The organism is Roseomonas sp. SRI_022 (genome assembly GCF_057586215.1).
The window spans coordinates 1-54,433 of sequence record NZ_JBYCZL010000010.1; the positions used below are offsets into that span (position 1 = coordinate 1).

At 70.0% G+C, this 54,433-nt stretch carries 56 protein-coding genes (1 of these 56 cut by a window edge); 33 read left to right on the plus strand and 23 right to left on the minus strand.

Features of this window, described 5'->3' with window-relative positions; genetic code table 11:
* Positions 1-202, plus strand: a 202-nt coding sequence (locus tag AC2YHJ_RS11685; protein ID WP_487396190.1) for a hypothetical protein, incomplete at its 5' end; no start/stop codon positions are given.
* Between the two features lie 22 nt (positions 203-224).
* On the opposite strand, the gene AC2YHJ_RS11690 is transcribed toward AC2YHJ_RS11685, so the two are convergent.
* Positions 225-503: a BolA family protein gene (locus AC2YHJ_RS11690; protein ID WP_487396191.1), complete on the minus strand. Its 279-nt coding sequence runs from the start codon at positions 501-503 to the stop codon at positions 225-227.
* An 86-nt stretch (positions 504-589) separates the two neighbouring features.
* Here AC2YHJ_RS11690 and AC2YHJ_RS11695 point away from each other — a divergent pair, with 86 nt between their 5' ends.
* The 8 genes from AC2YHJ_RS11695 (at position 590) to AC2YHJ_RS11730 (ending at position 12,182) form a co-directional block, all read left to right on the plus strand.
* Positions 590-1,201: a J domain-containing protein gene (locus AC2YHJ_RS11695; RefSeq protein ID WP_487396192.1), complete on the plus strand. Its 612-nt coding sequence runs from the start codon at positions 590-592 to the stop codon at positions 1,199-1,201.
* A 57-nt stretch (positions 1,202-1,258) separates the two neighbouring features.
* Positions 1,259-2,263: a cobaltochelatase subunit CobS gene (gene cobS, locus AC2YHJ_RS11700; RefSeq protein ID WP_487396193.1), complete on the plus strand. Its 1,005-nt coding sequence runs from the start codon at positions 1,259-1,261 to the stop codon at positions 2,261-2,263.
* A gap of 3 nt (positions 2,264-2,266) precedes the next feature.
* On the plus strand, positions 2,267-2,929 hold the full coding sequence (locus AC2YHJ_RS11705) for a glutathione S-transferase family protein (protein ID WP_487396194.1): 663 nt from the start codon (positions 2,267-2,269) through the stop codon (positions 2,927-2,929).
* A complete protein-coding gene (gene cobT, locus AC2YHJ_RS11710) occupies positions 2,926-4,800 on the plus strand; it encodes a cobaltochelatase subunit CobT (RefSeq protein ID WP_487396195.1) in 1,875 nt (624 codons plus the stop codon). The genes AC2YHJ_RS11705 and cobT overlap by 4 nt, the downstream gene beginning before the upstream one ends.
* Positions 4,801-5,705: 905 nt before the next feature.
* The gene (locus AC2YHJ_RS11715; protein ID WP_487396196.1) at positions 5,706-6,410 is read left to right on the plus strand and encodes a protein-L-isoaspartate(D-aspartate) O-methyltransferase; all 705 of its coding nucleotides are present in this window, start codon (positions 5,706-5,708) and stop codon (positions 6,408-6,410) included.
* Between the two features lie 214 nt (positions 6,411-6,624).
* Positions 6,625-8,214: an ABC transporter substrate-binding protein gene (locus tag AC2YHJ_RS11720; protein ID WP_487396198.1), complete on the plus strand. Its 1,590-nt coding sequence runs from the start codon at positions 6,625-6,627 to the stop codon at positions 8,212-8,214.
* Positions 8,215-8,218: 4 nt separating this feature from the next.
* Complete coding sequence (locus tag AC2YHJ_RS11725; protein ID WP_487396199.1) at positions 8,219-10,459, plus strand: N,N-dimethylformamidase beta subunit family domain-containing protein; 2,241 nt, start codon at positions 8,219-8,221, stop codon at positions 10,457-10,459.
* Between the two features lie 136 nt (positions 10,460-10,595).
* Entirely contained in the window at positions 10,596-12,182 is a 1,587-nt protein-coding gene (locus AC2YHJ_RS11730) for an ABC transporter substrate-binding protein (protein ID WP_487396200.1), read from the plus strand.
* 192 nt (positions 12,183-12,374) lie between these two features.
* Here AC2YHJ_RS11730 and AC2YHJ_RS11735 read toward each other — a convergent pair whose 3' ends face one another.
* From AC2YHJ_RS11735 to AC2YHJ_RS11745, 3 genes are read right to left on the minus strand one after another with little or no spacing between them, the layout of a single operon-like run.
* Positions 12,375-13,343: a hydroxymethylglutaryl-CoA lyase gene (locus AC2YHJ_RS11735; protein WP_487396201.1), complete on the minus strand. Its 969-nt coding sequence runs from the start codon at positions 13,341-13,343 to the stop codon at positions 12,375-12,377.
* A 13-nt stretch (positions 13,344-13,356) separates the two neighbouring features.
* Entirely contained in the window at positions 13,357-14,337 is a 981-nt protein-coding gene (locus AC2YHJ_RS11740) for a Bug family tripartite tricarboxylate transporter substrate binding protein (protein WP_487396203.1), read from the minus strand.
* A gap of 33 nt (positions 14,338-14,370) precedes the next feature.
* Positions 14,371-15,243 carry a succinate--CoA ligase subunit alpha gene (locus tag AC2YHJ_RS11745; protein WP_487396204.1) on the minus strand — a complete coding sequence of 291 codons (873 nt, stop codon included), beginning with the start codon at positions 15,241-15,243 and terminating at the stop codon, positions 14,371-14,373.
* Between the two features lie 127 nt (positions 15,244-15,370).
* On the opposite strand from AC2YHJ_RS11745, the gene AC2YHJ_RS11750 reads away from it, so the two are divergent.
* The 4 genes from AC2YHJ_RS11750 to AC2YHJ_RS11765 all read left to right on the plus strand — a co-directional run bounded on the left by AC2YHJ_RS11750 (position 15,371) and on the right by AC2YHJ_RS11765 (position 19,394).
* Positions 15,371-16,213, plus strand: a complete 843-nt coding sequence (locus AC2YHJ_RS11750) for a GntR family transcriptional regulator (protein WP_487396206.1) — start codon at positions 15,371-15,373, stop codon at positions 16,211-16,213.
* Entirely contained in the window at positions 16,204-17,352 is a 1,149-nt protein-coding gene (locus tag AC2YHJ_RS11755) for an ATP-grasp domain-containing protein (RefSeq protein WP_487396207.1), read from the plus strand. Before AC2YHJ_RS11750 ends, AC2YHJ_RS11755 begins: the two co-directional genes overlap by 10 nt.
* A gap of 5 nt (positions 17,353-17,357) precedes the next feature.
* A complete protein-coding gene (locus AC2YHJ_RS11760; protein WP_487396209.1) occupies positions 17,358-18,137 on the plus strand; it encodes an enoyl-CoA hydratase-related protein in 780 nt (259 codons plus the stop codon).
* A 321-nt stretch (positions 18,138-18,458) separates the two neighbouring features.
* Entirely contained in the window at positions 18,459-19,394 is a 936-nt protein-coding gene (locus AC2YHJ_RS11765) for an esterase-like activity of phytase family protein (RefSeq protein WP_487396211.1), read from the plus strand.
* A 13-nt stretch (positions 19,395-19,407) separates the two neighbouring features.
* Here the strand turns inward: AC2YHJ_RS11765 and AC2YHJ_RS11770 are convergent, their stop codons facing one another.
* From AC2YHJ_RS11770 to AC2YHJ_RS11780, 3 genes are all read right to left on the minus strand, one after another.
* Entirely contained in the window at positions 19,408-20,172 is a 765-nt protein-coding gene (locus AC2YHJ_RS11770) for a competence/damage-inducible protein A (RefSeq protein WP_487396212.1), read from the minus strand.
* A gap of 126 nt (positions 20,173-20,298) precedes the next feature.
* Positions 20,299-21,378 carry a calcium:cation antiporter gene (locus AC2YHJ_RS11775; protein WP_487396214.1) on the minus strand — a complete coding sequence of 360 codons (1,080 nt, stop codon included), beginning with the start codon at positions 21,376-21,378 and terminating at the stop codon, positions 20,299-20,301.
* An 89-nt stretch (positions 21,379-21,467) separates the two neighbouring features.
* Positions 21,468-22,613: an alpha/beta hydrolase gene (locus AC2YHJ_RS11780; protein WP_487396216.1), complete on the minus strand. Its 1,146-nt coding sequence runs from the start codon at positions 22,611-22,613 to the stop codon at positions 21,468-21,470.
* A 79-nt stretch (positions 22,614-22,692) separates the two neighbouring features.
* Here AC2YHJ_RS11780 and AC2YHJ_RS11785 point away from each other — a divergent pair, with 79 nt between their 5' ends.
* Together AC2YHJ_RS11785 and AC2YHJ_RS11790 are read left to right on the plus strand one after the other, a co-directional pair.
* The gene (locus AC2YHJ_RS11785) at positions 22,693-23,445 is read left to right on the plus strand and encodes a VIT1/CCC1 transporter family protein (RefSeq protein ID WP_487396217.1); all 753 of its coding nucleotides are present in this window, start codon (positions 22,693-22,695) and stop codon (positions 23,443-23,445) included.
* Between the two features lie 199 nt (positions 23,446-23,644).
* Positions 23,645-23,926, plus strand: coding sequence for a hypothetical protein (locus AC2YHJ_RS11790; RefSeq protein ID WP_487396219.1), 282 nt, complete (start codon positions 23,645-23,647; stop codon positions 23,924-23,926).
* Between the two features lie 83 nt (positions 23,927-24,009).
* On the opposite strand, the gene AC2YHJ_RS11795 is transcribed toward AC2YHJ_RS11790, so the two are convergent.
* Positions 24,010-25,254, minus strand: a complete 1,245-nt coding sequence (locus tag AC2YHJ_RS11795) for a Zn-dependent hydrolase (RefSeq protein ID WP_487396221.1) — start codon at positions 25,252-25,254, stop codon at positions 24,010-24,012.
* A gap of 643 nt (positions 25,255-25,897) precedes the next feature.
* On the opposite strand from AC2YHJ_RS11795, the gene AC2YHJ_RS11800 reads away from it, so the two are divergent.
* Entirely contained in the window at positions 25,898-26,299 is a 402-nt protein-coding gene (locus AC2YHJ_RS11800; protein ID WP_487396222.1) for a septal ring lytic transglycosylase RlpA family protein, read from the plus strand.
* A gap of 21 nt (positions 26,300-26,320) precedes the next feature.
* Here AC2YHJ_RS11800 and AC2YHJ_RS11805 read toward each other — a convergent pair whose 3' ends face one another.
* Positions 26,321-27,226 (minus strand): LysR family transcriptional regulator, encoded by a 906-nt coding sequence (locus tag AC2YHJ_RS11805; protein ID WP_487396224.1) that lies wholly within the window; start codon positions 27,224-27,226, stop codon positions 26,321-26,323.
* Positions 27,227-27,330: 104 nt separating this feature from the next.
* On the opposite strand from AC2YHJ_RS11805, the gene AC2YHJ_RS11810 reads away from it, so the two are divergent.
* Positions 27,331-28,518, plus strand: coding sequence for an MFS transporter (locus AC2YHJ_RS11810; protein WP_487396225.1), 1,188 nt, complete (start codon positions 27,331-27,333; stop codon positions 28,516-28,518).
* Between the two features lie 94 nt (positions 28,519-28,612).
* On the opposite strand, the gene AC2YHJ_RS11815 is transcribed toward AC2YHJ_RS11810, so the two are convergent.
* The 3 genes from AC2YHJ_RS11815 to AC2YHJ_RS11825 form a co-directional block, all read right to left on the minus strand.
* Positions 28,613-29,833, minus strand: a complete 1,221-nt coding sequence (locus tag AC2YHJ_RS11815; protein WP_487396227.1) for an ABC transporter substrate-binding protein — start codon at positions 29,831-29,833, stop codon at positions 28,613-28,615.
* Positions 29,834-29,904: 71 nt separating this feature from the next.
* Positions 29,905-30,666, minus strand: a complete 762-nt coding sequence (locus tag AC2YHJ_RS11820) for a substrate-binding domain-containing protein (RefSeq protein ID WP_487396228.1) — start codon at positions 30,664-30,666, stop codon at positions 29,905-29,907.
* Between the two features lie 9 nt (positions 30,667-30,675).
* On the minus strand, positions 30,676-31,095 hold the full coding sequence (locus AC2YHJ_RS11825) for a VOC family protein (RefSeq protein ID WP_487396229.1): 420 nt from the start codon (positions 31,093-31,095) through the stop codon (positions 30,676-30,678).
* Between the two features lie 66 nt (positions 31,096-31,161).
* On the opposite strand from AC2YHJ_RS11825, the gene AC2YHJ_RS11830 reads away from it, so the two are divergent.
* Genes AC2YHJ_RS11830 through AC2YHJ_RS11840 form a run of 3 tightly spaced genes read left to right on the plus strand, consistent with a single transcriptional unit; the run spans position 31,162 to position 33,469 of the window.
* On the plus strand, positions 31,162-31,950 hold the full coding sequence (locus tag AC2YHJ_RS11830) for an aldolase (RefSeq protein ID WP_487396230.1): 789 nt from the start codon (positions 31,162-31,164) through the stop codon (positions 31,948-31,950).
* On the plus strand, positions 31,947-32,585 hold the full coding sequence (locus AC2YHJ_RS11835; RefSeq protein WP_487396231.1) for a hypothetical protein: 639 nt from the start codon (positions 31,947-31,949) through the stop codon (positions 32,583-32,585). Before AC2YHJ_RS11830 ends, AC2YHJ_RS11835 begins: the two co-directional genes overlap by 4 nt.
* A gap of 41 nt (positions 32,586-32,626) precedes the next feature.
* Positions 32,627-33,469: a DMT family transporter gene (locus tag AC2YHJ_RS11840; RefSeq protein WP_487396232.1), complete on the plus strand. Its 843-nt coding sequence runs from the start codon at positions 32,627-32,629 to the stop codon at positions 33,467-33,469.
* A gap of 7 nt (positions 33,470-33,476) precedes the next feature.
* Here the strand turns inward: AC2YHJ_RS11840 and panC are convergent, their stop codons facing one another.
* From panC to AC2YHJ_RS11860, 4 genes are read right to left on the minus strand one after another with little or no spacing between them, the layout of a single operon-like run.
* Positions 33,477-34,316, minus strand: coding sequence for a pantoate--beta-alanine ligase (gene panC, locus AC2YHJ_RS11845; protein WP_487396233.1), 840 nt, complete (start codon positions 34,314-34,316; stop codon positions 33,477-33,479).
* A gap of 37 nt (positions 34,317-34,353) precedes the next feature.
* Complete coding sequence (locus AC2YHJ_RS11850; RefSeq protein WP_487396235.1) at positions 34,354-34,680, minus strand: DUF1488 family protein; 327 nt, start codon at positions 34,678-34,680, stop codon at positions 34,354-34,356.
* The gene (locus AC2YHJ_RS11855) at positions 34,677-34,940 is read right to left on the minus strand and encodes a hypothetical protein (protein ID WP_487396236.1); all 264 of its coding nucleotides are present in this window, start codon (positions 34,938-34,940) and stop codon (positions 34,677-34,679) included. Before AC2YHJ_RS11855 ends, AC2YHJ_RS11850 begins: the two co-directional genes overlap by 4 nt.
* 6 nt (positions 34,941-34,946) lie before the next feature.
* Positions 34,947-35,306, minus strand: coding sequence for a hypothetical protein (locus tag AC2YHJ_RS11860; protein WP_487396237.1), 360 nt, complete (start codon positions 35,304-35,306; stop codon positions 34,947-34,949).
* A 240-nt stretch (positions 35,307-35,546) separates the two neighbouring features.
* On the opposite strand from AC2YHJ_RS11860, the gene AC2YHJ_RS11865 reads away from it, so the two are divergent.
* The 3 genes from AC2YHJ_RS11865 to AC2YHJ_RS11875 are packed head-to-tail and all read left to right on the plus strand — an operon-like array spanning position 35,547 to position 38,328.
* Entirely contained in the window at positions 35,547-36,734 is a 1,188-nt protein-coding gene (locus AC2YHJ_RS11865; protein WP_487396239.1) for a class I SAM-dependent rRNA methyltransferase, read from the plus strand.
* The gene (locus AC2YHJ_RS11870; protein WP_487396240.1) at positions 36,731-37,171 is read left to right on the plus strand and encodes a DUF3293 domain-containing protein; all 441 of its coding nucleotides are present in this window, start codon (positions 36,731-36,733) and stop codon (positions 37,169-37,171) included. Before AC2YHJ_RS11865 ends, AC2YHJ_RS11870 begins: the two co-directional genes overlap by 4 nt.
* Positions 37,168-38,328 (plus strand): MFS transporter, encoded by a 1,161-nt coding sequence (locus AC2YHJ_RS11875; protein ID WP_487396242.1) that lies wholly within the window; start codon positions 37,168-37,170, stop codon positions 38,326-38,328. The genes AC2YHJ_RS11870 and AC2YHJ_RS11875 overlap by 4 nt, the downstream gene beginning before the upstream one ends.
* Here the strand turns inward: AC2YHJ_RS11875 and AC2YHJ_RS11880 are convergent.
* The 4 genes from AC2YHJ_RS11880 to AC2YHJ_RS11895 are packed head-to-tail and all read right to left on the minus strand — an operon-like array spanning position 38,325 to position 41,687.
* Positions 38,325-39,071 carry an SIR2 family NAD-dependent protein deacylase gene (locus AC2YHJ_RS11880; RefSeq protein ID WP_487396243.1) on the minus strand — a complete coding sequence of 249 codons (747 nt, stop codon included), beginning with the start codon at positions 39,069-39,071 and terminating at the stop codon, positions 38,325-38,327. The two genes, AC2YHJ_RS11875 and AC2YHJ_RS11880, sit on opposite strands and share 4 nt — an antisense overlap.
* Positions 39,068-39,832: a methyltransferase domain-containing protein gene (locus AC2YHJ_RS11885; RefSeq protein ID WP_487396244.1), complete on the minus strand. Its 765-nt coding sequence runs from the start codon at positions 39,830-39,832 to the stop codon at positions 39,068-39,070. The genes AC2YHJ_RS11880 and AC2YHJ_RS11885 overlap by 4 nt, the downstream gene beginning before the upstream one ends.
* Positions 39,829-40,896: a patatin-like phospholipase family protein gene (locus AC2YHJ_RS11890; RefSeq protein WP_487396246.1), complete on the minus strand. Its 1,068-nt coding sequence runs from the start codon at positions 40,894-40,896 to the stop codon at positions 39,829-39,831. Before AC2YHJ_RS11890 ends, AC2YHJ_RS11885 begins: the two co-directional genes overlap by 4 nt.
* A complete protein-coding gene (locus AC2YHJ_RS11895; protein ID WP_487396247.1) occupies positions 40,893-41,687 on the minus strand; it encodes a 3-hydroxybutyrate dehydrogenase in 795 nt (264 codons plus the stop codon). Before AC2YHJ_RS11895 ends, AC2YHJ_RS11890 begins: the two co-directional genes overlap by 4 nt.
* Positions 41,688-41,882: 195 nt before the next feature.
* Between AC2YHJ_RS11895 and AC2YHJ_RS11900 the strand changes: the two genes are divergently transcribed.
* Entirely contained in the window at positions 41,883-43,562 is a 1,680-nt protein-coding gene (locus AC2YHJ_RS11900; RefSeq protein ID WP_487396249.1) for a methyl-accepting chemotaxis protein, read from the plus strand.
* Positions 43,563-43,854: 292 nt separating this feature from the next.
* Here the strand turns inward: AC2YHJ_RS11900 and AC2YHJ_RS11905 are convergent, their stop codons facing one another.
* Positions 43,855-45,282 carry a dihydrolipoyl dehydrogenase family protein gene (locus AC2YHJ_RS11905; protein WP_487396250.1) on the minus strand — a complete coding sequence of 476 codons (1,428 nt, stop codon included), beginning with the start codon at positions 45,280-45,282 and terminating at the stop codon, positions 43,855-43,857.
* A complete protein-coding gene (locus AC2YHJ_RS11910) occupies positions 45,275-45,982 on the minus strand; it encodes a TVP38/TMEM64 family protein (RefSeq protein WP_487396251.1) in 708 nt (235 codons plus the stop codon). Before AC2YHJ_RS11910 ends, AC2YHJ_RS11905 begins: the two co-directional genes overlap by 8 nt.
* 189 nt (positions 45,983-46,171) lie before the next feature.
* Here AC2YHJ_RS11910 and rpmH point away from each other — a divergent pair, with 189 nt between their 5' ends.
* The 5 genes from rpmH to yihA all read left to right on the plus strand — a co-directional run bounded on the left by rpmH (position 46,172) and on the right by yihA (position 49,487).
* The gene (rpmH, locus tag AC2YHJ_RS11915) at positions 46,172-46,306 is read left to right on the plus strand and encodes a 50S ribosomal protein L34 (RefSeq protein ID WP_347544160.1); all 135 of its coding nucleotides are present in this window, start codon (positions 46,172-46,174) and stop codon (positions 46,304-46,306) included.
* A gap of 22 nt (positions 46,307-46,328) precedes the next feature.
* Positions 46,329-46,703, plus strand: a complete 375-nt coding sequence (gene rnpA / locus AC2YHJ_RS11920; protein ID WP_487396252.1) for a ribonuclease P protein component — start codon at positions 46,329-46,331, stop codon at positions 46,701-46,703.
* Entirely contained in the window at positions 46,700-46,933 is a 234-nt protein-coding gene (yidD, locus tag AC2YHJ_RS11925) for a membrane protein insertion efficiency factor YidD (RefSeq protein ID WP_487396253.1), read from the plus strand. Before rnpA ends, yidD begins: the two co-directional genes overlap by 4 nt.
* Positions 46,934-46,944: 11 nt before the next feature.
* On the plus strand, positions 46,945-48,729 hold the full coding sequence (gene yidC, locus AC2YHJ_RS11930; RefSeq protein ID WP_487396254.1) for a membrane protein insertase YidC: 1,785 nt from the start codon (positions 46,945-46,947) through the stop codon (positions 48,727-48,729).
* Positions 48,730-48,830: 101 nt separating this feature from the next.
* A complete protein-coding gene (gene yihA / locus AC2YHJ_RS11935) occupies positions 48,831-49,487 on the plus strand; it encodes a ribosome biogenesis GTP-binding protein YihA/YsxC (protein WP_487396256.1) in 657 nt (218 codons plus the stop codon).
* A 4-nt stretch (positions 49,488-49,491) separates the two neighbouring features.
* Here the strand turns inward: yihA and AC2YHJ_RS11940 are convergent, their stop codons facing one another.
* Positions 49,492-50,796 carry an LLM class flavin-dependent oxidoreductase gene (locus AC2YHJ_RS11940; RefSeq protein ID WP_487396257.1) on the minus strand — a complete coding sequence of 435 codons (1,305 nt, stop codon included), beginning with the start codon at positions 50,794-50,796 and terminating at the stop codon, positions 49,492-49,494.
* 207 nt (positions 50,797-51,003) lie between these two features.
* Here AC2YHJ_RS11940 and argB point away from each other — a divergent pair, with 207 nt between their 5' ends.
* The 4 genes from argB to dapE form a co-directional block, all read left to right on the plus strand.
* Positions 51,004-51,894, plus strand: coding sequence for an acetylglutamate kinase (argB, locus tag AC2YHJ_RS11945; protein ID WP_487396258.1), 891 nt, complete (start codon positions 51,004-51,006; stop codon positions 51,892-51,894).
* A 98-nt stretch (positions 51,895-51,992) separates the two neighbouring features.
* The gene (locus AC2YHJ_RS11950) at positions 51,993-52,427 is read left to right on the plus strand and encodes a hypothetical protein (protein WP_487396260.1); all 435 of its coding nucleotides are present in this window, start codon (positions 51,993-51,995) and stop codon (positions 52,425-52,427) included.
* Between the two features lie 577 nt (positions 52,428-53,004).
* Entirely contained in the window at positions 53,005-53,841 is an 837-nt protein-coding gene (dapD, locus tag AC2YHJ_RS11955; protein ID WP_487396261.1) for a 2,3,4,5-tetrahydropyridine-2,6-dicarboxylate N-succinyltransferase, read from the plus strand.
* Positions 53,842-53,945: 104 nt separating this feature from the next.
* On the plus strand, positions 53,946-54,433 hold the start of the coding sequence (dapE, locus tag AC2YHJ_RS11960; RefSeq protein WP_487396263.1) for a succinyl-diaminopimelate desuccinylase. 655 nt of this gene lie beyond the right edge of the window; only the first 488 of its 1,143 coding nucleotides appear in the window; its start codon is at positions 53,946-53,948; the stop codon falls past the right edge of the window.

Genomic DNA, 54,433 nt, shown 5'->3' on the forward strand with positions numbered 1-54,433 from the left:
GCCGGTGCCGGACCGCGACCTGGAAGCGCCGCGGCAGGCCACCGTCCAGCGCACGACACCCCAGATCAACCCGGCGCTGATCGATCCGGCCGAGCCGCAGATCGGCACCTCGCGCGATGGGGCGAGTCTTCAGACGCGGGAGGATCGGCTGTTGCGCCAGCCCGCCCCCGGGGCGCGGCTGCGACTGCCCTTCGGATACTGAAGCGCCGCGTGGGCGCCGCGCTTCAGCCCGCGGCTTCCTCGGGCGTCGCCAGGCGCAATGCCAGGGCATGCATCCCGCCGGCGAATTCCGTCGCCAGCGCGTCATGTACCGCGCGCGACCGCGCCACGCGGGACTGCCCCGCGAAGGCCGGCGAGATCACGGTGACGGAGAAATGCGTCTCGCCTTCCGGCCGCGCCCCGGCATGGCCGGCATGGCGGTGGCTGTCGTCTTCCACCGTCACGCGCGCGGGTGCGAAGGCGGCTTCGAGGGCGGTGCGGATGCGATCGGCGCGGCTTGTCATGATGCGCGCTTGTCCCGCCTCTGGCCTGCGCTGCCAAGGGGCATCGGGCGCTTGCGAGATGCGCGATGCCTACCCATAAGGGACGGATGCCCAGACCTGGCAGGAAGTCCGAGCCGGACCCCGCGGATGACGACGCGACGGCGCGCCGCTGCGAACATCCCGGCTGTGCCGAGCACGGCCTTTTCCGTGCTCCGCGCGACCGCACGCTGCGCGAATTCCACTGGTTCTGCCTGCCCCATGTGCGCGCCTACAACGCCGCCTGGGACTACTACAAAGGCATGGGTCCGAACGAGATCGAGGCCGCGCTGCGCGCCGACAGTTCCTGGCAGCGCCCGTCCTGGCCGCTCGGGCGCCTGGGGGGTGCGGGGCGCTTCGATCCGGAATTGCTGCGCGACCCCTTCTCGGTGCTGGGGCAGGAGGCGCCGACCCCCCGCCGCCGCCCGCGCGAGGCGACCGAGGCACCGCCCGAATTGCGTGCCGCGCTGGACCTTCTGGGGCTGGCCTGGCCGATCGACCAGGTCGATCTGCGCAGCCGCTACAAGGACCTCGCAAAGCGGCACCACCCCGATGCGACGGGTGGCGATCGCAGCGCGGAAGAAAAGCTGAAGGACATCAACCGCGCCTACAGCCTGCTGAAGCGCCGGGTTCCGCCGCGTGCCGCGGCGCCCGCGCAGCGGGAAGCCGCGGCGGCCGGGTAGCCGGATCGCCCGGCTGGGCCTAGTATATCCCTCGATCGTCACGGAACCGGACTTGCGATGAACAAGGTTGCTCAGATTTCCGAAATCCGCCCGACCTCGGCCATCGAGGCCCCGGACACCACGGTGAAGGCGCGCGAGGTCTTCGGCGTCGACATCGACATGGATGTCCCGGCCTTCTCGGTGCGCACCGAACACGTGCCGGAAGTCGACAACACCTACCGCTTCGACAAGGAGACGACGCTCGCCATCCTCGCGGGCTTCGCCTTCAACCGTCGCGTGATGATCCAGGGCTACCACGGCACCGGCAAGTCCACGCATATCGAGCAGGTGGCGGCGCGGCTGAACTGGCCGTGCATCCGCGTCAACCTCGACAGCCACATCAGCCGCATCGACCTGATCGGCAAGGACGCGATCGTCCTCAAGGACGGCAAGCAGGTCACGGAATTCCGCGAAGGCATCCTGCCCTGGGCGCTGCAGCATCCCTGCGCGCTGGTGTTCGACGAGTATGATGCCGGCCGCCCGGATGTGATGTTCGTGATCCAGCGCGTGCTGGAAGTCGAGGGCAAGCTGACGCTGCTCGACCAGAACAAGGTGATCCGGCCGAACCCGTATTTCCGCCTGTTCTCCACGGCGAACACGGTCGGCCTCGGCGACACCACGGGCCTGTACCACGGCACGCAGCAGATCAATCAGGGCCAGATGGACCGCTGGTCGATCGTCGCCACGCTGAACTACCTGCCGCACAAGCAGGAGACGGACATCGTGCTGGCCAAGCTCGGCCAGGAGAACGATCCGAAGATGCGCAAGCAGGTCGAGGCGATGGTGGCCCTGGCCGACCTGACGCGCGCCGGTTTCATCGCGGGCGATATCAGCACGGTCATGTCGCCGCGCACGGTCATCACCTGGGCCGACAATGCGCGCATCTTCGGCGATGTCGGCTTCGCCTTCCGCCTGACCTTCCTCAACAAGTGCGACGAGGCCGAGCGTTCGACGGTCGCCGAGTACTACCAGCGCTGCTTCAACGAGGAAGTCTCGACGGGGCTGCTGCGCAAGGCGGGGTGAGGCATGGCCTCCCCGCCCCGCTTCCTGTTCCACTACGCCCCGCAATCGCGCGCCTTCCGCATCCTTTGGATGCTGGAGGAGTGCGGCGCGGCGTATGAGCGCGTGCCGCACGACCTGCGGCGCGGCACGCACAAGTCGCCTCAGTTCCTGGCCATCAACCCGGACGGCAAGCTGCCGGTGCTGGTGGATCGCGGGCCGGCGGGCGATTGGCAGGGCGTCGTGGTGACGGAAAGCCTCGCGATCTGCGCCTATCTCGCGGATGCGACCGGTGCGCTGGCGCCGGCGGTGGGGACGCCGACGCGCGGCGCCTATGCGACCTTCCTCGCCTATGGCGGCACGGTGCTGGAACCGGCGATGACGGATATCGCCTTCCCGCGGAAGGACCCGCCGCCGGCCGCGTCGGTGGGCTGGCCGGCCTATGCCGATGCCGTGGCGCGGGTGGAACGGCAGATCACCGCCTCGGGCGGGCCGTATCTGTTGGGCGCGGATTTCAGCGCCGCCGATGTGATGACGGGCGGGCTGCTGCGCTTCGCGGCGGCCTTCGGCATGTACAAACCGGGTCCGGTGGCGGCGGGGTATCTCGCTGCGCTGGAGGCACGGCCCGCCATGGTGCGGGCCAAGGCCATCGAACAAGCCGCGATCGAGGCGGCAGGGACATCGCCATGAGCGGCAAGCAGGACCTCACGCGGCAGGAAGAATTCAAGCGCGCCACGGCGGGCGCGCTGCGCGCCATCGCCCATGCCGACCCCGAGGTGCAGGTGGCCTTCCAGCCCGGCCCGTCCGGCGTCGCGGGCAAGCGCGTGCGCCTGCCGCTGCCCACGCGCGCGCTGCCGGCCGCCGAGATGGCGAAGCTGCGCGGTGCGGCCGATGCCGCCGCCCTTCGCCTGCGCCACCACGACGAATCCCTGCACGCGCAGCGCATCCCCGGACGGCGCGAGGCGCGCGAGGTGTTCGACGCGCTGGAACAGGTGCGCGTCGAGACGGTCGGCTCGAAGTTCATGTCGGGCGTGGCGGCCAATCTGCGCGCCAAGCTGACCGAGGAATGCGAGGCCGAGGGCTACGACCGCATGACGCGGAAGGACCAGCTTCCGCTGCCCGCCGCCCTTGCGATGATCGCGCGGGAAAAGCTGACCGGCGATGCCGCGCCCGAGATCGCCCATCGCGTGCTCGACCTGTGGCGCGATACGCTGGGCGAGAAGGCCGATGAGGCGCTGGCCGAGATGGCCACGACCGCCGAGGACCAGGCCGCCTTCGCCCGCGCCGCGCGCAAGCTGCTGACCGCGCTGGACCTGGCGGAAGCTGAGGTCGAGGCGGAATCCGAGCAGCAGGACGAGGAAGGCGAGGAAGGCGGCGAGAGCAGCCCCCAGCAGGACCAGTCCGGCGAGGGCCAGTCCCAGTCCGAGCAGGAAGAACAGATGCTCGGCGCCCAGCCCGAGCAGATGCAGGGCGAGGCCTCCGATGAGGAAGGCGAGGAGACCGAGGAGGACGGTGCTGCGGCCGATGGCGATGACAAGCCCGGCGGCCCGCAGCAGCGGCGCGAGGTGCCGCAGGTGGACGACACCACCCGCTACCACGCCTTCACGTCGCAGTTCGACGAGGTGGTCTCCGCTGAGGATCTCTGCGACCCGGATGAGCTGAACCGGCTGCGCCAGCAGCTCGACCAGCAGCTGTCGCATCTGCAGGGCGTCGTCTCGAAGCTCGCGAACCGGCTGCAGCGGCGGTTGCTCGCGCAGCAGCAGCGCGCCTGGGAGTTCGACCTCGAGGAAGGCATCCTCGATGCCGCGCGGCTGACGCGCGTGGTGACCAACCCGATGCACGCGCTGTCCTACAAGCATGAGCGCGACACGGATTTCCGCGACACCGTCGTGTCCCTGCTGATCGACAATTCGGGTTCGATGCGCGGGCGGCCGATCACGGTGGCGGCGATGTGCTGCGACATCCTCGCGCGCACGCTGGAACGCTGCTCGGTGAAGACCGAGATCCTCGGCTTCACGACGCGCGCCTGGAAGGGCGGCCAATCCCGCGAACGCTGGGTGCAGGAAGGCAAGCCGCGCAATCCCGGCCGCCTGAACGACCTGCGCCACGTCGTCTACAAGGCGGCGGATGCGCCGTGGCGCCGCGCGCGCAAGAATCTCGGGCTGATGCTGCGCGAAGGGCTGCTCAAGGAGAACATCGACGGCGAGGCGCTGGAATGGGCCTACAAGCGGCTGCTGCCGCGGCCCGAGCACCGGCGCATCCTGATGGTGATCAGCGACGGCGCGCCGGTCGATGACAGCACACTGTCGGTGAATCCCGGCAATTACCTGGAACGCCACCTGCGCAAGGTGATCCACGAGATCGAGGGCCGGAACCAGGTCGAGCTGATCGCCATCGGCATCGGGCACGACGTGACGCGGTACTACCGTCGCGCGGTGACGATCGTGGATGCCGAGGAACTCGGCGGCACGATGATGAAGAAGCTCGCCGAGCTGTTCGATGAAGACGCCGCCGAGGCGTGGCAGCGCGCGGCTGCGGAGCGCGGGCCGGTGCTGGTGTGAGGGGCGGAGGGGCTCTGCCCCTCCGGACCATCCCGCCAAAGGCCAGCGGGCCTTTGGAATGCGATCAAGAAGGTCGACTGGAAACCTGGTGCCGCCCGGACCTGCTCCGCATCGGCCGCGCCCCACATGCGATGTCTGCATTCGGCGGACTGGGCATCGACCTTGCCATCCGGGATGCTGTCGCCGCCGCCAGGATCCCTGCGCCGGCGGTTTGGGCAAGGGGTGCTGACATCACCGCCCGGCGGCAGGTCGAGGCACGGTGCCGACGGCCAAACCGGGCAACGCTGCGACGGCAGGTCCTTGCGCAGGATCGCGACATGGCGCCAATTCTGGCAGGCGCCGGCTCCGGCGCGTTGCCTCCGCCGCCGCGCTTACTCTAGCGGCTTCCTGTCCTGCGGTGGATTCCGGCACGCCTGCCCGGCACGGGTTTCGTCCAGGGCACATCGACGGCTAAGGGACACGGATGCAGCACCCAGGACTGTTGAGCACTTGCCTGGTCGGGGCGTTCTTCGTGGTGGCGGCCTGTTCGGGCGTGTCGCCGCGCAGCATCATGCCAAGGCTGCAAAGCGGGCCATCCGAAGATCGGCCACCCTGGCTTCGCGATCTGCCAGTGCCACTGGAGCGGTATCCCGCGCCTGAAGGTTGGGGCGGCGACCACTTGGCCTCACTGCAGATCCGCGCTGGCGCGGGTTAGCTGTCCACTACCGCCGCGTGCGCCCGCACGCGCACCACGGTGGCGTGGGTCCACGCTGTCCCACCCCTCGGCGATGAACGCCGCGCCCGGTCGCGGTTGACAGTCGGCCGATGCGAAGCGCACGCATGCGGATATGCAAGGGGCCGAGGCCTGTTCCCGGCACGCGCCCGGGTGCATGGACCGGGCCTGCCGCTGCGGCGGCAGGCGCGCAGTGCTGCTCGGCCTGGGTCTACTGGCCCGCGACGCGATCGCCGCGACAGACGCTGAAGCCCGGGAAGCGATGGTCAACACCATCGCCCAGTACGTCTCTACGGCAACAGGCGCACTTGGGCGCGACGCGATGGACCCCCGGGTGCTCGACGTCATGCGGCGGGTGCCGCGTCATGCATTCGTCGCGGCTTCGCTCCGGGCCAACGCCTATGACGACCGCCCGCTCCCCATTGGCTTTGGCCAGACGATCTCGCAGCCATTCATCGTAGCTCTGATGACCGACATGCTGCGCACGGCGCCCGGCCAGGTCGTCCTCGAAATCGGCACCGGATCCGGTTACCAGGCAGCGGTCCTGTCCGGGCTTGTGCGCACGGTGCACAGCATCGAGATCCTGGCGCCCCTGGCCGAGGTTGCTCGGAGCCGGCTCCATGACCACGGTTTCGGGAACGTGGTGGTGCATCTCGGCAATGGCTATTTCGGCGTGCCGAGTGCCGCTCCCTTCGATGGCATCATCGCAACGGCCGCTGCAGGATCGATTCCGCCACCGCTGCTGCAGCAACTCCGGCCGGGCGGGCGGATGGTGATCCCGATTGGCAATCCCTTCGCGACCCAGCATCTCATGCTTGTGGAGAAGGCGATGGACGGCGTGGTGCGAACACGTCGCACCTTGCCGGTGAGGTTCGTCCCCTTTGTGGAGGCAGGATGACCTGATCGCGGTGGGCGGCTCAGGAGCGGCCCGCCAGCGCGCCGGCGCTGGATTCCCGTGCCCTGCGTAACGCGAACGCGAACGGTCATCGCGCTCCCGCGCCAGTGAGGCTCGCCTTCACTTGTCAGCACGGCAGCTTCACAGCAGGCTCCGGCGTTCGAAGCGGATGGCCCTGCACATGAACCCCGCGCGACACCCGAGAGAGGGATTTCCGATGCAAAGACGCGCTTTCCTGCAGACGACCGCGGCCATCGGCGCCGGATCGATTGCTTCACCGCGGCTCGCTGCCGCGCAGGGGCAAGGCGTGCTGCGCTTCGTGCCGCAGGCAGATATCGCGATCCTCGACCCGATCGCGACGACGGGCTTCGTCACGCGCAACCACGGCTTCCTCGTCTTCGACACGCTCTATGGCTGGGACGAGCAATACCGCGCGCATCCCCAGATGGTCGAAGGCCATGTGATCGAGGATGACGGCCGCACCTGGCTGATGACCTTGCGTGAGGGCCTGCGCTTCCATGACGGCGAACCGGTGCGTGCGCGCGATGTCGTCGCGAGCCTGCGCCGCTGGGGCGTGCGCGATCAGTTCGGCATCGCCGCCATGGCCGTGACGGATGAGATCACAGCCCCCTCCGACCGCGTCGTGCGGTGGCGCCTCAAGCGGCCATTCCCGCTGCTGCCTGACGCGCTTGGCAAGATCGGCGCGAATGTTGCCTTCATCATGCCGGAACGCCTCGCGAATTCGGACCCGGCCCTGCCGATCAGCGAGATGGTGGGCAGCGGGCCGTTCCGCTTCGTCGCGAGCGAGCGCGTGCCGGGCTCGCGCGCCGTCTATGCGAAGTTCGACGGCTATGTGCCGCGACCGGGCGGGACCACGAGCCTGCTGGCAGGCCCCAAGGTCGCGCATTTCGACCGCGTGGAATGGCTGACCATCCCCGACGCGAGCACTGCCTCCGCAGCGCTGCAACGGCGGGAAATCGATTGGTGGGAGCAGCCGACCTCGGACTTGCTGCCGTTGCTGAGGCGCGGGCGCGGCGTGAAGATCGAAGTGCTCGACCCGACCGGCGCGATCGCCATGCTGCGCTTCAACCACCTGCAACCGCCCTTCGACAATCCGGCGATCCGCCGCGCGGTGCTGGGTGCGATCAACCAGGAAGACGTGATGACGGCCGTGGCCGGCACGGACCGGTCGCTGTGGCGAACGGGCGTGGGCTTCTTCGCCCCTGGCTCAGTCATGGCGAGCGATGTCGGCATGGAGGCGCTGACCGGCCCGCGCGACCTTGCCGCGGTCCGTCGCGCCCTGGAACAGGCGGGCTACAAGGGCGAGAAGGTCCTGCTGATGGGCCCGACCGACTTCCCCGCCATCACGGCGATGAGCGAGGTGGTCGCCGACACCTTCCGCCGCATCGGCATCAATCTCGACTACGCCGCCATGGACTGGGCCAGCGCGCTGCGGCGCCAGGCGAACCGGGAGCCGCCGGATCGTGGCGGCTACAACGCGTACTGCACCTATACGGCCGGCGTGAACCAGTTCAATCCGGCCGCACACAACTTCATCCGCGGCAGCGGGCTCAACGCGACCTTCGGCTGGTCCACCAGCCCGAAGCTCGAAGAACTGCGCGACGAATGGCTGCAATCCGACAGCGATGAGGTGCGCAGCCGCATCGGTCGCGACATGCAGCGCCAGGCCTTCATCGATGTGCCCTATGTGCCGCTCGGCCAGTTCTACCAGCCGACGGCCTACCGCGATGACCTGAGCGGCGTGCTGAAGGGCCTCCCGCTGTTCTGGAACGTGAAGCGCGGCTGAGGCGATGCTGGCTGTCACCGGCTATGCCGAGCACTGGAGCGTTCGCCAGGGCGAAACGCTTCGCTTTATGATCGGCGTGGCGGGCGGTGGGCGCTATCGCGCGCGCGTCGCCCGCATTCTGTGCGGGGATCCCAACCCCGCCGGCCCCGGGTATCGCGAGATCCCGATGCCCTGCGGCATCGAAGGGGAGCATGCGGGCGTCGAGCAGCAGATGCGCCTGGGATCCTGGGTGGAGGTGCCGGCCATCGATCTGGGCAGCGGCGGCGCGCCGCTGACGCTGATGGCGACGATCTGGCCGACGCTGCCGGGGCAGGGGGTGCAGGTGGTGCTGTCCTGTACGGGCGGCGGCGCCACGCTCACCCTTGGCCTCGGCCCGAACGGCGCCGTAGCGCGTTGCGGCGACGGCACCATCGTCGAGGCCGGCGTGCCGCTGACGGAACGCGCCTGGCACGACATCGCCTGCCGCTTCGACCCGGTGGCGGGCGTGCTCGAGGTCGCGCAGGTGCCGCGCCGCCCGCGCCTCGACCTCGATGAAGCCACCACGGCGCGCGTCGCGGCGGCGGGCGTATCGCCCTCGGGCTTCGGCCACGCGGCCATCGCCGCGGAAGGCCCCGCCTGCGCGCATTTCGAGGGCAAGATCGCTCGTCCCCGCATCCTGTGCGGCGCGCTTGGCATCACCACGGCGCTCGAAGCGCAGCCCATCCCCGTGTCGCCGGAGGAAGCCGTCGCGGATTGGGATTTCTCCATCGACATCCCGACCGATCGCATCGCCGATGTCGGTCCCGGCGGCTGGGACGGTGAGTGCCACAACCTGCCGACGCGGGCGATGACCGGCCCTGACTGGACCGCCGAGGCGCACCGCTGGACGGAACGGCCCGCCCAGTACGATGCCATCCACTTCCATTCGGACGATATCGGCGATGCCGGCTGGTCGCCGTCCCTGACGCTGGCCGTGCCGTCCGATTGGCCGTCCGGCCTGTATGCGCTGCACCTCGAAGCCGGTGATGCGCGCGACAACATCCCCTTCTTCGTGCGTGCGAAGGTGCCGGGGGAAAAGGCGCGCGTCGCCTTCCTGGCACCGACCATGACCTACACGGTGTACAGCCAGTTCGTCCGCGCCGGCCGTCAGGCGCAGATCGCGCCGCGCGCCGCTTCCTGGGGCGCGCTGCCCCATGCGCCGGACGGGCACCCGGAATACGGGCTCTCGCCCTACAACAACCACGCGGATGGCAGCGGCGTCGTGATGTCCACGATGCGCCGCCCGATGATCGACAAGCGGGTTGGCCAGTTCCACCTGATGGATCCCGACCCGGCAGGGTCCGGTACCTACTGGATCGCGGCGGACAGTTATATCCTCGACCTGCTGGATCGCTGCGGGATCGAGGTGGAGGTCATCACCGACCACGACGTGCACGCCGAAGGTGCGGCGCTGCTGTCCCGGTATTCGGTCGTGCTCACCGGCCAGCACCCCGAATACCACACGCATGAGACGCTGGACGCCATTGCCGGCCACCTCGCGCAGGGTGGGCGCTTCGTCTACCTCGGCGGCAACGGATTCTACTGGCGCATCGCGCCGCATCGCGACGGCCCCTGGGCCTTCGAACTACGCCGCGCCGAGGGTGGTATCCGTTTGTGGGAGACCCTGCCCGGCGAAGGCTATCACGCCTTCGATGGCGGCTATGGCGGGCTGTGGCGCCGGCTCGGGCGGCCACCGCAAGCCCTGGTGGGCGTCGGCTTCAGCAGCCAGGGCAACTACAACGGCCACCCCTACACCTTCACCGACGCTATCCTCGACCCACGCGTCGCGTTTCTGCGCGAGGGCATGGAGGATATGGCGCGCCCCGGCCTGGTCTTCGGCGATCGCGGCCTGATGGGTGGCGGTGCGGCGGGGCACGAACTGGATCGTGCCGACGTCGCGCTCGGCACACCGCACCATGCCCTGGTCGTGGCACGCGCCGTGGTGGAGGAGGCGAGCTATCAGCCGGTGAACGAGGAGCGCCGCGATCACACCTGGCCCGGCACGCGGGAGGATCTGATCCGATCCGACGTCACCTTCTTCGAGACTCCGAACGGCGGTGCCGTGTTCTCGGTCGGGTCGATGAACTTCATCGGCGCCCTTCCGGTGGACGGGTATGCCAACCCGACGGCCCGTCTGATTGAGAATGTGGTCCGCCGCTTCGCGGACCCGGCGCCACTCCTGCTTTCAGTGAAGGACGAAACCGCCCCGGCGCAGGTTGTGCTGTAGAACGACCGCCGTACGGGACGCCCAGCGCGGCAGGCGGCATGGGATGGACCGCGGCCGTCACACGGACATTTGACCCGGCCTCACCGGGGCCCATACGCTTCCGGGCAATCCGTGTGCACAAGAACAGGAAAACGCCATGAAACGTCGCAGCCTTCTGCAGGGCGCCGCCGCCGGAACCTTCGCCGCCGTGGCTCCTGCCGTCGCTCAGCCTGCCCGCACGGCGACGCTGCGCTTCGTGCCGCAGGCTAACCTCACCGCGCTCGACCCGATCTGGACCAGCGCGATCGTCACGCAGATGCACGGCTACCACGTCTACGACACGCTCTACGCCGTGGACGGGAACCAGCAGGCGCGGCCGCAGATGGCCGAAGGCCATACCGTGAACGCGGACGGTCGCGTCTGGACCATCCGCCTGCGGGAGGGGCTGCGCTTCCATGACGGTGAGCCGGTCCGCGCGCAGGATTGCGCCGCGAGCCTCGAACGGTGGTCGAAGCGCGATGCCTTCGGGCAGATCCTCGCAGCGGTGGTCGATCGCTGGGCCGCCGCCGACGACCGGACGCTCGAGATCCGCCTGAAGCGGCCCTTCCCGCTGCTGCTCGACGCGCTCGCCAAGCCGGACGCCAACGTCCCCTTCATCATGCCCGAGCGCCTGGCGCGCACAGACGCCAATGCGCAGGTGGCCGAGGTCGTCGGATCCGGTCCCTATCGCTTCCTGCGCGACGAGTTCGTCTCCGGCAGCCGCGTCGCCTATGCGAAGAACGATGCCTATGTGCCGCGGCAGGAGGCCGCGGACTGGGCCTCGGGCGGCAAGGTCGCGCATTTCCCGCGCATCGAATGGCATATCCTGCCCGACCCCGCGACCGCAGCCGCGGCGTTGCAGAGCGGGGAGATCGACTGGCTCGAGCAGCCGCTCTCGGATCTCATCCCGACCCTGCAGCGTAACCGCAACATCGCGGTGGACATCCTGAATCCGGCTGGCCTGATGTCCATCATGCGCCTCAATCATCTGCAGGCGCCGTTCAACGACGTGAAGACGCGCCAGGCGGTGGCGCTTTCGGTCGATCAGCCTGAGTACATGCAGGCGACGCTCGGTACCGATCGTTCGGTATGGCGCGAATGCCGCAGCCTGTTTCCCTGCGGCACGCCGCTCGGCGTCGAGGATCTTTCGGAATTCAACCGCCCACCGCGCAGCCTCGATCGCGCACGGGCCGCGCTCCAGGCGTCAGGATACAAGGGCGAGAAGGTCGTCATCATCAACCCGACGGACTTCCCGCTGATCGGCCCGCATGGCCAGGTCACGGCCGACCGCCTGCGGCGCATCGGCATGAATGTCGAACTGGCCGATACCGACTGGGGCACGGTGGTGCAGCGCCGCGTGCGGCGCGAGCCGGTGGACCAGGGCGGCTGGAGCATTTTCCACACCTACGGCTCCTCGCTCGCCTACCTGAACCCGGGGGTGTCCTCACTGGTCAAGGGACCGGGCGCCAGCGGCTGGTTCGGCTGGTATACGAGCCCTCGGGCGGAGGAACTGGTCCAGGCATGGCTCGACGCGGCGGAACCGGATCGGCAACGCAACCTCGCGAACGAGATCAACAAGCTCGCGCAGGACGATGTCGCGACCATACCGCTGGGCCAGTTCTTCATCCGCACGGCGCATCGGCGGAGCATCACGGGCCTGGCGAAGGGAAGCATGCCGTACCCGTGGGGCGTACGGCCGGCCTGACCGCGACGTGAGTCGCCCCCGGCGCGTCAATTCCGGACACCTTGTCAGTCCGGGAGTTGGGGACGGTTCGAAGCCGCCGTGACAGCATGACACGGCGGCCCGGCCCGCTGGCGCGCGACGCTCCTACATCAAGCGATGGAGCGCGACGCCGCACCGACGGCTGCGCGCCCTCCTGCACTCCATACGACGACCTCAGGCAGCGATCTTCGAGCGGTAGGCCGCCAGGGATCCTCCATGCATGACCCGGCCGCTCAGGGGGCGGCCGATGATCCGCTCCGCGAGCCGCGCGGCCTCGATGAGTCTTTCGAGATCGATGCCGGTCTCGATGCCCATCTCGTGGCAGAGGAACACCATGTCTTCCGTGCAGATATTGCCCGCGCCGCGGCTGTCGCCATGCCCGGCGAAGGGGCAGCCGCCCAGCCCGGCAACCGAACTGTCGAACATGTCGACGCCCATCTCCAGCGCCGCCAGCACATTGGCCGCACCGAGGCCGCGCGTGTCGTGCAGATGCAGCCCCACCCGCGTGTCAGGCAGCGCGTCACGCAGCATCCCGACCAGCCGGCGCACCGATTGCGGGTTCGCCCAACCCATCGTGTCCGCCAGATACACCTTCGGCAGGCGGATGCCGCGCTCGGCACAGGCGCGATGCGCCCAGACCAGTTCCCCAACGGGGCGTTCCGGCGGGATCTCGCCTTCGTAGTTGCAGCCGAAGGCAGTCATGACCAGGGCGCGTTCGATCGGAAGGCCTGCCTCGCCATAGAGGTCGAGCCAGCGCAGCACACGCTCGCGCATCTCGGCCGCGGTGCAGTTGTTGTTGCGCCTGGCGAAGGCATCGGAGGCATAGAGCGCGATCTTGCCGGACACATCGACGCCCGGCGTCGCCCGTGCCCGATGGAAGCCTTGCTCATTCAGCCAGACGGCTTCGTAGCGCACGCCCGGACGCCGGCGGATGGCGGCGAAGAATGCCTCGGAATCCGCCATCTGCGGCACCGCCTTGGGCGAGACGAAGGAGGCCACCTGGATCGCCTTCAATCCCGTCTCGGCCAGGGCCTCGACCAGGGCGACGCGCTGCTCGAGCGGATAGAGGCGCGGCTCGATCTGGAAGCCTTCGCGCGGGCCTTCCTCGTGGAACTCGACGCGGCGCGGAAGATCGCTGGGCATTCCTGCCTCCCTGTCAGCTGAAACGAATGCCGAGGCCGCGCGCGATCGGCACCCAGGTCGCGCGCTGCTGTTCCACGAAGGTGGCGGTGCTCTCCGGCGTCGAATCGACGATCACCTCGGTCGCGCCCAGCGCGAAGCGCTGCTGGATCTCCGGGTCGGACAGGGTCTGCCGCAGCACCGCATTGAGCCGCGCGATGACCGGCGCCGGCGTTCCCGCCGTCGTCATCAGCAGGTTCCAGCTGTTGTTGCTGTATCCAGGCAGCCCGGCTTCGGCGAAGAGCGGCACGTCCGGCAACTGAGCAATGCGGTGGCGATAGGACACGGCGAGCGCGCGCAGCCGCCCCGCGCGGATGTGCTCGATGGAGGAAGGACCGGAATCGAAGCCCACATCGACATTGCCGGCGACCAGGTCGGTCTGCGCCGGCCCGGAGCCGCGATAGGGGATATGCGTCATGCGGATGCCGGCCACCGCCATGAACTGCTCGGTGCCCACATGGTTGATCGATCCGTTGCCGGCCGAGGCGTAGTTGAGCTTGCCGGGATTGGCCCGCGCATAGGCGATGAGCTCCGCGAGGCTGCGCACCGGCACGGAAGGATTGACGACGAGGATCGACGCCGTGTCCGAGATCATGCCGATCGGCGCGATGCCGTTCACGAGGTCGAACGGGATGTTGTCGTAGAGCGCGAGGTTCATCACGAGCTGCGACATCGTGCCGATGCCGATCATGTGGCCATCGGCCGGCGCGCGGACCACGGCCTCGGTGCCGACCAGCCCGCCCGCCCCGGCGCGGTTCTCGACGATCACGGGCTGGCCGAGCTGCTTCGACATCTCCGGCGCGATCAGCCGCGCCGTCACATCGTTGATGCTGCCCGGTGGGAAGGCGACGATCAGGCGGACTGGACGGTTGGGATAGCTGGCCTGCGCCTGCGCGGCGCGCGGGCCCATCAGCCCCGCCGCCGCGGCGCCGAGCAGGATGCGCCGTGATGTGTTCATTGTCGTTTCCTCCTTCATTCCGCGTGACGGGCCTCAGGCAGGCACCAGCATCCCCGCGACGAGTTGCGCCAGATGCTCAGGATTGTCCGCGATGACGGCGCCCGCTTCGGCGAGTGCGGCGCGCTTCGCGACGGCCGTCTCGCGCGTGCCTTCCACCAGGGCGCCGGCGTGGCCCATCTGCTTCCCCGGTGGCGCGTGGCGCCCGACGATCAGCGCCACCACCGGTTTGCGCCGCGCGGCGATCAGGTCGAGCATGGCGTATTCCTTCCCGCCGCCGATCTCCCCGAGATAGGCGACGATGTCGGTGCCGGGATCGTCGAGGAAGCGGGCGAGATACTCGTGGGGATTGCGGCCCACCACGCTGTCGCCGCCCATATGGGTGATGGCCGACTGGCCGCAGCCGAAGCGCGTCAGCAGCCGCGTGCCGGTCAGCGTCAGCGTGCCGCTGCGCCCGATCACGCCGACGCGCCCGGGCGTCGTGAAGCCCGTGGCGATCGACCCGAGCAAGGCCTGGCCCGGCACCATCATGCCAAGCGAATTCGGCCCGACCACCCACATGCCCCGTTCGCGCGCATAGGCGAGCGCCCACAGCGCGTCATGCACCGGCACGAACTCGGCCGCGACGATCGCGAGCCGGATGCCGGCATCCGCCGCATCCACCAACGCATCCCGCACACCCGACGCCGGGACGTAGATGATGCTGACCTCCGCCCCGGTCGCCGCGACGGCTTCCGCCATCCGATCGAAGCTCGGCAGGCCTTCGATGGCGGCACCGCCGCGTCCCGGCGCGACGACGCCCGCGAGCGGCGTCCCGGCTTCCCGCATCGCATGCAACTGCGCCAGGCCATAGGCGCCCGTCGCGCCCTGCAGGAGGACCCGCCAGCCGGCCTCGTAGAGCACGGCCATGGCTAACGAAGGCCCCGCTTCCGGGGTGCGTGGCGCGAGGGCATGGGCGTCTCCTGCTGGTCGTGCGGCGGATCATGGAAAGAAACGGCCTATTGCGCAATAGTCCTAACCTTAATAACTTTACGGCATGCATCGCCCCGACGCGAACTCCGCCACCGTCGTGCCCGCCCCGCCCGCCGGGCGGGAGTCAGCGGCCGAGGACGCCTCGCGCATCGCGCTCTATCTGCGCCTGTCGCGCGTGTTCCGGGAAAGGATCGTCGCGGGCGACTGGACGCCCGGGTCGCTGATCCCGGGCCTGCCTCAGCTCTGCGAGGAATTCCAGGTGTCGCGCGTGACCATGCGGCAGGCCCTGGCCATCCTGGCGCAGGAAGGGTTGATCGGCATGAGCCGCGGCCGCGGCACCTGGGTCATGCCGGATGCCCCGGCGCGGCTTGGCGGCCGCAGCCTGCGCGGGGCGATCAGCGATACCGGGGCGCCCCAGCCCGGCCTGCGGATCGAAGTGCTGGAACGCAGCGCGGGGATGTCGCTGCCGGCCGAACTGCGCAGCCGCGCCCCGCGGGAAGCCGGCGACTTCACGCGCATCTACAAGCGCCATCACCTCGATGGGCGGGCCTTCGCGCTGCTGGACTACTATGTCGAGACCGGCCTCTTCCGGCGTTTCCCGCGCGGTGCGGAGCGCCGGTTCAAGCTTGGCGGCCTGCTGCGCCAGATCCTTGGTTCGGCGCGCATGACGCTGCTCGAGGAAGTGACGCTGACCCATGCCGATCTGCGCATCGCGGAACTGCTCGGCTGCGGCATGGGCGAGGTGCTGGTGCGGATGCGGCGATGGTATCGCGACCCTGACGGGCGCGTGCCGCTGACGGGAATTTCCTACTACCGGGGCGATGGTTTCGCGCTGGAGGTGGAGCGTCCGCTCGCCGCCGAGGAATTCCCGACGCCGGGTTCAACGGAGGAACGTGAGTGCGGCTGATAGAACATGACGGAAAGGCGCTGCTCGCCAGCGCCGGCATCGCCATCCCGCGCGGCATGCTGGTCGAGGCCGCCGCACCGCCGTGCGAGGCACCCTGGCCGGCCGCGATGGTCAAGGCGCAGCTGCTCGCCGGCGGGCGCGGCAAGCGCGGCCTGGTCCGGCGTGCGGAGGCCGGCGCGCTCGCCGGCGCCGTCGGGCAGGTGGCCGCGGCGCTCAGCCCATCCACGCCGCCCCTGTTGATCGAGGAAGCGCTGGCGATCGAGGCCGAATACTACATGGCCCTGCGCATCGACGATGTGCGGCAATGCGTCAGCCTGTTGCTCTCCGCGCGCGGCGGCATCGAGGTCGAGGCAGCGCCCGAGGCGGTGCAGAGCCTGTCGATCGACCCGCGGCGCGGCCTGTTCGCCCAGGACGTGCTGCCGCTGGCGGCCGCCGCCGGCATCCCGCCGCGCCAGCATGGCGCCGTCGCGCGCTTTGCCAGCGATCTCTACCGGCTGTTCACCCGCGCGGATGCGACGCTGATCGAGATCAATCCGCTGGGGCTCGTGACCGGCCGCGGGCTGGTTGCCCTGGATGCGAAGGTCGTCCTGGATGACGCCGCCGCTTTCCGGCACCCGGGTCGCGCGGCGCTGCGCTCGGCGGCCATCGAACGCGCGGATGCGCCGCAGCGCGAGGGCGACGCCGCGAGCCAGGGCTTCACCTTCGTGGAGCTCGACGGTCCGGTGGCCCTGCTGACCGGCGGGGCGGGGCTCGGCATGTCGATCCTCGACCTGCTCGGCGATGCCGGCTTGCCGGCGGCGAACTTCGTCGATGCGCCAGGTGGTGGTGGCGCCGAGGGTTTCCTGCGGCGCGGGCGCATGGTCTTCGACCTCGCCGCGCGAAACCCGTCGGTCAAGGCGATCGGCATGTACCAGACGCTCGGGGCCAGCTCGCTGGGCGGCACGGTGAAGGGGCTGCTCGCGCTGCTCGACGAATATCCGCCGCCCAAGCCGCTGGTCGTCGGATTCGCCGCCGCCGGCGCCGCGGAGCGGGAGATGACGATGGCCGAGGCAGCGCGGCTGGTTGCCGCGCGCGGCTATGTCGCGGTGACCGAGCTTGGTGATTTCGTCGAGGCGCTGCGGCGCGTTGTGCAGGGATGATGGATGTGAGCGACACTGTTCTGACGACGGAGATCCGCGACCGCGTGATGCGCCTGACCATCACGCGCGAGGCGCGCCGCAATGCGATGAACGCCGAGGTGCAGCACGGCATCTCGGCAGCGCTGACCCGGGCGGTGGAAGGCGGCGATGTCGGTGTCGTCGTGCTGACCGGTGCGGGCGACCGCGCCTTCTGCTCGGGCGCGGACCTTGCGCCGGATTCGGTCGCGTTCCGGCAGGACTTCTCGCGCATCGGCACGCCCTTCACGGGTTTGCTGCGCCAGGTACGGGACCTGCCGTTGCCGCTCATCGCGCGCGTCAATGGCCATTGCATGGCCGGCGGCATGGGGCTGATGGCGATGTGCGACATGGTGGTCGCCGCCGACCATGCGCTGTTCGGCCTGCCCGAGGTGAAGATCGGCGTCTTCCCGATGGTCGTGACCAGCGTGCTGCGCGCGCTGATGCCCGAACGCGCCTTCGCTGAGCTGGCCTTGACCGGCGAGCCCATCACGGCGGCCGAAGCGCATCGGCTGGGGCTCGTGAATCACGTGGCGCCGGGTGCGGAACTGGACGCCAAGGTGGATTGGCTGGCCGGGCGCCTGCTCGACAAGAGCCCGACCGCGATCCGCCGCGGCAAATATGCGCTGCGCAAGACCGAGGCGATGAATTTCGACGAGGCGCTCGCCTTCCTCGAGACGCAGATCGGGGTCCTGGCGCTGACCGAGGATGCGCGCGAGGGACGCGCCGCCTTCAACGAAAAGCGCCGCCCCGCCTGGACGGGTCGGTGAGCGGCGGAGGATGATCCCGCGGCCCCCGCTACGGCCCTGGGCTTGCCGGCCCGGATCCGCGATGCCGTTGCCGGAGACGCAAGCGCCGAGCCCTTGAGGCGGCCCGGACGTTGAGCGACAAGGTGGTCATTTCCACGCGGCCAAATGGAGGCGTGCCGCCCGGCATGGACTTGGCCGGCGACCTGTCCGGGACGCTCAAGGTTGCGGGGGTGCAGACCTGCCGGCCGGACAATCGAGAGGGAATGGCCGGCCATCCGCGCGCGCTCACCAGTTCGGCAAACGGGGACAAGGGAGGGCAAAGCCCTCCCTCGACGCCTCGCGTTGGCCGCCGCCCTCGCCACCCCGGCCTGCATCTACCTCCCGCCCACACCCCCGGCGGGCGGCGCCGCCGTCGCCCTGCCGCCGCTCACGCTCACCGGCCCGCTGCGCAGCCTGGGCGGGCTCGACATCGACAATGCCAGCCTCGGCGCCGGCGGTCTTTCGGGGCTGACCATCGACGATGACCTCCTCATTACCTTCATCGACGACCGCACACGCTGGGCGCAGGCGCGGCTGGTGCTGCGGGGCGGGCTTGCGGCGGGGCTGACGCCGGTCGCCACTGGTCCGCTGAATGATGGCGCGGGCAACCCGCTGCCGCGCGGCTATGCCGGGGATGCGGAAGGGATCGCGCGGCTGGCGGATGGCACCTGGCTCGTCAGCTTCGAACGCTGGCACCGCATCCGCGCCTATCGCCGCATGGATGGCGCGGGCGCCTTCGTGGACCCGCCGCCGGGGCTCGACGCCGCGCCGCGCAATGGCGGGCTGGAGTCACTCGCGCTGCTGGCCGATGGCAGGCTGCTGGCGATCACCGAGCGGCTGGAACCGCTCGGCAGCCCTGATCTGCGCCAGGGCTGGATCGGCGGGCCTGGGCGCTGGGCGCCGCTCGCCTATCGGCCGGAGGATGGCTTCCTGCCGGTCGATGCGGCTGGCCTGCCGGATGGCGGGGCGCTGGTGCTGGAACGGCGCTTCGCCTGGTATTCGGGCTTCGCGGCGCGGCTGACGCGCATCCCGGCCGCCGACATCGCTGCCGCCGGGGCTGGCTCGGTGCTGGAGGGGGCGGAGATCCTGCGCCTGGATGGCGGTGTCGCGCCCGCCGAGAATTGGGAAGGCGTGGCGGTGCTGCGCCATGGCGGGCGCACGCTGGTCGCCATCGTCTCGGACGACAACCATGCGGTGACGCAGCGCAGCCTGCTGCTGCTGTTCGAACTGGTCGCGTAGGCGCGCCGCGCCCTCAGGCCGGCTCGCCTTCCACCGGCAGTCCGCCGCAGGCGCGCATGAAGACCAGCACGTCATGTGCCGCCTGCTTCACCGCCGCCATGTCGGTCCCCTTGGCCACCACCGCGACCCCGCCACCACCCGCGCGGTAATAGGGGTAGGAGCCGATGTCGATTTCCGGGTAGCGCCTCTGGATCTCGCCGAGGCCATCGGCGATGCGACCTTCCATCAGGCCATTGGCATGCACCGCCGCGGAGACGACCGGCGGGCCGCCCTGCAGGGTCGGGGCCAGGGCCTCGAACATCGCCTGCATGATGCGGGGCACGCCGGCCATCACGTGGACGTTGCCGATGGTGAAGCCGGGCGCGATGGAGATGATGTTGTCGATCAGCTCGGCCCCGCGCGGCATGGTCGCCATGCGCTGCCGCGCGGCATTGAAATCCCCCGGCGGCGTCTGCCGGGCGTAGTGGGATTCGAGCCGCCGCCAGGCTTCCGGATGCGGTTCCCAGGGCACGCCGAAGGCCGCGGCGACGCATTCGCTGGTGATGTCGTCATGCGTCGGCCCGATGCCGCCGGTGGTGAAGACGTGATCGTATTTCGCGCGCGTCTCGTTCACCGTGTCGATGATCGTGTCCGGCACGTCGGGGATGACGCGCACCTCGCGAAGCGGAATGCCGATCTCGCCAAGGCGCGTGGCGATGAATTTCAGATTGGCGTCCTGGGTGCGACCCGACAGCACCTCGTTGCCGATGATGAGCAGGCAGGCGGTCGGGCTGGGCATGGCGTGATCCTCCGGCGCGGAAGGATAGGCGGGACGCGGCGGCAGACCAATGGTGGCCGTGTGCCCTTTGGGCCGGGGCGACGCCGCGGGCCAGGCGCGACCGGATGCCCGGCGCCCGCCGGGGGATTACGGCGCGAAGACGGAAAAGACGTAGGTCGCCGCCAGCACCAGGTGCACCACGCCGCACAACAGGTTGGTCCGCCCCGTGCCATAGGTGATCATCGCTACCGCGAAGGACAGCGCCAGCAGCGTGGTCTGCCCTGCCGATATGCCGAGCGCGAGCGGCTGTCCCATCCAGAAGGACACGACGGCGACCGCCGGCACGGTCAGCCCGATGCAGGCGACCGCGCTGCCGAGCGCGAGGTTGATGCTCGATTGCAGGCGATTGCGCGCGGCGGCGCGGATCGCCGCGGCACTTTCCGGCATCAGCACGATGGCCGCGACGATGACGCCCACCACTGTCATCGGCGCGCCGGCAGCGGTGACCCCTTCCTCCAGCGCCGGCGCCAGCGCCTTGGCCAGCAGCACGACCGCGGTCAGCGCCAACACCAGCAGCAGGGCGGAGGCGCCAGCCATCCGGCCGGTGGGCCGCACATGGGCCGCCTCGGCTCCGCCGCCGACCGGCAGGAAGTAGTCGCGGTGCCAGTTGGTCTGAATGAACAGGAAGGCCGCATAGAGCGCGAGGCAGGCGACCGAGACGAAGATCAACTGCGCGGTCGAGAGATACGGGCCGGGGGTGGACAGCACATGGTTCGGCAGCACCAGCACCAGCGTCGCCATCGGGATCAGCACTGCGAGGAAGGAGTTGGCGCCCTCCACCCGGAATTCCGCCTCGCGATGACGCCAGGCGCCGACCACGATGCAGGCGCCCGCCAGCCCGTGCAGCACGAGCATCACGGCCGCATGCACCGAATCCCGCATCAGCCCCGGATTGGGGTCGCCGCCGAGCATCAGGGATATGATCAGCCCGGCCTCGATCACCGTCACGGCCAAGGCGAGGATCAGCGTGCCGTAGGGCTCGCCAACGCGCAGCGCGACGATCTCGGCATGATGCACGGCCGCCAGCACATTGCCGAGCAGGACGGCCGCGAGCAGCAGCGCGACCAGGCCGAGGCCCGCCTTGCCGACGATCAGCCAGGCCAGCAGGCCGAGCCCCGGCAGGATGATGGTGTGGAGCGGGATACGGTCTGTCGGTGCGCCGGCCATGGCCTTGCCTAGAGCACTATCCGATCAGGTGGAACCACCTGATCGGATTTCCTGTCCGGGAGGACAACACCTTCGCCCGGCCTGCGCTCTCAGCCGGCGCGCCCGCCCTGCCGGCGCGGGCGGTCACGCGGCGGGCCGGCATCGCGCATCAGGCCGTGGCTTGCCATCCAGGCGTCGATGCGTCGCGCCACGTCGTCGCTGTTGTTGTCCATCATGATCATGTGACTGTTGCCGCGTACGCCCTCGGCCGGCATGTCGAGCGTGTCCGCCGTGCCGCCCGCATCGCGGATCTGGACCTGCCAGCGGTCGATGTTGCGCCGGACATTCTGCCAGAAGGGCGTGGCGTCCAGATGGTCGCCCCAGACCACCAGATGCGGGATGCCGCGCACCCGCGCCGCATCGGCCGCGGCCGGGGGCGCACCGGACGGTTCGACGGCGATCACCGCCTTGATCCTGTCGGGCGCATTCAGCGCGGCATTGAAACCGAAATTGCCGCCCTGGCTGTGCACCAGCATCACGCAGGGGCAGATGCGCTGCACCAGCGCGTCATAGGCGGCCTGTATCTGCCGGTCGGTCGTCGCCCAGCGCGGCACGCCCTGCATCATGAACTGGTTCCACGACGCCACCGGAAAGCGGCTGTCGGGAAAGGCGCGGCGCTGCGCCGGGTCGATGTTCCAGCCATCCTGCATGCCGATGCGGAACAGCCCCCAGCCTTCGCCCATGGTGCGGAAGATCGGCTCGCCGGCCAGGATTTCCGGGAAGCGCGCCCAACCGGAACGCCCGCGTTCCATCGCGTCGGTCACGATGACGTCATGCCCGGCGCGCAGGAAGAACATCTGCCAGCCGGGCCGCCCATCGGGCGTCGTCTCATAGGTCACGCCGGTCAGCCCGCCGCCATGCGCGAGGATGAGTGGATAGCGCGAACGCGGGTTCTGCAGCCGCGCCACCTGGGCATACATCTGCTCGACCTGGAACTGGCCGTTGGGGTTCATGCGCATCGGCGGCGCGCCGGGGCTGAAGACGACCTCGCGCTCCGGCAGGCCCGACAATTCGGCGACGCGGCCACCGACATGGAAGGACGATATCTCGCGGATGCGGAGTGGCGCCGCGTTGCCACGCGGGCCACGGCCTTCCGCTTGCGGCCCGGATCGCGGTCCCGGCCCCGGTGTCGGCTGGGCCAGCGCGGCCGGCGCCAGCAGCGCGGCGCCGAGCGCCGCCACGATGATCCGCTTCATCACGTTCCCTCTCCCGTGCGGCGAGCCTTGTGCAGTTGCGAACCTGTCGCGGTCGCCGCGATCGGCTAGCCTCCCGCGCATGGAGACGACTTCGCAAGCCCCCGTCGCCGCGGCGGTGAACCGTGACGGCCTCTGGCCGATGCCACCCGGGCCGCCGCATGAGGAACAGCACATCGCCCAGAATCCGGTGCTGCGCGACTTCGTGCACGGCGCGGCGGACGGCCCGGTGCTGCCCTTCGCGCTGGCCGTGGGGCTGTCCTACGCGGCGGCCGGCGACGCGCCGGTCGTCGCCGCCGGCGTCGTCGCGGCCGTGGCGGGCGGCATGGCCGCGGGCCTCGGCGGCTACCTCGCCACCTGCGGCGCGGCGGACCACTACGCCGCCGAACGCCAGAGGGAGGAGGAGGAGACGGTCGAGTACGAGGACCGCGAGCGCTGGGAGGTCGCCGCGATCCTCCACCGTTACGGCGTGCGCGGGGATGCGCTGCACCTGGCCGTTGATTCCATCTGCGCCGACCAGCGCCGCTGGGTCGATTTCATGATGCGCTTCGAGCTCGACCTGAAGGAACCGGAACCGCAGCGGGCGGCGGCCTGTGCCGTGACGACCGGCGGCGGCCACCTGCTCGCCGGGCTGATCCCGCTGCTGCCCTTCATGCTGGTGGGTGGGGCGCTTCCGGTGTCTGGCGCGCTGACCGCCGCGGCGCTCGCCGCCTTCGGCTGGCTGCGGGCGCGCGCCAACGGCCTGCCGCCGCTGCGTGGGGCCGTGCAGGCGCTCGCGACGGGTGCCGCCGCTGCGGCCGCGGCCTTCCTTGTCGCCAGGGTGGTGGGCGGCTGATCGCGGGCGCCGCGTGGCTCGCCGCCATGCTCCTGCACGGCGTGGCGATGACCACGGTCGGCGCACTGACGATCAACGGGAAAGCGGTGCGTCGGGCGCGGTTATGACCATACCGCAGATGCGAAGCGGCTGATTGACGCCGCATGCACCGAAGGCGCAGCACCTGCGGGCGGTTCGCCGCGCCAGGGAGGTAAAAGACATGTACGCCATGATCCGCAGCTACACGGCGACCGGATCGGTCGAGGAGATCGTGCGCCGCGTCGAGGCCTCGGTCCTGCCGATGCTGAAGGCGCATCCCGGCTTCCGGAACTATTGGGCGGGACGCAGCGAGAACGGCGTCTTCTCGGTCAGCCTGTTCGACACCCAGGAGAGCGCGGAAGCCGCGCATGAGGCGGTGCGTGGCATCGTCGCGGCCAACCTTGCGGAGTTATTGCCGCAGCCGCCGGTGGTCACGCGTGGGGAAGTGCTGGTGACGGCGTAGGGCAGGGGCGGGGATGACCATCCCCGAGCCCCTGCCGGTCGTCGCGGCCGGTTGATGAAGGCCAGGCTCGGCGCGGTCCCGGATCAGATCGCGCGGTTGGCGCGCGCGACCACGGCTTCGAACAGCACCTGGCAGCCGGCCTCGGCCTCCTCCGGCAGGATGCTCTCGGCCTCGTTGTGCGACAGGCCGTCCTTGCAGGGTGTGAAGATCATCGCCGTGGGGACCGAGCGCGCGACATAGACCGCGTCATGCCCCGCGCCGGAGATGATCTCGCGCGAGGAGAAGCCGAGCCGCTTCGTCGCCTGGCGCACCAGGTTGACGCAGGACGGATCGAAGGGCTGCGCCGGGATGCGGAACAGCTCGGTCAGGTCGAGCCGGCAGCCGGTCTCCGCGACCAGGCGCTGTGCCTCGGCCGGGAAGGTCTCGGCGAGGGTGGTGATCTCGGCGTCGGAGGGGTGGCGGAATTCGACGCTGAAGCGCACCTCGCCGGGGACCACGTTGCGCGAGGGCTGGGCGATCTGCAGGAAGCCGACCGTGCCGCGGCCATCCTCCCCCCGCGCGCGCATCAGCTGGTCCACCAGGGTGACGACGCGGGCGGCGGCGACCAGCGCATCCTTCCGTGCGGATGGCGGCGTGGTGCCGGCATGGCTGTCCTGGCCGATGATCACCGCATCGTACCAGACCTGCGCCTGCGCGCCGGTGACGACGCCGATCTGCTTGGCCTCCCGTTCGAGGATCGGCCCCTGCTCGATATGCAGCTCGAAATAGGCATCGGCCGGGAAGGGCTTCGCGGCGTGCTCGCCCTTGTAGCCGATCTGGTCCAGCGCCTCGGACACCGACACGCCGTCCACGTCCTTCAGGCCATAGGTCTTGTCGAGCGAATAGATGCCCGCCCAGGTGCCCGAGCCCATCAGCGAATGGCCGAAACGCGAGCCTTCCTCATCGGTCCAGTTCACCAGCTCGATCGGCGCATCGGTGACGATGTTGAGGTCGTTCAGCGAGCGCATCACCTCGAGCCCCGCGATGACGCCGAGCGCGCCGTCGAACTTGCCGCCCGTGGGCTGGCTGTCGAGATGGCTGCCCATCAACACGGGCAGGCGCTTCGCATCGCGGCCGGCGCGGCGGGCGAACATGTTGCCGATCGCGTCCACGCGCACCGTGAGGCCAAGCGCCTCACACCAGCCCTTGAAACGGTCGCGGCCTTCCTTGTCGACGCCGGACAGGGTCAGGCGCTTCACCCCACCCTTCGGCGTGGCGCCGATCTCCGCCATCGTCATCAGGCTGTCCCAGAGGCGCTTGCCGTCGATGCGCTGGTTGGTGCCGCTCATGATGCCGCCTGCTCCGTCACTGATGACCAAGGCCGGGGCTTACTGGACCGCCGTTGCGCGAACAAGCCGCCCTGCCAGGGGTCGGGACCCGCGCCGATGCATGCCTGCCGATGCAATTGTGGCCACGCCCGAAGGCGGGTTCGGGCGCTTGGCGCGGGCCCCGGACGGCGCTTTCCGCGCCCCCGCCCGCTCAGGAACGAATACAATATATTGGCGAATGAGTTCAATTCCGCCCGGATGAAGTCAAAGTAGAAACGGCGCCGTTATACTTGCTGATTAGATCAGATGACGCCCAGTCGGCGTCGGCGTTGACGAGGCACAGGGGGCGGCCCTCGGGGGCGGGACTGTTGCCAGTCGCAAGGAATTGTTGCATGGCATTCGGCGCAGACCGGACCGGTCTGTCATTTCAGTCACTTTCTGCCTGCTGGAGACTCATATGCGCCGACGGGCGCATTCCCCCCGCAACGGCTCGTGCAGCCAGGACCACCAAGGAGATTCCCCCATGGGGTTCCAATGCCACGCTCCCCAGCCTCGTGACGGCCGCGCCGCGCCCCCCCGCGCCGCGATGTCCCCGCGGGTGCGGCGGATCCGGACCACCGCCCTGCGCGCGGCGGCCGGTTGTGCGGTGATCGGACTGTCAGCGATGACCATGGGCTGTGCCCAATCGGCCGAGGGCATCGCCCAGGCCACGCCGGGGGCGCTGACGCCCACCGCGGACCTCGGCCGCGCGGTCGGCAATCCGCAGGTCGGCACGGCCTCCTACTACGCACGTCACTTCACCGGCCGGCGGACGGCGAGCGGCCAGCGCTTCGACCCCGCCTCCGACACCATCGCGCATCGCACGCTGCCCTTCGGCACCGTGGTGCGCGTGACCAACCTGCAGAACGGCCTGGTCACCACTGGCACGGTGCAGGATCGCGGCCCGTGGACGCGCGGCCGCATCGTCGATCTCAGCCCGCGCATCGCGCAGCATCTCGACATGATGCGCAGCGGTGTTGCGCGGGTGGAGATCGTGCCGGTCGAACTGGCCGAGGCTCGGGACTGACATCGGCGATCCGCCCGCGCCTCACGGCAGGCGGATTGTCTTCACCAGATAGTCGATGAAGGCGCGGACACGGCTTGGCACGTGTCCGCCCTGGCCGGCATGGACGGCATGGATCTCCTCCATGTCGCCGGGATTGAGCGCCTCCAGCACCGGCACCAGCCGCCCGGCGGCGATGTCCGGCCCGACATGGATCCTGGCGAGGCGCGCCAGCCCGACCCCGGCCAGCGCCAGCAGCCGCGCGGATTCACCATCGCCCACCTGGGCAGTTCCGCAGGCCGGGATGGTGGCGATCCGCCCATCCTCGCGGAACGGCCATTCCTCGAAGCTGCGGGCGAAGTTGAAGCCGATCAGGTTGTGCGCGGCCAGCGCCGCCAATCCGTCCGGCGTGCCATGGCGCGCGAGGTAGCCGGGCGCTGCCACCACCACCATCGTGCTGGCGCCGAGTTTGCGCGCCACCAGGCGCGAGGCCCGCAACGGACCGACCCGGATGGCGACATCGGCACGCTGTTCCAGCAGGTCGATCACCTGGTCGCTGAGCACCAGGTCGATCGTCACCTCCGGATATTGCGCGAGGAAGCCGGGCACCAGCGGCAGCAGGTGATGGACGCCGAAGGGCACGCTGGCGTTGACGCGCACACGCCCGCGCGGTGCCGCGCCGGCGGCGGCCTCACGCTCGGCTTCCTCGATATCCGCCAGGATGCGCTGGCAGCGTTCGTGATAGGCGAGGCCCTCCGCGGTGAGCTGCAGCTTGCGCGTCGAACGGTTCACCAGCCGCGTGCCGAGCCGCGCCTCCAGCCGCGCGACGAGCTTGCTGACGGCCGAGGGCGTCATCCGCAGGGCCCGCGCCGCCGCTGAGAAGCCGGACAGCGCGACGACCTGCGTGAAGACCTCCATCTCCGCAGCGCGGTTGATGTCCGGACGAGGCATGTGACTTCATCTCACAGGTAATGTGCCTTTTTGCCATATGGTTCACGGAACGGCCGGCGTCCATCTCCCGCTGCATCCATCCCGACGCAGCCTGGAGGCCGACCGTGCCTGTTGCCGTCTATGCCCTTGCCGCCGGTGCCTTCGGCATCGGCGTCACCGAATTCGTCATCATGGGCCTGCTGTTGCAGGTCTCCGCCGATCTCGGCGCGTCGATCTCCGCCGCCGGGCTGCTGGTCTCCGGCTATGCGCTCGGGGTCTTCGTCGGCGCGCCGGTGCTGACCATCGCCACGCGTCGCCTGCCGCGGAAGACCGTGCTGCTGGCGCTGATGGCGATCTTCACCATCGGCAACCTGGCCTGCGCCATCGCGCCCAGCTACGGCGCGCTGATGGCCGCGCGCGTCATCACCGCGCTGGCGCATGGCACCTTCTTCGGCGTCGGCTCGGTGGTCGCCGCGGGGCTGGTCGCGCCGGAGCGCCGGGCCTCGGCCATCGCGCTGATGTTCACCGGGCTGACGGTGGCGACGCTTCTGGGCGTGCCCTTCGGCGCCTGGCTGGGCCTGGCCCATGGCTGGCGTTCGACCTTCTGGGCGGTGACGGCGATCGGCCTCTTCGCCTTCGCGGTGCTGGCGCTGCTGGTGCCCCGCGCAGCAGGGCGGGAGCAGCCCGGCCGGCTGTCCGAGGAACTGGCCGTGCTGCGCCGGCCCCAGGTGCTGCTGGGGCTGCTGATGACGGTGCTGGGCTTCGGCGGCGTCTTCGCGGTGTTCAGCTACATCCAGCCGATCCTGGTGACCGTCACCGGCTTCCCCGAGGCCGCCGTCTCGCCGATCCTGCTGGTGTTCGGCGCCGGGCTGATCCTGGGCAACATCCTGGGCGGCAGGCTCGCGGACTGGCGGCTGATGCCGGCGCTGCTGGGCACGCTGGCGGCGCTGACACTGGTGCTGGTCGCCGCGACCTTCGCCGTGCAGGACCGCATCGCGGCGGTCGCCGCCGTCGGGCTGCTGGGTGCCGCGGCCTTCGCAACGGTCGCGCCGCTGCAACTGCGGGTGCTGGAAGCGGCGGGCGGTGCGGGGCAGACCCTGGCCTCGAGCCTCAACATCGCGGCGTTCAACCTCGGCAATGCGCTGGGCGCCTGGCTGGGTGGCGTGGTGATCGACCACGGGCCAGGGCTCGGCGCCGTGACCTGGGCGGCGGCGAGCATGCCGGCGGCGGCGCTGGTCGCGGCCTTGGTCAGCCGCGCGCTGGAGCGGCCGGGCGCGGCAGCACGGCCGGCCGTGGCGTTCGGGGATGACTGATGCGCGCCGGAGGGGCGCTGCCCCTCCGGACCTCCCCGCCAGGGGGCAACGGCCCCCTGGACCGCGGGATCTTGGCGCTTCGTCTCGGACCAGTTTACCGGACCAAGGGGCAGCCGCCTTCCGCCAGGGGGCGGAACGCTTCGTTCCCGGGAATGGTCTGCGCGACTTCCAGCAGGTCCCACTCGCCACGCGCCTGCGACGGCTGCTTGGCGCGCATCAGGTACATGTCGCGGATGACACGACCATCCGCGCGGATGCTGCCGTTGTTCGTCATGAAGTCGTTGATCGGCATCTCGCGCATCTTGGCCATCACCGGCACGGTGGCATCGGTGCCCGCGGCGCGCACCGCCTTGAGGTAGTGCGTCACCGCACCCCACATGCTGGCCTGGAACATGGTGGGCGGGCGGCCATGGATGCGCAGGAAGCGTTCGGCGAAGGCGCGCGTGCCGGCGTTCTGATCCCAGTAGTAGGCCTCGGTGAAGACCATGCCCTGCGCGGTGTCGAGACCGATCGCCTTCACATTCGTCAGCAGGCACAGCAATGCCGCGGGCTGGATGCCGCGCCGCGTCAGGCCGAATTCGCCCATCTGCTTCACGATGTTGATGAAGTCCGTCCCCGCCGCGGCGATGCCGACGACATTCGCCCCGGACTGCGCCGCGCGGATCAGGTGCGATGAATAATCCGTCTCGCCAAGCGGCGCGCGGGCGGTGCCCGCAACTTCCCCGCCCAGGGCGCGGATCACCGCCGTCGCATTGGCTTCCAGCGAATGGCCGAAGGCGTAGTCGGATGTGATGAAGAACCACTTCCGCCCGCCACCCTGCATCACCGCGCCGACCGTGCCGCGCGCCAGCGCGTAGTTGTCGTAGGTCCAGTGCACGCCATAGGGCGAGCAATCCTTGCCGGTCAGGTCGGTGGTGCCGGCGGCGACCACGACATCGATCTTCTGCTTCTCCCGCGCCAGGTTCTGCACGGCGAGTGCGACGGCCGAATTGCCCAGGCCGAAGATGGCATCGACGCGTTCCTGGTCGTACCAGCGCCGGGCGATGGACAGGCCGACATCGGGGCGGTTCTGCAGATCGCCGAACACCAGCTCGATCGGCATGTCGTTCACCCGGCCGCCGAAATCCTCGACCGCCATGCGCGCGGAAACGACATCGCCCATGCCCTGCTGGTCGGCGAAGACGCCGGACATGTCGTCGAGCACGCCGATCTTCACCACGCCATCCGAGATACCCGCCTGCGCGCGACCCTCGGTAGGGCGGATGGCGGCGAGCGGCAGCGCCGCCGCGCCGGCAAGAAGACGCCTGCGATTCATGGATGTTTCTTCCCTGGCTCCGTTTCCTGGCGCGCATCATGGCATGCGCACGCAGCCCGGCCAGGGGGGCGTTACGGTGTCGCGAAGCCCGCGGCGCGGAAGCGGGTGCGGCCTTCCGGCCCGGTCAGGTAGCTGAGGAAGGAGAGCGCGCCGTCCCGGTCTGCCGCCCGCGTCGCGAGCGCGCCGACATAGGAGGTGACGAGCTGCACCGCCTGCGGCAACGGGCCGACCAGCACGGCGCCGGGCACGGCGATGATCTCGCTGATCTGCGAGATCGCGAGCGCGGCGCGGCCATCGGCGACCGCCTGCACCGCCGCGGCGCCACCGGGGAAGACCAGGGTGCGCAGGCGCATCGTCTCGGCGAGGCCGAGCCGTTCGATCAGCCGCGCGGCATGGGTGCCCGCGGTCGCGCCCGTGGCCGGGTCGGAGTGCGCGATGACGGGGGCGGCGAGGATCGCCGCGCGGAGCGCCGCCTCGGTCGCGATGTCGGGCTTCGGCGCGCCGTCGCGCACCGCGACGCCGATCAGCATGCGGCCGAGCTCGCTCACCGTCATGCCGTCGAGCAGCCCATCCGCGACCAGCCGCGCGACCTGCTCGGCGCTGTTGAGCATCAGATCCACCGCCTCGCCCTCGCGCAGCCGGCGCGCGGCGACGCCGGCATTGGCATTGTCGAAGGCGATGGCGCGCCCGGTGCGGGCGGTGAAGTCGCGCGCGAGGTCGCTGGTCGATGCGGCGACCGCGCCGGTGCCGAGCACCCGCAACGGCCCCGCGCCCTGCGCCCGGGCGATGGCAGGGCAGGCGAGCGCGGCGAGCAGCAACGGGCGGCGGTTCATGGGACCTCCTCAGCCTTCGTTGGGCCAGATGCCAGGGGTGGCGAATTCGCCAAGATGACCATCCGGGTCGCGGAAATAGAGGCTGGTGCCGCCGCGCGGCCAGCGCATCCGTCCTTCCTCCGCGACGCCATGCCCGGCGAGGCGATCCGCCCAGGCCGGCAGGTCGGCGGCGGCGATGGCGAGCGCGAAATGAATCCGCCCCGCCGCGTCATGCCCCGGGATGACGCCGCCGGGCAGCGCCACCGGGTCGGTCGCCCCGCCGCGCAGGAAGACCAGCAGCACCGACTGCCCGACCGCATAGGCGGCCAGTCGCGCGTCGGTGAACATCGGGCTCAGGCCGAGCACCTCCTCGTAGAAGGTCCGCGCGCGCGGCAGGTCGGCGACGTAGATCGCGGTCTCCAGCACGCCGGCGATCGGGGGTGCGGCCATGGGGCCATCTTGCTCCCGCGGCGTCGCTGGGGGAACCTCCGCGCGACACACCGGGAGACCCCCCACATGGCCCATGCCCTCGGCGCGCCGGCCGCGCCTGCGATCCTGCGCAACACCGAGCTCGACGCCGATGCGGTGCGCCAGGCGCGGGTCGATCTCGCGGCCTGCTTCCGCATGGCCGCGCGGCTCGGCATGCATGAGGGCATCTGCAACCACTTCTCCTTCGTCGTGCCGGGGCGCGACGACCTGTTCCTGGTGAACCCCTATGGCTGGGCGTTCAGCGAGATAAGCGCATCGCGCCTGCTGGTCTGCGACTTCAACGGCAATGTCGTGGCGGGCGAGGGCGTGCCGGAGGCGACCGCCTTCTTCATCCATGCCCGCGTGCACCTGAACAAGCCGCGCGCCAAGGCGGCCTTCCACACCCACATGCCGAACGCGACGTCGCTCGCGATGCTGGAAGGCCCGCCGCTGGTCTGGGCCGGGCAGAGCGCGCTGAAGTTCTATGGCCGCACGCTGGTGGACGAGGAGTATGGCGGCCTCGCGCTCGACGAGAAGGAAGGCGACCGCATCGCCGCGTCGATCGGCGATGCCGACATCGTCTTCATGAAGAACCACGGCGTCATGGTGGTCGGCGGTTCGGTCGCCGAGGCCTGGGACGATCTCTACTACCTGGAACGCGCGGCGGAGGCGCAGCGCCTTGCCATGTCCACCGGCCGCGCGCTGAAGCCGGTGCCGCCCGAGATGGCGCGCCGGACCTATGAGCAGATGCGCGAGGGCGACCGCGAGAGCGCGCGGCTGCACCTCGAAAGCATCAAGCGCATCCTCACGCGCGAAGAACCGGATTTCATGCATTGATCCTGCATCTGCTGCGCTGCGGGCTCGTTGCATCCTGCGTCGCCGCCGCGCTGCCGGCGGCCGCGCAGGATGCGGCGGCCCCCGCACCAGCACCCACGCCGGCGTCGCGCCAGGCGGATGAACGGCCGAACGGCATCGCAGTCTTCGCGGGGATCTATTCCTCCGACGTCTTCTCCGACATCGTCGCCACACCATGGGACACGCGGACGGAGGACATCTACCTCCTGACCCTGTCCTACAACCGGCGGCTCGCCACGGTCTTCCGCCACCTCGACATCGAGGTGGAAGGCGGTGTCGGCCGGCGTTTCGGCGACAACAACAGCTTCGAGGCCTATGCCGCGCTCGCCCTGCGCTGGACCTACTTCCCGTGGAACCGGTACCTGCGCACCAGCTTCGCGGTCTATCCGATCGGTCCATCCTATGTCGCCGACCTCTCGCCGTCGGAAGTCGCCAAGGACGGGCGCTCGGCCAATTGGCTGAACTACTTCGCGCTGGAACTGACCTTCGCCGCGCCGTCGCTGCCGGAACTCGAGGTGCTGTTCCGTCTGCACCACCGTTCCGGCGCCTTCGGGGCGATCAACGGATCCACCAATGGCGCGGATTTCCTGAGCGTCGGAGCGCGCTACCGGTTTTGACCCCGGCTCGGACGCTGCGGCCGGACGGAACCGGCATCGCCTTGCTCGCCGTCACGACGATCGGCTGGGGCCTCAACTGGCCGGCGATGAAGCTGCTGCTGGCCGAATGGCCCGTGCTGACGACGCGCGCGTCGATGGGCGCGCTCGGCTTCGCCCTGCTGCTGGTGGTGGCGCTGGCGCGGCGGGAGAGCCTTGCGGTGCCGTGGCGGCTCTGGCCGCGCCTGGTGCTGATCTCGCTGCTGAACGTTACGGCCTGGATGGGGCTTGCTTCCTTCTCGCTGCTCTGGCTTGCGGCGGCGGAGGCGACCATCGTCTGCTACACTATGCCGGTCTGGGCGGCGCTGCTGGCCTGGGCGATCCTTGGCGAAAGGCCGGCGCGCGCGCGCATCGCGGGGCTGCTGCTGGCGCCGTCGGGCCTTGCGCTGCTGGTGCTGGGGCGCGGCGTGGCCGTGGGGCTGGAAAAGGCACCGGGCGTGGCCTTTGGCCTTGGCTCGGCGATCCTGTTCTCGCTGGGCACGGTGATCACCAAGCGCTGGCCGCTCGGCCTGCCGCCGACCAGCGGCACGGTGTGGCAGGTCGGGCTTGGCATGCTGCCGCTCGGCGTGCTTGCCGTGGTGTTCGACCGGCCGGAGGTCGGGCGGTTATCCCCGCTGGACTGGGCGCTGTTGGCCTATGGCGGGGTCTTCGCGCTGGGGCTCTGCTACCTGTCCTGGTTCGCGGCACTTCGGCGCCTGCCGGCTTCGCTTGCCTCGCTGGGCACGCTGATCACGCCGATGGTCGGGGTGGCAAGCGCGGCGTTCTTCCTCGGCGAACCCTTCGGCTGGCGTGAGGCGATGGCGCTGGCGCTGACGCTGTCGGGGGTGGGGCTGGCGGTGCGCGGGTGACGCACCGCTACACCGCGATGTTGTCGAGCAGCCGCACCGTGCCGAGCCGCGCCGCCGCCACCAGCCGCATCGGCCCGTCGGCGCGGCGCGCCGTCAGCGGCTGCAGCGTTTCGGCCTCCACCAGCGCGAGGTAGTCCGGCGCGAAGCCGTGGTCGCGCAGCGTCGCCAGCCCCGCATCGAGCGCCATTGCCACCGGCTGACCCGACATGATCGCCGCCGCGGCCTGCGTCATCACGCGCAGCAGCACAGGCGCCGTCGCACGGTCCTGCGGCGAGAGGAAACGGTTGCGCGAGGACATCGCCAGGCCGTCGGCCTCCCGCACCGTCGCGACCGGCAGGATGCGGATGGGGATGTCGAGGTCGATCGCCATGCGCGTGACGACCTGCAATTGCTGCCAGTCCTTCTCGCCGAAGATCGCGACATCGGCCTCGGATTGCAGGAACAGCTTGCAGCAGACGGTGGCGACGCCGCGGAAATGCCCGGGGCGCGCATCGCCTTCCCAGCCCTGCGTCGGGCCCGCGACCTCGATCACCGTCGCGCTGCCGGGCGGGTACATCGCCTCGACGGGCGGCATCCACACCAGGTCGCAGCCGGCGCCGCGCAGCTTGGCGAGGTCGCCCTCCTCGTCGCGCGGATAGCGCGACAGGTCCTCATTCGGATTGAATTGCAGGGGATTGACGAAGATGGAGGTGGCGACGGCATCGGCCGCCTGGCGCCCGGTGGCGACCAAAGCGAGATGCCCGTCATGCAGCGCCCCCATCGTCGGCACCAGGGCAAGGCGCTTGCCGGCGGTGCGCAGGGCGGCGGTGGCGGTGCGGAGCGAGGGGAGGTCACGGCAGATCAGCATGCCGGGATGCTAGTCCGGATCGCGGTCCGCCGGAATCTCAGCCGCGGCGCATGGATGCTTCCATCGCGCGCGGTGTGGAATCGGGCGACGGGTCGAGGATGTCGTCCTCCCAGATGTGCAGGATGCCGAGCGGGGGGCTCGAGCGCTCACGCAGCTTGGCGTAGGCGGCGGCCTCGATACGGGGCCGCGCCCCGGCGAAGCGGGTCATCAGGTCGGTGGTGTGGAAGGAGCCGCCGCCGCTGATATCGATCAGGGCGAGGCGCGAAATGGCGCAGCGCACCACCACGGCATCATCGATGTTCAGCTCGAAGATGAGCCGGTGGCCGTCCCAGCGCGGCGGCGCGGGCATCTCGGCGGTGGTCATGGCCGGGGCGCTTCGTCGGAAGCCCGCGCTGCCGCGAGTTCCGCCGGCGTGATCGTCAGGCACTGCACGAGCCGCCCGGCGCTGGCGCCATGCCAGGCGATCGTCATGCTGGTTCGCCGCCAGGCGGGGAAGGACAGGCCGTCCAGCATCTCCTCTTCGGTCTCGACCCGGTAGCGTCCCGCCGGCAGCGCGCCGGAGCGGGAGGAAATCCGGAACGGATGGCGGAAATCGACCAGCTCCGTCGTCGTGCGCGATTCCATCGCCGGTCACCGCGCCAGGCGATCCGCGCAGGCCCGGGCTACGTCGGAGTCGACGTTGGTGCCGCCGGCCGGGTTGGTCGCGAAGCGGCGCGCCAGCGCGTTGCGCGCCGACCAGTCGAGCCGTGCGGAATCGGGTGTTTCGACCCGCGCGCGGTCGGCGCAGTAGACCGCCTGCTGTTCCACCACACCATTGTGCATCAGCGTCTGCGCCGTGCTGGTCCGCATCTGGAAGCCCACCATGCCGGAGATGATCGGCCCGGCGACAAGCCCGACACCGAGCGCGAGCAGCAGGGGCTTGGCTTTCGCCCAGCGCTGGGCGGCATCGGCGGAGAAACGGGCAAAGGCGCTCGGGGTGCCGGCGGACATCGTCGTTTCTCCTGGGGGTCATGGGGTGCAGGCGGGGCCTGCATGTCCGGCGGAGACGGAAAAATGTTTCCGATCGGTTCCGCGGGCATAACCGCAACGTTCAGGTGGCGATTTTTTTCGGCAATACAATCGAGTGTTTGGATTTTTTTCGGCGTATCGTGGCTGTTCGGCGCAACTGGTGCGGCGCGCCAGGCATCGCTTGAGGCTTGCCCCTGGCGGGCGGAGGGATTAGGCGGCGGCATGTCCCTCGATCGCATCACCGTCCGCCTGCTGCCCGGCCGCGACCGCCGGGTGAAGGCAGGCCATCCCTGGGCCTTCTCGAACGAGATCGTCATGACAACGGCGGCGAAGGCGCTGCCGCCGGGCAGCGTCGTGCGCCTGGAAGGCGATGACGGGGTGAAGCACGGGGCCTTCCACTTCAATCCGCATTCGCTGATCGCCGCGCGGCGCCTGTCATCCGACCCTGACGCCGCCTGCGACGCCGGCTGGTATCGCGCCCGCATCGCCGATGCGCTGTCGCTGCGTGACCGCCTGTTCGACGCGCCGCATTACCGCCTGGTCCATGCCGAGGCCGATGGCCTGCCCGGCCTGGTGATCGACCGCTACGGCGACGTCATCGCCCTGCAGGCGAACACCGCGGGCATGGAAGCGGCGACGCCGCTGATCGTCGAGGCGCTGCACGCGCTGGTCGTCCCACGCGGCATCGTCGCGCGCAACGACAGCACCGTGCGCACACTGGAAGGCCTGCCCGAGGAGACGCTGCTGCTGGCCGGCGATGCCGCCGGCGCGGTGGTCGAGGAGAATGGCCGCCGCTTCCCCGTCGATCTGCTCGGCGGGCAGAAGACCGGCTGGTTCTTCGACCAGCGCGAACACCGCGCGCGCGTGTCGCGCCTGGCGCAAGGTGCGACCGTGCTCGATGCCTTCTGCCACACCGGCGGCTTCGGCATCGGCTGCGCGGTGGCGGGGGCGGTGCAGGTCACGCTGCTCGACCGCAGCGAGCATGCGCTGGCGACGGCGCAGCAGGCCGCGGCGCTGAACAGCGTGGCCGATCGCGTCGCCACCCAGCGTGGCGAGGCGATGGAGGCCCTGGAGCGCATGGTCGGCGCCGGGCAGCGTTTCGGCGTGGTGATCACCGACCCGCCAGCCTTCGCCAAGACGCGCAAGGACCAACCGGCCGCGCTGCGCGCCTATGGCAAGCTGGCGCGCCTTGCCGCGACGCTGACGGAACGCGGCGGCTTCCTGTTCATCGCGTCCTGTTCCCATCACGTCAGCCCCGGTGAATTCGCCGATGCCGTCGCCTGGGGCGTGCACCGCGCGCGGCGCGAGGCGCGCATCCTGCACATGGGCGGCGCCGGGCCGGACCATCCGCTGCACCCGATGCTGCCGGAGAGCCAGTACCTCAAGGGTATGCTGCTGCACCTGCCGTGACGCTGCCCCATATCCGCTTCGTGCATCCCGCACCGCTACCGGTCGGCCCACGCCTTGCGCGCGGCTGGCGGGTCACGGTCTATGAAGCGGCGGGGGCGGAGGCGCGGCTGGGGCGGCGCTCGGCTTCGGTCGATGCTTTGCTGGCCGCGGCCGGCGTGCCGCAGGGTGCCTTCGTCGGGGCGTGGAACCCGCTGAGCCGGGCCATGCCGCGGCGCTGGAACGACCGGGCGCTGGCCCGCCTGCGCCGGGTGGCGCGCCGCGCCCGGCTGTGCTTCCACGAGGGCACGGGCCATGCCGCGCGGCCGCCCTGGGCGGAGGAGCACCTGCTGATGCTGGGCGATCCGCGCCGCATCGCCGTGCTGGCCCGTCGCTTCCGCCAGCACGCCATCCTGCTTGTGCGCGCCCGCGCGCCCAGTCGGCTGCTGGTGCTGCGATGAGGGCGGCCATCGGCTTCCTCACCGCGGTCTTCGCGCTGCGCGCGGCGCTCGGCGTGCTGTTCCAGGCGCCGGGCGCGGCCGGGCCGGTGCTGGTGCCGGAATTCGGCATGGACTGGACCGAGTTCGGCACGCTGGTCGGGCTGTTCTGGCTGCCGGGGCTGGTGCTGGCCGTGCCGCTCGGCCTCGCCGCGCCGAGGCTCGGCGACCGCGCGGTGGTGCTGTTCGGCATGGGGCTGCTGGTCGCGGGCGCGCTGGTCTCGGCCGCGGCGGGGGCGGGCGTGGCGCCGCTCTATGCCGGGCGGCTCCTGATGGGCACCGGGACGGTGATGGTCATCGTGCTGCTGACCAAGATGATGCAGGACCGCTTCAAGGGACCGGATTTGTTCCCGGCCATGGCGATCTATGTGCTCGGCTGGCCCGTGGGCATCGCGGCGGCGCAGGCGGTGCTGCCGGGCGCTGCGGTGTCCTTCGGCTGGCAGGTGCCGTTCCTGGTGGGTGCGGTGGCGATGGCGGTGGCCTTCGCCGCACTGGCGGCGGCGTCGCGGCCGGGGTCGCGCGGGGTGGTCCCGCCCGCCGGATCCGGGCGGCTAACGGGGCGTGAGATCCGGCTGATGTGTCTGGCCGGCGCCTGCTGGGCCATGGTGAACGGCACCTACATGGTGCTCGTCACCTTCGCGCCGCCGCTGCTGGTGGCGCGCGGGTTGTCGGTGGCCGAAGCCGGCTTCGCGACATCCCTGATGTCCTGGGTGAACCTGATCGCGGTGCCGGCCGGGGCGATGCTGGCGCGCAGGCCGAGGATCGTGCTGCCGATGGTGGTGGCCAGCATCACCGCCTCGGCGGCGCTGGCCGCGGCGCTGCCCTTCGCGGGGCTCGGCTGGGCGGCGGCGATCCTTGCGCTGCACGGGCTGCTGTATGCGCTGCCGATCACCGTCTTCTCGGCGCTGCCGGCGATGGCGGTGCCGCCGGAACGCCGGGCGCAGGGGCTCGGTGTGTATTTCGTCTGGTTCTATGGCGGCTGCACGGGGTTCCCGCCGCTGGCGGGATGGCTGGCGGACCGCACGGGCGGGGCGGTGGTGCCGGTGATATTCGCGGCGGTGCTGTTGATGGCGGCGCTGCTACTGTTCCTGGCGTTCCGGCGGGTGGTGGCGCGGGATTAGTTCACGCCCAGCGCGCCGCCCATGACATCGCCGATCCCTTCGTGGATGACGAGATCCGCGAGGTCGTCGAGCGGCGTCTCCTCCCGGTTCACGATCACCAGCCGCGACCCGTTGCGCTTGGCGATCTCGGGGAAGCCGGCGGCCGGATACACGACCAGCGAGGAGCCGAGCACGATGAACAGATCGGCGGCCAGCGTCTCCACCTGCGCGCGGCGCATCGGTTCCTCCGGCATGGCCTGGCCGAAGGAGATCGTCGCGGTCTTCACCAGGCCGCCGCAGGCTGTGCAGGCCGGCACGTCGCCATCGCGGTCAAAGACCGCGCGCAGGGCGCCGATCTCGTAGCGCCTGCGGCAATCGAGGCAATGCGCGTAGGTCGAGTTGCCGTGCAACTCGATCACCTGCGCTTCGGGAATGCCGGAGGCCTGGTGCAGCCCGTCGATGTTCTGCGTGATGACGGCATTCGCCTTGCTCTGCCGCAGCAGCAGCGCAACGGCGCGGTGGCCGCGATTGGGCTGCGCGGCGCGCATCACGTCGTCGCTGGCGAAGCGACGCCGCCAGGTCTCGCGCCGCGCTTCGGGGGATGCGACGAAATCCTGGAACAGGATCGGCTGCATCTTGGACCAGACGCCGTTGGTGCCACGGAAATCGGGAATGCCGGATTCCGTGCTGATGCCAGCGCCGGTGAAGACGACGACGCGCCCCGCTTCCTCGATCATGTGACGGAGCGTGGCCGCGTCGCTCACGGCAGCCGCGCCAGGATGAACAGGCGCCGGAAGGGCAGCAGCACCACGCCATCGGCCTGCGGCGGATAGGAAGCGCGCATCGATGCGCGATAGGCATCGAGGAAGCCGTCGCGCTCCGCACCCTGCAGCACGTCGAGATAGGGACGCAGGGACGTGCCCATCGCCCATTGCACCACCGGGTCGTCCCCGCGCAGCACATGGACGTATTCGGTGATCCACAGGTCGAGCGACGCGACGCGTGGCCGCAGCAGGTCGTAGTAGTCGCCGGGCGTGAGGATCGGCGGCGCGCTGGCGATGCGCGACAGCGTGCTGGCCCAGGGGCCGTCGCGCGCGATACGGTCCTGTTCCGCCCGCAGCGGTGCGGCATGCATCGAGGGCATCTGCACGGCAAGCACGCCGCCCGGCGCGATGGCCGACAGCAGGCGTGGGAACAGCGCGGCGTGTCCGCCCAGCCATTGCAGCGCGGCATTGCTGAACAGCACGTCCACCGGTTCGGCCGGCGCCCAGGCGGCGATATCGGCCTGTTCCGTCGCGAAGCCTGTCGCCTTGGCGAGCATCGCCGCGCTGCCATCCACGCCCGTGACGGTCGCGCCGGGGAAACGCGCGGCCAGCGCCGGCAGCGCATTGCCCGCGCCGCAGCCGAGATCGACGACGCGCCGCGGCGCCGGATGCGGGATGCGCCCGATCAGGTCGAGCGCGGGACGCAGGCGCTCATCCTCGAAGCGCAGATACTGGCTGGCATCCCAGGATGATGCGCTCATAGGAACCTCGCCCTGATATCGACGCTGCTTTCGCGGCCGAGCTTGTCGAAATGCTCGGCGATCCAGGCTTCCGCGGCCTCGCGCCCATATTGGCGCAGCATGCACAGGAAGTCCCAGTCACCATTGAACTTGGTGCTGAGCTTGAAGCCGCGCAGCCTTTCCTCATCCTCGATCAGGTGGATGAACAGGCGGCGGTAGCGCGGCTGTTCCAGCCGCCCGGTGTCGAGCAGCCGTTGCACGAAGTCGATGGCGCGCATCTCGGCCATCAGCGACCCGTTGAAGGTGATCTCGTTCAGCCGGTTGACGATGTCCGACACCGAGGTCGGATGCTCCTCCCGCACCTGCGGGTTCAACTGGATCAGGATGATGTCCGGCGGCCCGCCCTGGTCGTAGAGCGGCCAAAGCGCCGGGTTGCCGAGATAGCCGCCATCCCAGTACGGCTCGCCGTCGATCTCAACCGCCTTGAACACCTGCGGCAGGCAGGCGGAGGCGAGCAGCGCCTCCACCGTCAATTCGCGCCGCGTGAAGACGCGCGGCTTGCCGGTGCGCACGCTGGTCGCGGAGACGAACAGCCGCGGTGCCTTCGCTTCCATGCGCAGGCGCTCGAAGTCGATGCTGTCGGTCAGCGCGTCGCGCAGCGGGTTGAAGTCGATCGGGAAGGGATTGATCTGGTAGGGCGAGAGCACGCGCGAGAGGTTGTCGAAGGTGCGATAGGCGAAGGACCAGGTCAGGTCGTGCCCCCAGACCAGCTTCTCGAAGGGCGTGGCCTGCATCGGGCTCATCGACAGCCGCCGCGCCACCGACCGCCAGAAGCGGTCGAGCGCGGCGATCGCTGCTTCGGGCCCGCCTTCCAGCAGGCCCTGCACCAGCATCGCACCATTGATCGCCCCGGCCGAGGTGCCGGACAGCCCATCGACCTCCAGCCGCTCATCCTCGAGCAGCCGTTCCAGCACGCCCCAGGTGAAGGCGCCGTGCGTGCCGCCGCCCTGCAAGGCGAGGCTGATGCGGCGCTTCGCCGGCGGCTTCGCGACCGCCGGCGTGCTGACGGCAGTCTCTTCGCTCACGAAGCCGTCCAGCCGCCATCCGCCGAGAAGGCGATGCCGTTGATCGCGCCCGAACCGGGGCCGCAGAGGAACACCGCCATGTGCGCGATGTCGTCCACCTCGACCCAGCGCTTGGAGGGCTGCTTCTCCAGCAGGTAGTCGCGCAGCGCGACTTCCTCGCTGACGCCGTGTTCCTTGGCGAGCGGGCCGACCTGCGCCTCGGCCAGCGGCGTGCGCACGAAGCCCGGGCAGATGGCGTTCGACGTGATCTGCGTCGTCGCGACTTCCAGCGCGACGACCTTGGTCAGCCCGACCACGCCATGCTTCGCGGTGACATAGGCGGCCTTGTGCGGCGATGCCCGCAGGCCGTGCGCGGAGGCGATGTTGATGATGCGGCCCCAGTTGCGGTTGCGCATCCCCGGCAGCGCCGCCTTGATGGCGTGGAAGTTGGACGACATGTTGATCGCGATGATCGCGTCCCACTTCGCCTCGGGGAATTCCTCGATCGGGGCGACATACTGGATGCCGGCGTTGTTCACCAGGATGTCGAGCTTGCCGAGGGTCTTCTCGGCATCCGCGACCATGGCGCGGACCTCATCGGGCTTCGAGATGTCCGCCCCCGAATAGGGCGCGTCACCGCCGCCCATCGCCGCGCCGACGGATGCGCGGGCAGCGGCGATCTCCTCCGGCTTGCCGAAGCCGTTGAGCATCACCTTGGCACCTGCCTGCGCCATCAGCATCGCGATGCCGTGGCCGATGCCGGAGGTGGAGCCGGTGATGAGGGCCGTGCGGCCTTCGAGGGTGCGGTCCATGGACAAGGCGCCTCCGTGATCGGGGGGGGGGTGGCGGCGGGGTGCCGTCGGGGTCGCGCATGGTGGCGAAGCGGGCGGTCGCGGGGAAGCCCCTCGCGGAGTCCGGATCGTCCGGCGCCGTTAAGCCCGGAACAACACTGATCCGTGACTATCGCGCCGATGCCCCTGTGCCCCAACCACGACCGAGGTCCCCCGATGCTGTCCCGCCTGTCCATCCGCGCCAAGCTTCTTGGCGGCTTCGGCGTCGTCATCCTGCTGCTGGCCATCGTCGGCGGCAGCGGCCTGCTGGCGGCCGTGCGCATGCAGCAGAGCGTCGAGGACCTGTCACGGAACTGGCTGCCATCGGTGCAGATGCTCGGCCGTTACAAGGCCGCGGCGATGGAGGTCCGCCAGGTGGAGACGGCGCTTCTGCTGTTCGCGGAACCGGACGAACGCGCCAGGCGGCGGCCGCGCGCCGAGCGGGCCGAGGCCGAACTGCGGGAGGCGTGGCGCAGCTATGAACCGCTGGTGTCGCCCGGTGAGGAACGGCAGTTGGTCGATCGCTTCCGGGTGCTCGAGGCGAGCTTCATGCAATCCCATTCGGAGGTGATGCGCCTGCTCGATGCGCGGGACGATGCGGGGGCGCGACGTGTCTTCACGGCGTCCCGCCAGGGCTTCGAGGCGTTTCTCGCCGGGATCGACGCGGTTATCCAGGCCAATGCGCGCGGCGCAGCCGCAGCCAGCGCCGAGGGCGAACGCATCGGAAGCTGGGCCTTCCGGGGCATCGCCGGCGTCATGGTGGCGGCGGTGCTGCTGGGCTTCGGCATCGCGCTCGTCATCGGGCGCAGCATCGCCTCGCGCGTCGGGTCCTTGGCCGGTGCGATGCAGCGCATGGCGAAGCGCGACTACGGCTTCACCCTGGCTGGGACCGCCGACCAGGACGAGATCGGCATACTGGCGCGCGCCGTCGATACCTGCCGCGACAGCCTGAAGGAGGCCGACCACCTGGCCGAGCAGCAGCGCGAGGCGGAGGCCAAGGCTGCCCAGCGGGCGGTGCGGATGGATGCGCTGATCGCCGCCTTCGATGCCGAAGCCTCCGACGCGCTGCGCACCGTCGCCGCCGCCGCGACCGAACTGGATGCGACCGCCAAGGCGATGGGCGAGACGGCCGATGACGGCACCGGCAAGGCGACCGCTGTCGCCGCCGCCACCGAGCAGGCCAGCGTCAACATCCAGACCGTCGCTTCCTCGGCCGAGGAACTGGCCGCTTCGATCGCCGAGGTCGCCCGGCAGGTCCGCGACACCGCCGGCATCACCGGCCGGGCCGCCGATGCGGCGCGGGAGACCGATGTCACGGTGCGCGGCCTTGCCGAATCGGCGAGCCGGATCGGCGATGTGGTGCGGCTGATCAGCGATATCGCCGGGCAGACCAATCTGCTGGCGCTGAATGCGACGATCGAGGCCGCCCGCGCCGGTGAGGCCGGCAAGGGCTTCGCCGTCGTGGCATCGGAAGTGAAGCAACTCGCCGCCCAGACCGCGCGCGCGACGGAGGAGATCGGCCAGCAGATCTCCGCCATCCAAACGGAGACGACCCGCACGGTGGACGCTATCGCCGGCATCGCGCGGACCATCGAGGAACTGAACGCCAATACCGGCCAGGTCGCCGCGGCGAGCGAACAGCAGGCCGCCGCGACGCAGGAAATCGGCCGCGCCGTGGCCGAGGCCGCGATCGGCACGCAGGAGGCGTCGCGCAACGCCGCCGGCGTGCAGGACGGCGCCGAACGCACCGGTGCCGCTGCCGGTGAGCTGCGCGGTGCTTCGGCCGAACTGGCCCGCCAATCGGAACGGCTGCGCGGGCGGGTCGGTAGCTTCCTCGCTGAGGTCCGCGCGGCGTAGGCGCTTGCATGTTGCGCGGTTGATTGGAGAGGGGCTCTGCCCCTCTCCAAGCCTCTCCCCGCCAGGCCACAGCGTGGCCTGGACCGCCGGGACTTGGCGTGGGGCATGACGGAGCGCGCTGCGGGCACGATGCCCGGGAAGAATCCTGGGCGCCGGGCGCGGCGCACCCTCTGTCGCCGCAAAGTTCCTGCTCTGCCCAACATCAGATGATGGTTTCCAAAGGCCTTTCGGCCTTTGGTGGGGAGAGGTCCGGAGAGGGGCAAAGCCCTTCTCTGGTCCCCCATCGGCCCCCCTACGGCAACCGCATCAGCACCCCGACCAGCCGCTTGACCGGCGCCGAGAGCAACCGCGGCGTATAGAATTCGGAGGCCGCGCGCTTCGCCGCCTCCTGCGCTGTCGGATACGGCATCACCGCCCCGGCCAGCGCCGAGAGCGGCAGACGCCGTCCGATCATCAGCACGAAGACCCCGGCCATGTCGCCCACCCCCGGCCCGACCAGGGAGGCGCCGAGCAGCCGCCCCCTTGGGTCCGCAATAAGCTTCACCAGCCCTTCCGCCCGGCCTTCGGCGACCAGCCGGTCATTCTCGGCGAGCGGCCAGCGCAGCACGGTCAGATCCTGCCGGCCCTGGGCGCGGAGTTCGGCCTCGGTCGGGCCGATCTGGGCGATGCCGGGGTCGGTGTAGGTGACACGCGGCAGGGCGTCGTAGGACAGCCGCGCGGGCAGGCGGAACAGCATGGACCGCGCGATGATGCCGGCGTGCTGCGAACAGACATGGGTGAAGGCGCGTGGCCCGAGGCCTTGGGGGTCAGCAATGTCGCCCGCCGCCCAGACGCGGCGGTTGGAGACGGAGCGCAGGGCGCGGTCGGTGGTCACGCCGGCTGGCGTGGCCGCGATCCCGGCGGCTGCGAGGTCGAGCCCCGCCAGCCGGGGCGCCCGCCCCGCGGCGATCAGCAGATGCGTCCCGACGACCCGCGTATCGTCGTCGAGCAGCAGCGCCACGCCCGCTTCGTCCGGCTCGGCAGCCAGCACGCGGACGCCTTCGTGGAGCGTGACGCCATCGGCGGCCAGCGCGTCGCGCAGCGGCGGGATGCATTCGGGTTCCTCCCGCCCGGCGATGGTGGCGGCTTCCACCACTGTTACACGGCTGCCGAGCCGGGCATGGGCCTGGGCCATCTCCAGCCCGATTGGCCCGCCGCCGAGGATCAGCAGGTGGCCCGGCTGCTCCTTCAGGCCGAACAGCGTGTCGTTGGTCAGGAAGGGCACGTCGCCCAGGCCCGGAATGGGCGGGATGATGGCGGCGGAACCGGCGGCGATGACCGCGCGGCGGAAATGGAAGCGACGCTCACCGGCCTCGATGACGTCACGCGCGGCGAACCGGGCGGAGGCACGCACCACCTCGACCCCCATGGCGCGGAAGCGCTCCTCGGAATCGTTCGGCGCGATGGCGGCGATGGCGCCGGCGACATGGGCGCCTACGCCCTCCCAGACGATCTCGGGCGGCGGCAGGCGGATGCCGAAGCGGTGGGCGCGGCGTGCCTCGGCTGCCGCATGGGCAGCCGCCAGCAGGGCCTTGGACGGCACGCAGCCGGTGTTCAGGCAGTCCCCGCCCATCGTCCCGCGTTCGAACAGCGCGACCGTCAGCCCGAGCCCGGCCGAGATCGCCGCCACCGAGAGCCCCGCCGCCCCGGCGCCGATCACCGCCACATCGACATCAGGCATCGCGCTTCCTTTTCCGCCACCAGGCCCCGAGCAGGGACAGCGCCGCCAGCCCGAGCAGCGGCAGCAGGATTTCCGGCGTCAGGATGACACCGAGATCGGGCCGGCCCCCGGCGGCCAGCACATCGCCCAGCCCCGCCCCGATTCCGGCGAAGACCGCTGTGCCGGGGATGATGCCGATGGCGGTCGCCGCGGCAAAGGCGCCGAAGGGCATGCCGATCAGGGCCGGGGCCAGGTTGACCAGCCAGAAGGGCAGCACCGGGATCAGCCGGATGGTCAGCAGATAGAAGAAGCCGTCGCGTTCCAGCCCGGGGCGCATCAGCTCGACCACCCCGGCCGCCCGGCCGGTGACCAGCGGGGCGAGCGCGCTGCGCGCGATCAAGAACAGGAGGCAGGCGCCGATGGTGGCCCCCACCACGGTCAGCGCCGTGCCGATCCAGGGGCCGAACATCAGCCCGCCGGCCAGGGTCAGCACCACCGCCCCAGGCAACGACAGCGTAACGACCGTGATGTAGATCAGCACGTAGCCGGCCGCGGCGCCGGCGGGATGGGTGGCGACGACCTCGGCCAAGGCTGCCCGATGCCTGGCCAGCGCCTCGAAGGACAGCAACTCGGTCAGGCCGGAGGCCCAGGCGGCCAGCAGCAGCCCCGCCAGCAGCAGGATCGGCCAGAAGCGGGCCAGGCGAAGGCCGGATTTCAGCATCGATACGGCCTTCGGTTCCCTCTCCGCCGCGGTTACATACAGGAATTGCGGCCCTGCGCGGTTGACGGGCGGCAATCCTGCTCCCTATACCTCCGCCCCTCGCCGGGGCGCCCCAATGCATGGGGTCCGCCGGCGCGTTCTGCTGGCGGCGTGGCCCGCACGCCGGCACCGAGGTTCAGGAGACTAGTCGTGAAGCGTACCTACCAGCCCTCGAAGCTTGTCCGGAAGCGCCGGCACGGGTTCCGCGCCCGCCTGTCGACCGTGGGTGGCCGCAAGGTGCTCGCCAACCGCCGCGCCAAGGGCCGCAAGCGCCTTTCGGCCTGACGTCCGCGCCGCGGAGCATCCCATGTCGGGCAGCGCCGAGCCGGCCCCGCCCCAGACGGGTGTTCCCGCCGGTCGGATCAAGAAGCGCCGGGACTTCCTGCGCGCCGCCTCGCGCGGCAAGCGTGCCGCGCGGCCGGGCCTGGTGATCCAGGCCCTGGCCACCGAGCCCGGATCTTTGCGCCTCGGCTTCACCGTGACCAAGAAGGTCGGCAATGCCGTGGTGCGCAACCGCGCGCGGCGCCGGCTGAAGGAAGCCGCGCGGCTGACGCTGCCCGGCCTTGGCGTGTCCGGCTGGGACTTGGTACTGATCGGGCGCGACGGCACCGGCAGCCGGCCCTTCGGGCAGCTCATCGGCGACCTGCGCGGTGCGCTGAAGCAGACCGGGGTGCTGCCGTGAGCACGGCCGGCATGGCCCTGAAGGGCTGCGTCCACGCCTATCGCTATACGCTGCGCGGCATCATCGGCAGCCATTGCCGCTTCCATCCCTCCTGCAGCGACTACGCGCTCGAAGCCATCACCAGCCATGGCGCCGCGCGCGGCGCCCTGATGAGTGCGACGCGCATCCTGCGCTGCAATCCCTGGAACCCGGGCGGCTACGACCCCGTGCCCCTTCCGCCGAAAGGCTGAGATCCTCCGTGATGGACCAGAAGCGCCTCTTTGCCGCGATCGCGCTCTCGATCGGCATCCTGCTGATCTTCGACGTGTGGAACCGCACCAACCGGCCGCCGGCACCGCTGCCGTCGCTGCCTGCCGCGCAGACCACGCCGGCTGTGCCGGCGCCGAGCGCCGGCGTGCCCACGCCGGGCGTGGCCGCCCCGGTGCAGGCGGAAGCCAGCGCCACGTCGCCGCGGTCGCCGGCCGCGCGGATCGCCATCGAGAATCCGCGCGTCGCCGGCAGCATCAACCTGCGCGGCGCGCGCATCGACGACCTGGTCTTCACGACCTATCACGAGACGCTCGCCCCGAATTCCCCGCAGGTCCGCCTGTTCGACCGGCGCGACAGTTCCAACCCCTATTTCGCGCAGTGGGGCTGGACCGCCGCGAGCCCGGGCGTGCGCGTGCCGGACAGCGAGACCGACTGGACCGCGACCGGTGGGCCGCTCGCCCCGGGCCGCCCCGTCACGCTGTCCTGGGACAACGGCCAGGGCCAGGTCTTCGAGATCGTGCTCTCGCTCGACGATCAGTACATGATCACGGCCGAGCAGCGGCTGCGGAACACCGGCAGCGAGCCGGTTTCCGTGCTGCCCTGGGCGCGTATCCGCCGCGAGCACACCCCGCCTTCCGCCGGCTACTACATCCTGCATGAAGGTTTCACCGGCGTGCTCGGCGGCCGGCTGCATGAAATGACCTACGCCAACGCCAAGACCGAGGCCGGGCGCCGGTCGGGCGTGGCGCTGGACCAGGAGACGACGGGCGGCTGGGCCGGCTTCACCGACAAGTACTGGCTCGCCGCCGTCATGCCGGCCGCGCCGGACCAGGCGCTTCGGGCATCCTACCGCTTCGCCAATGACGGCGGGGGCGCCGCCGGCGACCGCTGGCAGGTCGACATGGCCACGCCGCAGCCGATCACCGTGGCACCAGGTGCGACCGGCCAGATGGCGACGCGCGTCTTCGCCGGCGCCAAGGAAGTCCACCTGCTGGACTCCTACATGTCGCGGCTGAACATCACCGATTTCGACAAGGCGATCGACTTCGGCTGGTTCTACTTCCTGGTGAAGCCGTTCTTCCTCGCGCTCGACTGGCTGTTCCGCCTGACCGGGAACTTCGGCGTCGCTATCCTGATCTTCACCGTCCTGATCAAGGCGGCCTTCTTCCCGCTGGCCAACAAGGCCTACCACTCGATGGCGCGGATGAAGGCGCTCGCGCCGAAAATGACGGAGATCAAGGAGCGCTATAAGGACGACCCCCAGAAGGCGCAGCAGGAGATGATGGCGCTGTACAAGTCGGAGAAGGTGAACCCCGCCTCCGGCTGCCTGCCCATCCTGATCCAGATCCCGGTCTTCTTCGCGCTCTACAAGGCGCTGTTCGTGACCATCGAGATGCGGCACCAGCCCTTCTTCGGCTGGATCCACGACCTGTCCGCGCCCGACCCGACCAACCTGTTCAACCTGTTCGGGCTGCTGCCCTTCCAGCCGGAACAATGGTCCAACTTCCTGCACATGCCGGCCTGGGCGCTGATCATGGGCGTGACGATGTTCGTGCAGCAGCGGCTGAACCCGCCGCCGCCCGACCCCATCCAGGCCAAGATCTTCGCCTGGATGCCGATCATCTTCACCTTCATGCTCGCCAGCATGCCGGCCGGGCTGATCATCTACTGGGCGTGGAACAACACCCTGTCGGTGGCGCAGCAATACTACATCATGCGGCACGACCGGGCGGCGGCGAAGGCCGCGAAGTCCGGGACGCCGGGTAAGGCGAAGTAAGCAAGGCCGGGGGAGGGAACTCCCCCGGACCCCCTCCTTTTTCTGTCTGTCACCAAGGGGCGCAAACGCGACGGTTCGGCCCATCAAGCGAAAGACGAGCGATGACCGGGCTTTCTGAAGCGAGAGACGAGGCGGAGCGCGAGGCGCTGATCGAGGCGGGGCGACTGCTGTTCGCCAGACCCTGCACCTTCTTCTATGCGGCGCAGAAGTCGGACCAGTTGCCGGAACCCGGGCTGCCGGAGGTCGCCTTCTGCGGGCGGTCCAATGTCGGCAAGTCGTCGCTGGTCAATGCGCTGGTCGGGCAGAAGGCGCTGGCGCGCGTGTCGCAGATGCCCGGGCGGACGCGGCAGCTCAACTTCTTCAACCTAGCCGAGCGCCTCGTGATCGTGGACCTGCCGGGCTATGGCTATGCCAAGGCGTCGAAGGACATGCAGCGCGATTGGCAGGGCGTGATGTTCGACTACCTGCGCGGCCGGCCGAACCTGATGCGCGTCATGCTGCTGCTCGACGCACGGATCGAGACGAAATCGTCCGACCGTGCGGCGATGGAGTTGATGGACGTCGCCGCCGTCGCCTTCCAGATCGTGCTGACCAAGGCGGATGATGTCGGGCCGGTGAAACTCGCGGCCCGCATCAAGGAAGCCGAGGCGCTGGCGCGCAGCCATACCGCGGCGCATCCGTTGGTGTTGGTGACGAGCAGCGAGAGCGGGCAGGGCATTCCCGAACTGCGGGCGGAGATCACGTCGTTGGCGGCGTGACCCGTCACGGCCGCCGCAGATTCTCCCGCAGCGTCGCCCCCGCATACTCCTTCCGGAACAGCCCCCGCCGCTGCAATTCCGGCACCACCAGCCGGCAGAATTCCTCGAACATCCGTGGATGCACGGTCGGCGTGATGATGAAGCCGTCACAGGCGCCGGAGGTGAAGTAGTCCTCTAGCGTGTCCGCCACGCTCTGCGGCGTGCCGACCAGCAGCCCGCGCGGCTTCTTCGTCGCCTCGGCGAAGGTCAGGCTCTCCTGCTGCATCACCTGCATCACGCGATCGATCGACCCGCTGATGCCCTGGTTGCCCGTCGCGGCGGCGAAGCTCGTCACGTCCTGGTGCTTGGACAGGTCCGCGCCCATCAGGGAGGAGTTGAGCATCTGCTGCGCCTCGGGATCGATCAGCGATTGCAGGTATTCGTACTTCTCCTGCGCGATGCTCTCCGTCTCGCCGATCACGGTCATGAAGCTTGGCAGGATCTTGCAGTCGTCGGGGGCGCGGCCGTGCTTGGCCATCCGCGCCTTCACGTCGGTGGTGAAGGCGAGCGTATCGGCCTTGCTGTGCGGCGTGCAGAAGATCAGTTCCGCCCAGCGCGCGGCGAAGTCGCGCCCGCGATCGGACGATCCCGCCTGCATGAAGACCGGGCGCACCTGCGGCGAACGCGGCATGGCGAGCGGCCCGCGCGTCTTCACCCACTTACCCTCGAAATTCGTGTAGCGGACCTTGGATGGGTCGATGAAGACGCTGCCCTCCTTGTCCAGCACGAAGGCGTCGTCGTCCCAGGACTCCCAAAGCGCGTTGCAGGCCTCCAGCACCTCATCCGCGCGGTCGTAGCGTTCGTCCTTGCCCGGAATGCCATCCATTCCGAAGTTCTTCGCCTCGAGGTTGGTCGCGGAGGTCACGATGTTCCACGCCATCCGCCCCGCCGTCAGCAGGTCGAGCGAGGCGAGCGTCCGCGCGATCCAATAGGGATGCAGGAAGGTCGTGGACAGCGTCGCGCCGAGGCCGAGATGCTTCGTCACCCGCGCCATGACCGGTAGCACCACCAGCGGATCGAGGTAGGAGATCTGCCCGCCCAGCCGCAGATAAGCGTCGAAATTGCCGCCATGGATATCGGGCAGCCCGAAGGTGTCGGCGTAGAAGCAAGCATCGAAGCGTGCTTCCTCCAGCACGCGCGCGATGTGCTCGTAGCGTTCCGGCCGCAGGATGTCGTCGAGCGCCGCTTCGGGGTGCCGCCAGGCGCCGGGATGGTTCGCGGTCGGCCCGGTCTTGAGATAGGCGACCAAGTGCATCCGGCGCTGCGTCATGCCGCGCGGGTCCGGTGAGGATTGGGGTGGGTCATGCGACCTCCGGTCTCCGTTGGGCCGTGCCGGCGTTCGGCGTCTTCAAACGATCATGCGGTCCGGGCGCGGGGGCGGCAAGCCGCCTGGCCGGACAGCCGCCCGGCCCCGGCTTGACCGCCCCGCCATGCGCCGCCAGAAACCGGCAGCCCCGCGACGGGACGAGGAACGCCGATGACTGAGCCCGCCGACACGCTCGACGCCATGAATATCCTGGCCGGAGCCCTGCCCTTCCTGAAGCGCTACGACGACGCCACCGTGGTCGTGAAGTACGGCGGCCACGCGATGGGGGAGGAGGAGACGGCGCTGCGTTTCGGTCGCGACATCGCACTGCTGGAACAGGTCGGCGTGAATCCGGTGGTGGTCCATGGCGGCGGGCCGCAGATCAACGCCATGCTCAAGCGCCTGAACGTGAAGTCCACCTTCGTCCAGGGCCTGCGCGTGACGGATGAGGAAATGCTCGACGTGGTCGAGATGGTCCTCGCCGGCCCGGTCAACAAGCAGGTGGCGGAAGCCATCACGCGCGCCGGCGTCATGGCGGTCGGCATCTCCGGCAAGGATGGCGGGCTGATCCGTGCGCGCCGCCTGCAGCGCACCTATCGCGACCCGGAGAGCAACATCGAGAAGGTGCTCGACCTCGGCTTCGTGGGTGAACCGGAAAGCGTCGATCCCAAGGTGCTGCAGCTGATGATCAGCGCGGACATCGTGCCGGTGGTCGCGCCCGTCGGCGTCGGCGCGGATGGCCAGACCTACAACATCAATGCCGACACCGCGGCGGGTGCCATCGCCGGTGCGCTGAACGCCGAGCGGCTGCTGATGCTGACCGACGTCGCCGGCGTGCTCGATGCCGACAAGAACCTGATCCCGGAAATGACGGTCGCCGAGGTGAAGGCCGGCATCGCCGCCGGCTGGATCGCCGGGGGCATGATCCCGAAGGTCGAGACCTGCATCTACGCCATCGAGCGCGGCGTGAAGGGGGCGGTCATTCTCGATGGCCGGGTGCCGCACGCGATCCTGGCCGAATTGTTCACCGATGCCGGGCCAGGAACGCTGATCCGGCCCTGAGCCGCGAGACGGCCTGCGCCATCACGACCAGGTGGTGGAACCTGTGGCGAAATGCACGCGTCGCGTGTAGGTTCGGGTCTCCGCATGGGAGAGAGCCGATGCCGCAGGTTCCGGTGCCTGATTCGATGTCGGGTTGGTGCGAGGCCCTGTTCGACTACGGGCTGATCGGCAACAACGTCACGGGACTGCACTACGGCCTGCAGTGCCACATCACCGTCACCAAGGCGTCTTCGCATGACGGGATCGGCTTCCACATCTCGGTCTACAACACGGCCGAGGGCCTGATCGGGCCGGGTTCCTTCAAGCCCGAAACCGCGGTGTCACGCGTGTATTTCTTCCCTGGCATGAACAACACGATCGCCGAGAACTGGCAGGGCCTGAACAAGGGCTTCATCAAAGGCTTCCCCGGCTTCCCGCACATCAAGGCGCAGGGGGTCACGTTCTTCTACGAGATCTTTCCGCAATTCGCGCCACCGTTGCCGCCGGTGGACCTGACGGACGAGAAGCAGTTCCCGGCACTCGGATCACACTGAACGAGGCGTTCGGCCTGCCTACCGCGCGGCGGCGCGCGACAGGGCGTCGATCCGCCAACGCAATTCGCCGTCGCCGACCAAGGACGTGCAACCGCGACCGTCGCCGCTATCAGCGCCGACGGGGCGAGCAACCCGATCACCGTCTCGGATGCGGCGTCGGTGAGCCGGGCCTTGCGGCACAGCCCCGCCAGGGACGTGCTGCGCCGGGTCGCGACGGCGTGGTCCACCGCGCTCGGCGGCACGGCGGCCGCGGGCGGTATCGTCGCCATTCGTCCCTCGGGGGCGCAGCACCGTCGTCATCGTCATCATGGAACGGCCAGGGCGATGAACGTCCCGTTGGCGATATTTTTCTTGTGTCCCGCAAACGCCGGGCGGGCCGCATCCGCGGCCTTTGGCTTCGCGCCATGCACTGTTGCGCCGGGGATGGCTGGCGGTCTGGGTGCGGTCGCGTTGTGCGCTCCTGGCCCAATGCGCGGCATCGGGTCAAATGCTGGCCTGGTGGCCCCGCCGCCGCGTTGACAGCGGGGCGCGACGGCCCCAAGGAACCGCGCGCCGAACAGACAGCCCGAGGACGTCCATGGACAGCACCGCCCTGCAGGCCCGCATCGAATCGCTCTGGCAGAACCGCGACCGGGTGAACCCCGGCACCGGCGGGTCCGACCGTGCGGCGATCGAGGATGCGCTCGAGATGCTGGATTCCGGCAAAGCGCGCGTCGCCCAGCCGGATGGCAAGGGCAACTGGCATGTGAATCAGTGGCTGAAGCAGTCCGTGCTGCTGTCCTTCCGGCTGGTCGATTCCGCGCCGATGGACACCGCCGCCGGCGCCTATGACAAGGTGCCGCTGAAGTTCGCCGGCTGGGGCGAGAACCGCTTCAAGGAAGCCGGCTTCCGCGCCGTGCCGGGCGCGGTTGTCCGCCGTTCGGCCTACATCGCGCGCAACGTCGTGCTGATGCCCTCCTTCGTCAATCTCGGCGCCTATGTCGATGAAGGCACGATGGTGGACACCTGGGCGACCGTGGGTTCCTGCGCGCAGATCGGCAAGAACGTGCACCTGTCGGGCGGCGTGGGCATCGGCGGCGTGCTGGAACCGCTGCAGGCCAACCCGGTGATCATCGAGGACGACTGCTTCGTCGGCGCGCGCTCCGAAGTCGCAGAGGGCGTGATCGTCGAGAAGGGTGCCGTGCTCTCGATGGGCGTGTTCCTCGGCGCTTCGACCAAGATCATCGACCGCGCGACGGGCGAGGTCTTCATCGGCCGCGTGCCGTCCTATTCCGTGGTGGTGCCGGGCTCGCTGCCGGGCAAGCCGCTGCCGGATGGCTCGCCGGGCCCGTCGCTGTACTGCGCGGTGATCGTCAAGCGCGTGGATGCACAGACCCGCGCCAAGACGGCGATCAACGAATTGCTGCGCGACTGACGCCCGCCACGGCGCGCGTGGCCCGGGGGCGGAAGGCACGCCCCCGGCCGCGAAGCGCCGCAGCGAAGCGAGGAGCGGAGCGTGAATCGGTGGCGCAAGGAACGATGATGGCAGCGGACCCGATCCCCCTCGCCCAGGCGATGATCCGCTGCCGGTCCGTCACGCCCGCTGATGACGGCGCGCTGGACGTCGTGCAGCGCGTGCTGGAACCGCTGGGCTTCACCTGCACGCGGCTGGTCTTCGGCCCCGACGACTATCGGGTGGACAACCTCTTCGCCCGGCGCGGCACCGCCGGGCCGCATCTTTGCTACGCCGGGCACACCGATGTCGTGCCGCCGGGCGATGTTGCGGCCTGGGCCGACGATCCGTTCGCCGGCGTGGTGCGGGACGGCACGCTGTTCGGACGCGGCGCCTGCGACATGAAGGGCGGCATCGCCGCCTTCATCGCCGGGCTGACCGACTATCTCGCCGCGCATCCGGACCATCCGGGCTCGATCTCGCTGCTGATCACGGGGGATGAGGAAGCGCGCTCGGTCGATGGCACCGCGAAGGTGCTGGAATGGATGCAGGCCAATGGCCAGGTCCCCGACAT

Excerpts from the sequence above, each read along its gene's own strand:
- AC2YHJ_RS11795 (WP_487396221.1), bottom strand. The coding sequence starts at position 25,254 with ATGAGCGGCACCAACCAGCGCATCGACGGCAAGCGCCTCTGGGACAGC.
- rnpA (WP_487396252.1), top strand. The coding sequence starts at position 46,329 with ATGTCGGGCAGCGCCGAGCCGGCCCCGCCCCAGACGGGTGTTCCCGCC.
- AC2YHJ_RS11740 (WP_487396203.1), bottom strand. The coding sequence starts at position 14,337 with ATGAACACATCACGGCGCATCCTGCTCGGCGCCGCGGCGGCGGGGCTG.
- AC2YHJ_RS11775 (WP_487396214.1), bottom strand. The coding sequence starts at position 21,378 with ATGGCCGGCGCACCGACAGACCGTATCCCGCTCCACACCATCATCCTG.
- AC2YHJ_RS11735 (WP_487396201.1), bottom strand. The coding sequence starts at position 13,343 with ATGCCCAGCGATCTTCCGCGCCGCGTCGAGTTCCACGAGGAAGGCCCG.
- AC2YHJ_RS11885 (WP_487396244.1), bottom strand. The coding sequence starts at position 39,832 with ATGAGCGCATCATCCTGGGATGCCAGCCAGTATCTGCGCTTCGAGGAT.
- AC2YHJ_RS11910 (WP_487396251.1), bottom strand. The coding sequence starts at position 45,982 with ATGCTGAAATCCGGCCTTCGCCTGGCCCGCTTCTGGCCGATCCTGCTG.
- AC2YHJ_RS11785 (WP_487396217.1), top strand. The coding sequence starts at position 22,693 with ATGGAGACGACTTCGCAAGCCCCCGTCGCCGCGGCGGTGAACCGTGAC.
- yihA (WP_487396256.1), top strand. The coding sequence starts at position 48,831 with ATGACCGGGCTTTCTGAAGCGAGAGACGAGGCGGAGCGCGAGGCGCTG.
- AC2YHJ_RS11705 (WP_487396194.1), top strand. The coding sequence starts at position 2,267 with ATGGCCTCCCCGCCCCGCTTCCTGTTCCACTACGCCCCGCAATCGCGC.
- AC2YHJ_RS11815 (WP_487396227.1), bottom strand. The coding sequence starts at position 29,833 with ATGAATCGCAGGCGTCTTCTTGCCGGCGCGGCGGCGCTGCCGCTCGCC.
- AC2YHJ_RS11725 (WP_487396199.1), top strand. The coding sequence starts at position 8,219 with ATGCTGGCTGTCACCGGCTATGCCGAGCACTGGAGCGTTCGCCAGGGC.
- AC2YHJ_RS11800 (WP_487396222.1), top strand. The coding sequence starts at position 25,898 with ATGACCATGGGCTGTGCCCAATCGGCCGAGGGCATCGCCCAGGCCACG.
- AC2YHJ_RS11895 (WP_487396247.1), bottom strand. The coding sequence starts at position 41,687 with ATGGACCGCACCCTCGAAGGCCGCACGGCCCTCATCACCGGCTCCACC.
- AC2YHJ_RS11860 (WP_487396237.1), bottom strand. The coding sequence starts at position 35,306 with ATGTCCGCCGGCACCCCGAGCGCCTTTGCCCGTTTCTCCGCCGATGCC.
- AC2YHJ_RS11805 (WP_487396224.1), bottom strand. The coding sequence starts at position 27,226 with ATGCCTCGTCCGGACATCAACCGCGCTGCGGAGATGGAGGTCTTCACG.
- argB (WP_487396258.1), top strand. The coding sequence starts at position 51,004 with ATGACTGAGCCCGCCGACACGCTCGACGCCATGAATATCCTGGCCGGA.
- AC2YHJ_RS11830 (WP_487396230.1), top strand. The coding sequence starts at position 31,162 with ATGGCCCATGCCCTCGGCGCGCCGGCCGCGCCTGCGATCCTGCGCAAC.
- dapD (WP_487396261.1), top strand. The coding sequence starts at position 53,005 with ATGGACAGCACCGCCCTGCAGGCCCGCATCGAATCGCTCTGGCAGAAC.
- AC2YHJ_RS11905 (WP_487396250.1), bottom strand. The coding sequence starts at position 45,282 with ATGCCTGATGTCGATGTGGCGGTGATCGGCGCCGGGGCGGCGGGGCTC.
- AC2YHJ_RS11940 (WP_487396257.1), bottom strand. The coding sequence starts at position 50,796 with ATGACGCAGCGCCGGATGCACTTGGTCGCCTATCTCAAGACCGGGCCG.
- AC2YHJ_RS11950 (WP_487396260.1), top strand. The coding sequence starts at position 51,993 with ATGCCGCAGGTTCCGGTGCCTGATTCGATGTCGGGTTGGTGCGAGGCC.
- AC2YHJ_RS11720 (WP_487396198.1), top strand. The coding sequence starts at position 6,625 with ATGCAAAGACGCGCTTTCCTGCAGACGACCGCGGCCATCGGCGCCGGA.
- AC2YHJ_RS11780 (WP_487396216.1), bottom strand. The coding sequence starts at position 22,613 with ATGAAGCGGATCATCGTGGCGGCGCTCGGCGCCGCGCTGCTGGCGCCG.
- AC2YHJ_RS11865 (WP_487396239.1), top strand. The coding sequence starts at position 35,547 with ATGTCCCTCGATCGCATCACCGTCCGCCTGCTGCCCGGCCGCGACCGC.
- AC2YHJ_RS11770 (WP_487396212.1), bottom strand. The coding sequence starts at position 20,172 with ATGCCCAGCCCGACCGCCTGCCTGCTCATCATCGGCAACGAGGTGCTG.
- AC2YHJ_RS11695 (WP_487396192.1), top strand. The coding sequence starts at position 590 with ATGCCCAGACCTGGCAGGAAGTCCGAGCCGGACCCCGCGGATGACGAC.
- AC2YHJ_RS11900 (WP_487396249.1), top strand. The coding sequence starts at position 41,883 with ATGCTGTCCCGCCTGTCCATCCGCGCCAAGCTTCTTGGCGGCTTCGGC.
- AC2YHJ_RS11750 (WP_487396206.1), top strand. The coding sequence starts at position 15,371 with ATGCATCGCCCCGACGCGAACTCCGCCACCGTCGTGCCCGCCCCGCCC.
- cobS (WP_487396193.1), top strand. The coding sequence starts at position 1,259 with ATGAACAAGGTTGCTCAGATTTCCGAAATCCGCCCGACCTCGGCCATC.
- AC2YHJ_RS11855 (WP_487396236.1), bottom strand. The coding sequence starts at position 34,940 with ATGGAATCGCGCACGACGACGGAGCTGGTCGATTTCCGCCATCCGTTC.
- AC2YHJ_RS11730 (WP_487396200.1), top strand. The coding sequence starts at position 10,596 with ATGAAACGTCGCAGCCTTCTGCAGGGCGCCGCCGCCGGAACCTTCGCC.
- AC2YHJ_RS11690 (WP_487396191.1), bottom strand. The coding sequence starts at position 503 with ATGACAAGCCGCGCCGATCGCATCCGCACCGCCCTCGAAGCCGCCTTC.
- AC2YHJ_RS11790 (WP_487396219.1), top strand. The coding sequence starts at position 23,645 with ATGTACGCCATGATCCGCAGCTACACGGCGACCGGATCGGTCGAGGAG.
- AC2YHJ_RS11850 (WP_487396235.1), bottom strand. The coding sequence starts at position 34,680 with ATGACCACCGCCGAGATGCCCGCGCCGCCGCGCTGGGACGGCCACCGG.
- yidC (WP_487396254.1), top strand. The coding sequence starts at position 46,945 with ATGGACCAGAAGCGCCTCTTTGCCGCGATCGCGCTCTCGATCGGCATC.
- cobT (WP_487396195.1), top strand. The coding sequence starts at position 2,926 with ATGAGCGGCAAGCAGGACCTCACGCGGCAGGAAGAATTCAAGCGCGCC.
- panC (WP_487396233.1), bottom strand. The coding sequence starts at position 34,316 with ATGCTGATCTGCCGTGACCTCCCCTCGCTCCGCACCGCCACCGCCGCC.
- AC2YHJ_RS11820 (WP_487396228.1), bottom strand. The coding sequence starts at position 30,666 with ATGAACCGCCGCCCGTTGCTGCTCGCCGCGCTCGCCTGCCCTGCCATC.
- AC2YHJ_RS11745 (WP_487396204.1), bottom strand. The coding sequence starts at position 15,243 with ATGGCCGTGCTCTACGAGGCCGGCTGGCGGGTCCTCCTGCAGGGCGCG.
- AC2YHJ_RS11825 (WP_487396229.1), bottom strand. The coding sequence starts at position 31,095 with ATGGCCGCACCCCCGATCGCCGGCGTGCTGGAGACCGCGATCTACGTC.
- AC2YHJ_RS11875 (WP_487396242.1), top strand. The coding sequence starts at position 37,168 with ATGAGGGCGGCCATCGGCTTCCTCACCGCGGTCTTCGCGCTGCGCGCG.